Source organism: Pseudomonas sp. MYb118 (genome assembly GCF_040947875.1).
In the GTDB taxonomy this organism is placed as follows: Bacteria; Pseudomonadota; Gammaproteobacteria; order Pseudomonadales; family Pseudomonadaceae; genus Aquipseudomonas.
The window spans coordinates 744641-798140 of record NZ_JBFRXN010000004.1 but is presented as its reverse complement, the minus strand read 5'-3'; the positions used below and the strand labels follow the sequence as shown (position 1 = coordinate 798140).

General features: G+C 61.1%; 64 protein-coding genes and 1 tRNA gene (2 of these 65 cut by a window edge). 27 read left to right on the top strand and 38 right to left on the bottom strand.

Annotated elements, in window-relative coordinates:
* The 4 genes from ABVN20_RS29785 to ABVN20_RS29770 form a co-directional block, all read right to left on the bottom strand.
* Positions 1-448: the 5' end (the start) of a bifunctional DNA primase/polymerase gene (locus ABVN20_RS29785; protein WP_368559380.1), read on the bottom strand. 2252 nt of this gene lie to the left of the window's left edge; 448 of the gene's 2700 nt are visible here — the first part of the coding sequence; its start codon is at positions 446-448; the stop codon falls past the left edge of the window.
* On the bottom strand, positions 445-648 hold the full coding sequence (locus tag ABVN20_RS29780) for a TraR/DksA C4-type zinc finger protein (RefSeq protein ID WP_368559379.1): 204 nt from the start codon (positions 646-648) through the stop codon (positions 445-447). Before ABVN20_RS29780 ends, ABVN20_RS29785 begins: the two co-directional genes overlap by 4 nt.
* Positions 641-1129, bottom strand: coding sequence for a phage regulatory CII family protein (locus ABVN20_RS29775; protein ID WP_368559377.1), 489 nt, complete (start codon positions 1127-1129; stop codon positions 641-643). The genes ABVN20_RS29780 and ABVN20_RS29775 overlap by 8 nt, the downstream gene beginning before the upstream one ends.
* Positions 1130-1432: 303 nt before the next feature.
* The gene (locus tag ABVN20_RS29770; RefSeq protein ID WP_368559376.1) at positions 1433-1630 is read right to left on the bottom strand and encodes a hypothetical protein; all 198 of its coding nucleotides are present in this window, start codon (positions 1628-1630) and stop codon (positions 1433-1435) included.
* Positions 1631-1731: 101 nt separating this feature from the next.
* On the opposite strand from ABVN20_RS29770, the gene ABVN20_RS29765 reads away from it, so the two are divergent.
* The 11 genes from ABVN20_RS29765 to ABVN20_RS29715 all read left to right on the top strand — a co-directional run bounded on the left by ABVN20_RS29765 (position 1732) and on the right by ABVN20_RS29715 (position 8379).
* Entirely contained in the window at positions 1732-2394 is a 663-nt protein-coding gene (locus tag ABVN20_RS29765; protein ID WP_368559375.1) for a LexA family protein, read from the top strand.
* 341 nt (positions 2395-2735) lie between these two features.
* Complete coding sequence (locus tag ABVN20_RS29760; RefSeq protein WP_368559374.1) at positions 2736-3311, top strand: deoxynucleotide monophosphate kinase; 576 nt, start codon at positions 2736-2738, stop codon at positions 3309-3311.
* 9 nt (positions 3312-3320) lie between these two features.
* On the top strand, positions 3321-3596 hold the full coding sequence (locus ABVN20_RS29755; RefSeq protein WP_368559373.1) for a hypothetical protein: 276 nt from the start codon (positions 3321-3323) through the stop codon (positions 3594-3596).
* A complete protein-coding gene (locus ABVN20_RS29750; RefSeq protein WP_368559372.1) occupies positions 3593-3976 on the top strand; it encodes a hypothetical protein in 384 nt (127 codons plus the stop codon). The genes ABVN20_RS29755 and ABVN20_RS29750 overlap by 4 nt, the downstream gene beginning before the upstream one ends.
* Complete coding sequence (locus ABVN20_RS29745; protein WP_198131988.1) at positions 3973-4218, top strand: pyocin activator PrtN family protein; 246 nt, start codon at positions 3973-3975, stop codon at positions 4216-4218. The genes ABVN20_RS29750 and ABVN20_RS29745 overlap by 4 nt, the downstream gene beginning before the upstream one ends.
* Positions 4219-4274: 56 nt before the next feature.
* Entirely contained in the window at positions 4275-4619 is a 345-nt protein-coding gene (locus ABVN20_RS29740) for a hypothetical protein (protein WP_368559370.1), read from the top strand.
* Positions 4620-4670: 51 nt separating this feature from the next.
* Entirely contained in the window at positions 4671-5492 is an 822-nt protein-coding gene (locus tag ABVN20_RS29735) for a YfdQ family protein (protein WP_368559369.1), read from the top strand.
* 76 nt (positions 5493-5568) lie between these two features.
* Positions 5569-6009 carry a hypothetical protein gene (locus tag ABVN20_RS29730; RefSeq protein ID WP_368559368.1) on the top strand — a complete coding sequence of 147 codons (441 nt, stop codon included), beginning with the start codon at positions 5569-5571 and terminating at the stop codon, positions 6007-6009.
* A 3-nt stretch (positions 6010-6012) separates the two neighbouring features.
* Positions 6013-6249: a DUF4224 domain-containing protein gene (locus ABVN20_RS29725; RefSeq protein ID WP_368559367.1), complete on the top strand. Its 237-nt coding sequence runs from the start codon at positions 6013-6015 to the stop codon at positions 6247-6249.
* A 3-nt stretch (positions 6250-6252) separates the two neighbouring features.
* On the top strand, positions 6253-7308 hold the full coding sequence (locus tag ABVN20_RS29720; protein ID WP_368559366.1) for a tyrosine-type recombinase/integrase: 1056 nt from the start codon (positions 6253-6255) through the stop codon (positions 7306-7308).
* Between the two features lie 870 nt (positions 7309-8178).
* Positions 8179-8379 carry a hypothetical protein gene (locus tag ABVN20_RS29715; protein ID WP_368559364.1) on the top strand — a complete coding sequence of 67 codons (201 nt, stop codon included), beginning with the start codon at positions 8179-8181 and terminating at the stop codon, positions 8377-8379.
* Positions 8380-9052: 673 nt separating this feature from the next.
* On the opposite strand, the gene ABVN20_RS29710 is transcribed toward ABVN20_RS29715, so the two are convergent.
* Complete coding sequence (locus ABVN20_RS29710) at positions 9053-10177, bottom strand: sensor histidine kinase (protein WP_368559363.1); 1125 nt, start codon at positions 10175-10177, stop codon at positions 9053-9055.
* A gap of 148 nt (positions 10178-10325) precedes the next feature.
* Here ABVN20_RS29710 and ABVN20_RS29705 point away from each other — a divergent pair, with 148 nt between their 5' ends.
* A complete protein-coding gene (locus ABVN20_RS29705) occupies positions 10326-10691 on the top strand; it encodes a response regulator (protein ID WP_368559362.1) in 366 nt (121 codons plus the stop codon).
* A gap of 863 nt (positions 10692-11554) precedes the next feature.
* Here ABVN20_RS29705 and ABVN20_RS29700 read toward each other — a convergent pair.
* The 6 genes from ABVN20_RS29700 to ABVN20_RS29675 all read right to left on the bottom strand — a co-directional run bounded on the left by ABVN20_RS29700 (position 11555) and on the right by ABVN20_RS29675 (position 17254).
* On the bottom strand, positions 11555-11791 hold the full coding sequence (locus ABVN20_RS29700; protein ID WP_368559360.1) for a hypothetical protein: 237 nt from the start codon (positions 11789-11791) through the stop codon (positions 11555-11557).
* Positions 11792-12139: 348 nt separating this feature from the next.
* Positions 12140-12213 (bottom strand) — tRNA-Cys (locus ABVN20_RS29695).
* 419 nt (positions 12214-12632) lie between these two features.
* Complete coding sequence (locus ABVN20_RS29690) at positions 12633-13979, bottom strand: glutamine synthetase family protein (protein ID WP_368559359.1); 1347 nt, start codon at positions 13977-13979, stop codon at positions 12633-12635.
* Between the two features lie 21 nt (positions 13980-14000).
* Positions 14001-14555, bottom strand: coding sequence for a helix-turn-helix domain-containing protein (locus ABVN20_RS29685; protein WP_368559357.1), 555 nt, complete (start codon positions 14553-14555; stop codon positions 14001-14003).
* Between the two features lie 27 nt (positions 14556-14582).
* Positions 14583-15872 (bottom strand): NAD(P)/FAD-dependent oxidoreductase, encoded by a 1290-nt coding sequence (locus ABVN20_RS29680; RefSeq protein WP_368559356.1) that lies wholly within the window; start codon positions 15870-15872, stop codon positions 14583-14585.
* A 179-nt stretch (positions 15873-16051) separates the two neighbouring features.
* Positions 16052-17254, bottom strand: a complete 1203-nt coding sequence (locus ABVN20_RS29675) for an NAD(P)/FAD-dependent oxidoreductase (RefSeq protein WP_368559355.1) — start codon at positions 17252-17254, stop codon at positions 16052-16054.
* A gap of 252 nt (positions 17255-17506) precedes the next feature.
* Between ABVN20_RS29675 and ABVN20_RS29670 the strand changes: the two genes are divergently transcribed.
* Positions 17507-18058 (top strand): Rrf2 family transcriptional regulator, encoded by a 552-nt coding sequence (locus tag ABVN20_RS29670; RefSeq protein ID WP_368559354.1) that lies wholly within the window; start codon positions 17507-17509, stop codon positions 18056-18058.
* A gap of 3 nt (positions 18059-18061) precedes the next feature.
* Here ABVN20_RS29670 and ABVN20_RS29665 read toward each other — a convergent pair whose 3' ends face one another.
* Entirely contained in the window at positions 18062-18397 is a 336-nt protein-coding gene (locus tag ABVN20_RS29665) for a hypothetical protein (protein WP_368559353.1), read from the bottom strand.
* 90 nt (positions 18398-18487) lie between these two features.
* Between ABVN20_RS29665 and ABVN20_RS29660 the strand changes: the two genes are divergently transcribed.
* A complete protein-coding gene (locus ABVN20_RS29660) occupies positions 18488-18733 on the top strand; it encodes a hypothetical protein (RefSeq protein ID WP_368559352.1) in 246 nt (81 codons plus the stop codon).
* Positions 18734-18848: 115 nt separating this feature from the next.
* Here ABVN20_RS29660 and ABVN20_RS29655 read toward each other — a convergent pair whose 3' ends face one another.
* Positions 18849-19031 carry an SPOR domain-containing protein gene (locus tag ABVN20_RS29655; protein WP_368559351.1) on the bottom strand — a complete coding sequence of 61 codons (183 nt, stop codon included), beginning with the start codon at positions 19029-19031 and terminating at the stop codon, positions 18849-18851.
* A gap of 221 nt (positions 19032-19252) precedes the next feature.
* Between ABVN20_RS29655 and ABVN20_RS29650 the strand changes: the two genes are divergently transcribed.
* Positions 19253-19615: an NUDIX hydrolase gene (locus tag ABVN20_RS29650; protein WP_368559350.1), complete on the top strand. Its 363-nt coding sequence runs from the start codon at positions 19253-19255 to the stop codon at positions 19613-19615.
* 1 nt (position 19616) lies between these two features.
* Here ABVN20_RS29650 and ABVN20_RS29645 read toward each other — a convergent pair whose 3' ends face one another.
* The 8 genes from ABVN20_RS29645 to ABVN20_RS29610 form a co-directional block, all read right to left on the bottom strand.
* Positions 19617-20390 carry a 1,6-dihydroxycyclohexa-2,4-diene-1-carboxylate dehydrogenase gene (locus ABVN20_RS29645; protein ID WP_368559348.1) on the bottom strand — a complete coding sequence of 258 codons (774 nt, stop codon included), beginning with the start codon at positions 20388-20390 and terminating at the stop codon, positions 19617-19619.
* Positions 20391-20676: 286 nt separating this feature from the next.
* Positions 20677-21690 carry a benzoate 1,2-dioxygenase electron transfer component BenC gene (benC, locus tag ABVN20_RS29640; RefSeq protein ID WP_368559347.1) on the bottom strand — a complete coding sequence of 338 codons (1014 nt, stop codon included), beginning with the start codon at positions 21688-21690 and terminating at the stop codon, positions 20677-20679.
* Positions 21691-21700: 10 nt separating this feature from the next.
* On the bottom strand, positions 21701-22189 hold the full coding sequence (benB, locus tag ABVN20_RS29635; protein WP_368559346.1) for a benzoate 1,2-dioxygenase small subunit: 489 nt from the start codon (positions 22187-22189) through the stop codon (positions 21701-21703).
* The gene (benA, locus tag ABVN20_RS29630; protein WP_368559345.1) at positions 22186-23550 is read right to left on the bottom strand and encodes a benzoate 1,2-dioxygenase large subunit; all 1365 of its coding nucleotides are present in this window, start codon (positions 23548-23550) and stop codon (positions 22186-22188) included. The genes benB and benA overlap by 4 nt, the downstream gene beginning before the upstream one ends.
* Before the next feature lie 109 nt (positions 23551-23659).
* Complete coding sequence (locus tag ABVN20_RS29625) at positions 23660-24616, bottom strand: AraC family transcriptional regulator (RefSeq protein ID WP_368559344.1); 957 nt, start codon at positions 24614-24616, stop codon at positions 23660-23662.
* Between the two features lie 184 nt (positions 24617-24800).
* A complete protein-coding gene (catA, locus tag ABVN20_RS29620; RefSeq protein ID WP_368559343.1) occupies positions 24801-25730 on the bottom strand; it encodes a catechol 1,2-dioxygenase in 930 nt (309 codons plus the stop codon).
* Positions 25731-25781: 51 nt separating this feature from the next.
* Positions 25782-26072, bottom strand: coding sequence for a muconolactone Delta-isomerase (catC, locus tag ABVN20_RS29615; protein ID WP_368559342.1), 291 nt, complete (start codon positions 26070-26072; stop codon positions 25782-25784).
* A gap of 10 nt (positions 26073-26082) precedes the next feature.
* Positions 26083-27222, bottom strand: coding sequence for a muconate cycloisomerase family protein (locus ABVN20_RS29610; protein ID WP_368559341.1), 1140 nt, complete (start codon positions 27220-27222; stop codon positions 26083-26085).
* Between the two features lie 128 nt (positions 27223-27350).
* Between ABVN20_RS29610 and ABVN20_RS29605 the strand changes: the two genes are divergently transcribed.
* A complete protein-coding gene (locus tag ABVN20_RS29605) occupies positions 27351-28235 on the top strand; it encodes a LysR family transcriptional regulator (protein ID WP_368559340.1) in 885 nt (294 codons plus the stop codon).
* Between the two features lie 2 nt (positions 28236-28237).
* Here ABVN20_RS29605 and ABVN20_RS29600 read toward each other — a convergent pair whose 3' ends face one another.
* Positions 28238-29137 (bottom strand): polysaccharide deacetylase family protein, encoded by a 900-nt coding sequence (locus ABVN20_RS29600; RefSeq protein WP_368559339.1) that lies wholly within the window; start codon positions 29135-29137, stop codon positions 28238-28240.
* Between the two features lie 278 nt (positions 29138-29415).
* On the opposite strand from ABVN20_RS29600, the gene ABVN20_RS29595 reads away from it, so the two are divergent.
* From ABVN20_RS29595 to ABVN20_RS29580, 4 genes are all read left to right on the top strand, one after another.
* Positions 29416-30402 carry an aliphatic sulfonate ABC transporter substrate-binding protein gene (locus ABVN20_RS29595; protein WP_368559338.1) on the top strand — a complete coding sequence of 329 codons (987 nt, stop codon included), beginning with the start codon at positions 29416-29418 and terminating at the stop codon, positions 30400-30402.
* Positions 30403-30459: 57 nt separating this feature from the next.
* The gene (locus tag ABVN20_RS29590; RefSeq protein ID WP_368559337.1) at positions 30460-31296 is read left to right on the top strand and encodes an ABC transporter permease; all 837 of its coding nucleotides are present in this window, start codon (positions 30460-30462) and stop codon (positions 31294-31296) included.
* A gap of 3 nt (positions 31297-31299) precedes the next feature.
* Complete coding sequence (locus ABVN20_RS29585; RefSeq protein ID WP_368559336.1) at positions 31300-32013, top strand: ABC transporter ATP-binding protein; 714 nt, start codon at positions 31300-31302, stop codon at positions 32011-32013.
* Between the two features lie 292 nt (positions 32014-32305).
* A complete protein-coding gene (locus ABVN20_RS29580; protein WP_368559334.1) occupies positions 32306-32578 on the top strand; it encodes a hypothetical protein in 273 nt (90 codons plus the stop codon).
* A gap of 161 nt (positions 32579-32739) precedes the next feature.
* Here ABVN20_RS29580 and ABVN20_RS29575 read toward each other — a convergent pair whose 3' ends face one another.
* The 3 genes from ABVN20_RS29575 to ABVN20_RS29565 all read right to left on the bottom strand — a co-directional run bounded on the left by ABVN20_RS29575 (position 32740) and on the right by ABVN20_RS29565 (position 33970).
* Positions 32740-32895 (bottom strand): hypothetical protein, encoded by a 156-nt coding sequence (locus ABVN20_RS29575; RefSeq protein WP_368559333.1) that lies wholly within the window; start codon positions 32893-32895, stop codon positions 32740-32742.
* A gap of 65 nt (positions 32896-32960) precedes the next feature.
* Positions 32961-33272: an AzlD domain-containing protein gene (locus tag ABVN20_RS29570; RefSeq protein WP_368559437.1), complete on the bottom strand. Its 312-nt coding sequence runs from the start codon at positions 33270-33272 to the stop codon at positions 32961-32963.
* Positions 33272-33970, bottom strand: coding sequence for an AzlC family ABC transporter permease (locus ABVN20_RS29565; protein ID WP_368559332.1), 699 nt, complete (start codon positions 33968-33970; stop codon positions 33272-33274). Before ABVN20_RS29565 ends, ABVN20_RS29570 begins: the two co-directional genes overlap by 1 nt.
* Before the next feature lie 153 nt (positions 33971-34123).
* Between ABVN20_RS29565 and ABVN20_RS29560 the strand changes: the two genes are divergently transcribed.
* Both ABVN20_RS29560 and ABVN20_RS29555 read left to right on the top strand, forming a co-directional pair.
* The gene (locus ABVN20_RS29560; RefSeq protein ID WP_368559331.1) at positions 34124-35068 is read left to right on the top strand and encodes a GGDEF domain-containing protein; all 945 of its coding nucleotides are present in this window, start codon (positions 34124-34126) and stop codon (positions 35066-35068) included.
* Between the two features lie 5 nt (positions 35069-35073).
* Complete coding sequence (locus tag ABVN20_RS29555; RefSeq protein ID WP_368559329.1) at positions 35074-35445, top strand: DUF2784 domain-containing protein; 372 nt, start codon at positions 35074-35076, stop codon at positions 35443-35445.
* A gap of 3 nt (positions 35446-35448) precedes the next feature.
* Here the strand turns inward: ABVN20_RS29555 and ABVN20_RS29550 are convergent, their stop codons facing one another.
* Together ABVN20_RS29550 and ABVN20_RS29545 are read right to left on the bottom strand one after the other, a co-directional pair.
* Positions 35449-37026, bottom strand: a complete 1578-nt coding sequence (locus ABVN20_RS29550) for a diguanylate cyclase (protein ID WP_368559328.1) — start codon at positions 37024-37026, stop codon at positions 35449-35451.
* A gap of 72 nt (positions 37027-37098) precedes the next feature.
* The gene (locus tag ABVN20_RS29545) at positions 37099-37626 is read right to left on the bottom strand and encodes a DUF3087 family protein (protein ID WP_368559327.1); all 528 of its coding nucleotides are present in this window, start codon (positions 37624-37626) and stop codon (positions 37099-37101) included.
* Between the two features lie 212 nt (positions 37627-37838).
* Here ABVN20_RS29545 and ppnN point away from each other — a divergent pair, with 212 nt between their 5' ends.
* From ppnN to ABVN20_RS29525, 4 genes are all read left to right on the top strand, one after another.
* Positions 37839-39212 (top strand): nucleotide 5'-monophosphate nucleosidase PpnN, encoded by a 1374-nt coding sequence (ppnN, locus tag ABVN20_RS29540; protein ID WP_368559326.1) that lies wholly within the window; start codon positions 37839-37841, stop codon positions 39210-39212.
* 159 nt (positions 39213-39371) lie between these two features.
* Entirely contained in the window at positions 39372-40106 is a 735-nt protein-coding gene (locus ABVN20_RS29535) for a response regulator (protein WP_368559324.1), read from the top strand.
* Positions 40107-40283: 177 nt separating this feature from the next.
* Positions 40284-40580, top strand: a complete 297-nt coding sequence (locus ABVN20_RS29530; protein ID WP_368559323.1) for a hypothetical protein — start codon at positions 40284-40286, stop codon at positions 40578-40580.
* A gap of 274 nt (positions 40581-40854) precedes the next feature.
* A complete protein-coding gene (locus tag ABVN20_RS29525; protein ID WP_368559321.1) occupies positions 40855-41076 on the top strand; it encodes a hypothetical protein in 222 nt (73 codons plus the stop codon).
* Positions 41077-41136: 60 nt separating this feature from the next.
* Here ABVN20_RS29525 and ABVN20_RS29520 read toward each other — a convergent pair whose 3' ends face one another.
* The 11 genes from ABVN20_RS29520 to ABVN20_RS29470 all read right to left on the bottom strand — a co-directional run bounded on the left by ABVN20_RS29520 (position 41137) and on the right by ABVN20_RS29470 (position 52772).
* On the bottom strand, positions 41137-42573 hold the full coding sequence (locus ABVN20_RS29520; protein WP_368559320.1) for an FAD/NAD(P)-binding protein: 1437 nt from the start codon (positions 42571-42573) through the stop codon (positions 41137-41139).
* A gap of 14 nt (positions 42574-42587) precedes the next feature.
* Positions 42588-43355 (bottom strand): ABC transporter ATP-binding protein, encoded by a 768-nt coding sequence (locus ABVN20_RS29515; protein ID WP_368559318.1) that lies wholly within the window; start codon positions 43353-43355, stop codon positions 42588-42590.
* Positions 43356-43357: 2 nt separating this feature from the next.
* Positions 43358-44698 (bottom strand): ABC transporter substrate-binding protein, encoded by a 1341-nt coding sequence (locus tag ABVN20_RS29510; protein ID WP_368559317.1) that lies wholly within the window; start codon positions 44696-44698, stop codon positions 43358-43360.
* A gap of 34 nt (positions 44699-44732) precedes the next feature.
* Positions 44733-45782, bottom strand: a complete 1050-nt coding sequence (locus ABVN20_RS29505) for a branched-chain amino acid ABC transporter permease (protein WP_368559316.1) — start codon at positions 45780-45782, stop codon at positions 44733-44735.
* A gap of 3 nt (positions 45783-45785) precedes the next feature.
* Complete coding sequence (locus tag ABVN20_RS29500; protein ID WP_368559315.1) at positions 45786-46667, bottom strand: branched-chain amino acid ABC transporter permease; 882 nt, start codon at positions 46665-46667, stop codon at positions 45786-45788.
* Complete coding sequence (locus ABVN20_RS29495; RefSeq protein WP_368559314.1) at positions 46667-47443, bottom strand: ABC transporter ATP-binding protein; 777 nt, start codon at positions 47441-47443, stop codon at positions 46667-46669. Before ABVN20_RS29495 ends, ABVN20_RS29500 begins: the two co-directional genes overlap by 1 nt.
* Positions 47440-48339 (bottom strand): AMP-binding protein, encoded by a 900-nt coding sequence (locus ABVN20_RS29490; protein ID WP_368559312.1) that lies wholly within the window; start codon positions 48337-48339, stop codon positions 47440-47442. Before ABVN20_RS29490 ends, ABVN20_RS29495 begins: the two co-directional genes overlap by 4 nt.
* Positions 48340-48986: 647 nt before the next feature.
* Positions 48987-50405, bottom strand: coding sequence for an LLM class flavin-dependent oxidoreductase (locus ABVN20_RS29485; RefSeq protein WP_368559311.1), 1419 nt, complete (start codon positions 50403-50405; stop codon positions 48987-48989).
* On the bottom strand, positions 50405-50839 hold the full coding sequence (locus ABVN20_RS29480) for an acyl-CoA dehydrogenase (protein ID WP_368559310.1): 435 nt from the start codon (positions 50837-50839) through the stop codon (positions 50405-50407). The genes ABVN20_RS29485 and ABVN20_RS29480 overlap by 1 nt, the downstream gene beginning before the upstream one ends.
* 10 nt (positions 50840-50849) lie before the next feature.
* Complete coding sequence (locus tag ABVN20_RS29475; protein ID WP_368559309.1) at positions 50850-52052, bottom strand: SfnB family sulfur acquisition oxidoreductase; 1203 nt, start codon at positions 52050-52052, stop codon at positions 50850-50852.
* Between the two features lie 156 nt (positions 52053-52208).
* Positions 52209-52772: a helix-turn-helix domain-containing protein gene (locus ABVN20_RS29470; RefSeq protein ID WP_368559308.1), complete on the bottom strand. Its 564-nt coding sequence runs from the start codon at positions 52770-52772 to the stop codon at positions 52209-52211.
* On the opposite strand from ABVN20_RS29470, the gene ABVN20_RS29465 reads away from it, so the two are divergent.
* A protein-coding gene (locus ABVN20_RS29465; RefSeq protein ID WP_368559307.1) for a DMT family transporter crosses the window boundary here: on the top strand, positions 52767-53500 show its 5' portion. Its footprint extends 298 nt past the window's final position; only the first 734 of its 1032 coding nucleotides appear in the window; the start codon lies at positions 52767-52769; its stop codon lies beyond the right edge, outside the window. The two genes, ABVN20_RS29470 and ABVN20_RS29465, sit on opposite strands and share 6 nt — an antisense overlap.

Sequence of the window (53500 nt, the reverse complement as noted above, 5' to 3'; positions counted from 1 at the left end):
TTGCGGTCAAAGCCTTGTGGATTGAACCATCAGGGTCTTTTTCATTGGGCCACGCAAGTGCAACTCGGCTCAATTCAACGCCATTAGGAACGCGGAACATAATGCGAAAGCGCGCCGGGTTGCCAACTACGGTCGGAAACACCAGCGCCATTGCATCAAGATCAATGCCCAGCAGGTCATACAGCACGTGCCTGGCCCACTGGACATCATCGACATCCAGAGAGCAGACGCCGCTCGGCCCCAAAACCACACCGAGGTTGTGCCGAGGTTTTTTTTCCCAGAACTGGGCCGCTTTTATCGAATCAGTGAAGTAGCCACCCGGCTTGTTCCACCCTTTCCCCTTCGGCCCCTTTTCACCGGGCTCGATCGGGACCAGTGCCAAACCAAATGTGTCGATATAGAACTGAGCCCAATCCGAAGTGGGCAATCGGTCTGTGTGATCAGTCACTTATGGCGCTCCCGCAGCTCCTGGCAACTGACGCAGGTCGCACAACCCGCGACCTTCTGCTGACGAAGCAACGGGATAGCTTCATCGCAATCCTCGCAGAACTGCGCGCTGACGGCGCATGTTGGGCGCTGGCGGCGCGCCAATGCCACTTGAAGGAAGTACTCGGCCTGATCGTTGGCGATATCAATAACGTCAGTCATCTTGACGGCCCTCCATCGCTTCCCTGGCCCCGGCCATGATGCCCAACACCGCACGGATGACGTCATTGCCGTGCTTTTCCAGGCATTCAACTTCGTGAGGCTCCCAGACGTTGTCGGCAGCACCTTCGTGCATGCTGGAAACAAACAGACCGGTCTGGTGCAGCACCTTGCTGACCGCCAGCAAAGCTTCCTTGGTCGGCGCCGCCGCTTCCGGCTTGTACCAGACCATGCCGGCAGGCCGCATCAGGGCATCCAGCAGCAAGGGATTTGCTGTCAGGCGAATCACCTCTTCCAGCTCATCAGGATCAAGCCAGCGGCGCTCTTCGTCGTGCTTCAGCTTCTTTTGGAGGGTGTCGTAATCAATGACCATGTCCAGTGCCAGGGCAGTCACACCGCCCCGATAATCATGGCCGGCCCGGTAAAGGGCTTTGCGTAGCGAAAGGACCGGGCCTGCACCCGGCAAAAGATCTGTGCGACTCATAACCGTAAATCCCCTATTTACGGTGTGGCCGTAGAGTCAAACACGCTCTATTCTACGACCACGACCGATGTTCATGTGCTGGGCATCGTTTCAGCCGGCCCGGGGAATCTTTTGGTGAGAGGTCCCGGACCGGCGCCTACGCAACGAGCTGCATGTACCCGTGCAACTCGTCGCAGCCGGCCTGGCATTTCTTTGGTGAGAGGTTTCAGGCCGGTGTTTCATGTGGTGGTGCGTTATGTGCTGCGTATTACCACCGCTGGGCTGGGGGATTCTTATGGTGAGAGGCCCCAGCCCAGCATCCCTTCAGGCTTTAGGCTCAATACCCCCAACCTCTTTAAATTCGACGTACAAGCGTTCAATCGCCTTTCCAGTTACATATCGAACGTCTGCACCTTTCGCGGCGCGATTGATAGTCGGCTGCGTTGTTCCCACGCGCTCCGCAATAACTCGCTGGGATAAACCAGCCTCCAGCAACTCCGCGAGCATTTCTTGGATAGTCATTTCATTCACCGATGCGCCTTCGCATTGAGCGCAACAATACACAAACGTATTGATTCATTCAATACAATCTTCGATACGTTTATGAATCAAGGGCAAAAAAAGTGATTGGTGACCGCATCACTCAACGCATGGCCGAATTGAACCTGTCCGAGGGTGAGCTCGGTCGACGCTCCGGCGTTCCTCAGCCCACAATTCATCGGATCGCTACAAACGCCGTAGCCAGTCCTCGCCACGCGAACGTTGAAAAGATCGCTAAAGCTTTAAAGGTCAGCAGCGATTGGCTGTGGAAAGGAGGCAGCCAAAAAGAGAAGAACCCCACTTCTCCAGAAACCAATGTTGACCCGGGTCCGGCCATCAAAGGATATGTTCCATTGATCTCTTGGGTGCAAGCCGGCGCCTGGTGCGAAATATCGGATGTACGTACGCTGGATGACGCTGAGCGTTGGCTGCCATGCGCTGCCTCTCACAGTGCCCAGAGCTACGCCCTTAGAGTTCGCGGCCTTTCGATGTTCAACCAGCACGAACGACGATCCTTTCGAGACGGGGATATCATCTTTGTTGACCCAGCCAAGGACGCCGAGAACGGCTCTCTTGTCATTGCTAAGCTGACGGATAGCCAGGAGGCGACATTCAAACAGCTGGTCATAGAAGGGAGCCGCCGATTCCTAAAGCCCCTGAACCCAGCTTGGCCCGACCCGATAATCGAGCTTGAAGACGACGCGACGATTTGCGGTGTTGTCTTCTCGAAACTTGAGATTTTTTAATACACTTCTTCAATTCAGAGCCCGCATCGACGCGGGTTTTTTTGGGATACGTCCAAAATCAATACATATAGGTATTGACTGTGTCGATACGGATTTGTATCGTTCGCCTCGTACACCTCTCACCAAAGAGTACGAGCCATGCAAACGACACAGCACAGCAACACCCGCTGTCCGGTATATCTGCACCCATCTGCGTGCAGTAGCCGGGCCGCCGTAGAAGCCATCCAGCGCCGCACCGGCCTGCTGGTGATCACCACACTCAAAGGCCGCACCGAGGCCATCCAAGCTTCCAACACTGCTACCGCCGATAACAGCCCCTCGCCATTCGGGGGTGACGCAGCATGAAACTAATCCTTATTGGCCTTGCTGGCCCCGCCCGCTCGGGAAAATCGACCGCCGCCGATCACCTGGTACGCAACCACATGCTGGAGCAGTACGCGTTCGCCGACCCACTGCGCTCCGGGCTGATGGAAATCTTCAACCTCGACCCGGATGATTTCGAGGGCACGAAGAAGGAACAGCCATTGGACTGGTTGGGCCGCTCACCGCGCGAGTTGATGCAGTCGATGGGCACCGAGTGGGCTCGCCAAATGGTGCACCCAGACGTCTGGGTAAAGCTCGCCGAGCAGAACCTCAACTACCTGCAAAACTCGCTATCCGGCCTGGTGGGCTTCGTTGTCAGCGATGTCCGCTTTGAGAACGAAGCCGACCTTATTCGCCAGCGCGGCGGCGCCATCGTTCACATCGCCCGTCCAGATGCGCCACCGGTTAATCCCCATGCCAGCGAAGCCGGCATTCAGCCCAAGCCGCTCGACCTGATTGTTCGGAACACCAGAGACCGAGAGCATCTACGGTGCCTGATCGACGACTGCGTTGCAGTGATACGTCGCCGCAACCTGGCCGAGACAGCTGCCTGAGGACGAGCCATGAACCGCACCCTGGACGAAACGGCCGCAGTGCTCGGCCTCAAACCCCGGAAGTTTCGCGAACAACTGCGCGCGCTCCGCGTACTGTCGCAAAGCGGCGACCTGGCCAGCCACCACCGTGGCGGCGGCAATCTGTTTTCAGACCCGCGCAGCGTCCAGATCGGGACTACCAACCGCTACAAACACTACGCAGTGGTGATGGTCACCGAGGCCGGCGTGCAATGGCTGGCAAAGAAACTGGACATCGCCATCACGCACAAGGACGCCGCAGCATGAAGACCAATTACTTCAACGCTTACACGCAAGCCCTCGGCGCCTTGCGGCTGATTCCAATCTATTTGGACAGCCCGGGCGTGGTCAGTCGCGCCACCCTTATTGGTGCCGCAAGCGAAGCCATTGATCTGCTGGACAGCATGCCTTGCCGCACAGTGGAACTCGCCGAGGCCTTTCGCTGCGTCAACGGCGTGATTCAAGAAGGCCAGACGGCCTACGTCACCCCAACCAACTCGCCCGAGTTTCCCTTCGGCGCTGTCGTCGCTGATGAAAAAGGTCAGATCTGCGCCGCAGCCAGGGGCAAGAGCAAAGAAGGCCTCGCCGAAATGATCCGCCTCAAGTTGCTGCCCCCATCGGAGGGGATTGGGGAGGACGCTGCGTGAGCAACACCATCGACCAACTGAGGAAGGAATGGGCGACACCATGCCCAACGCTATCGGCCATCCGCGAGCGTTACTTCTCCCACATATCAAGCGATCGGTACCTGCTACGCCGCATCAGCGCTGGGCGTATCGAGTTGAAGGTCACCCGCCTAGGGGGAGCGGGAAACAAAGGCACAGCTGTTGTTTACCTGCATGACTTGGCCGCTTACCTCGACGCGCAAGCGGCGAAGCAAGCGGCTTGATTCAACGGTGACCCCTGCCGCCCAGGGGCAAACAACCACCCAATGAGGCACAGCACATGAGCAAAGCTCGCCCCTTCATCGACACGCTCCGGGATATCGAGGCCGGAGGCCTGCTCGATGAACTCAGCGAAACCCAGCACAGTTTGATCGACGCGATCCGCCAGACCGGCAAGGGCGGAGAACTGACCATCAAGCTGATTTACAAGCCAGAAGGCAGCGGCCAGATGACCATCAAGGCCGACGTCAAAGCGAAAGAGCCGATCTTGGCTCGCGGTACATCGCTGTTCTTCATGACCCCCGAAGGCAATTTGACCCGCCGCGACCCACGTCAGCAGGAATTCCCGCTGCGCAGTGTCGAGGACGAGACAGCGCCGGGCGCATTGCGTCAGGTCAGCCAGTAACACCCGCCCCACCAACCTCTCACCAAATCGTTATCCACTGGAGCACATCCAATGCAACAAGCCTTACAGCATCTGGTCACCCTGGTCCAATCCCTTGGCAAGCCGATCGAGGTCCCGGGCATCGCCGCACCGTTGGCACTCATTCCGGACGGGGTCAACATCGAAAGCCTGGAACACCTGCTGCCAGCCCCTTCGCGCATCAAGCAGAAGCTCACGGTGCTCGATGCAGAGTCGTTCATCAGCTACGTGAACCGCTTTGCCACCCAGGCCACGGCAGTGTTCTGCAATGGCCCCGAAGGCCGTACTTTCACAGCGATCATCGACTATCACGATCCGGCCGCTCCGGCTTGGCGCGAGCACGTTGCGACCTACCGCTGCCCGACCACCGTCGAATGGGGTAACTGGAAGGAAAAAGACCGCAAGCGTATGGACCAGGCCACTTTCGCCGAATTCATCGAAGACAACGTCAAGGACATCACCCACCACCCCGAATACGAGAGCACCCCAAGCGCTGCCGACATGCTGGAAATCAGCCGCACACTGGAAGCGAAGAAGAACATCACGTTCCGCCAAGGCACTCGCCTCGACAACGGCCAGGTGCAACTGACCTACAACGAAGAAATCGACGGGCGCGCCGGCGAAGCTGGCCAGCTGCGTATCCCCGAAGAATTCTTCATTGCTCTCAAGCCATTCCTCGGCGGCGATGCCTTCTGCGTACCCGCCCGCTTCCGCTATCGCATCCAGGAAGGCCGCTTGGTCATGTGGTACGAACTGGTTCGCGCCGACAAGGTGCTCGAGGAAGCCTACAACGCCGTTCGCGACAAGATCGAAGGCGCCATCAACGACGTGCCGCTCTACGAAGCCACGATCTAAATAACTCCCCGCAACACCCCGCCGCCGGCCTCTCACCAAAAATCCCGGCGGTGGGCTCTACCGAGGTACACAGCACATGACCACCATTCAAGTTTGCGCACTGATCGTTCTGATCGTACTTGTTGGCATCACCTATTGGGCGGGCTATCGCGGGGGGCTGATCGACGGGCGAATTGACGGCGTTGAAGATGGCAAAACAATTCAACAAGTCGACCACGCTGAAAAAATGCGAGCTCTAGAGTGCTCGCTGAACGATGCAAGGGTTGCCCATCAGCACCTGCTCACCCGTTACAAGCAGGCACTGGCTGCCTCGAAACTGGATGGAACGGCACACCAAACACTTTTGGATATCGCTGAAAAACTGCGTATCGCAGCGGAGACGTTCAGCGCCTTCCGCACAGGTAAAAAGCTCGAGCGCGATTCTATCGTGCTGCGCGAGCGAGCCCTGGCGATGGCCGCTCTCCTGCAGCCAGTTCACGAATCCGCCAGCAACGCAACCCCACATGGAGTTAAGTAACCGATGGATATTCAAAGTGAAACGCTCGACGAAGACGAACTGGCGACCATCACGGGCTACCAAACTCCTTCTCGGCAGATCCAGTGGCTTACGAATAACCATTGGCAATTCGTGTTGACGGGAGCACGACGCCCGATCGTAGGTCGTGTCTATGCCCGACTGAAACTTGCCGGTGTGAAGCCTAATGCCGCTAACGTGGTAGCTGAAACCTGGACACTCGACCTGGCCAGCGTGAGTTGATCTATGCGCCATAAGAATGCAACTAATCGCGATCTACCACCACGCATGATCCGAAGAGTCCGGAAAAGGAAAAACGGAGATACGTGGGTCGGGTACTACTACAACGGCAGGGATGCGGCGGGTGGTCGTAAAGAGATTCCGCTCGGAGGCGACATCGACCAAGCAAAAATCGAATGGGCCAGGCTCGAGCGCAAGTCCGTGCCCAAGCCTGACCATCTGATGGGGGCATTGTTTGACCGCTACGAAGAGAAGATCATCCCAACCAAAAAACCGCGGACCCAAAAGGACAATCTGAAGGAACTGAAACAGCTCAGAAAATCATTTGAGCAAGCCCCCATCAACTCCATTACGCCACAGATCGTGGCGCAATATCGGGACGCGCGGACCGCGAAAGTCAGAGCCAACAGGGAAATTGCCCTGCTTTCGCACATGTTCACGATCGCTCGTGAATGGGGGCTCACTTCAAACGCAAATCCTTGCTTCGGCGTTCGCCGAAACAAAGAAAAGCCGCGGGACTATTACGCCGGTAAGGCTGTTTGGGATGCGGTTTACGCTGAAGCAGTGCAAGAGCTCAAGGACGCGATGGACTTAGCTTATCTGACCGGGCAACGCCCCGCTGACGTGTTGAAAACCGCCATGACCGACTTGAACAACGGTTTTTTGATGGTTGGCCAAGGCAAAACAGAAAAGCGCCTTCGCATTCGTATTGAGGATGAATCTAACCTGAGTGCATTTATTTCCGGGTTGCTCGAGCGCAGGTCCATGAGCGGCATCAAGACCTCTACCCTGATCACCAATGCTTCGGGGTTGAGAATGAGCCAGCAGATGTTGCGAAACCGTTGGGACGAAGCACGCGAAAAGGCTGCAGTGAAAGCAGCAATTGAAAGAGACCAAACCCTGGCCACTTCGATTCGCCAATTTCAATTCAGGGATATCAGACCCAAAGCCGCCAGTGAAATCGAGTTAGCCCATGCCAGTCGCCTACTGGGGCATTCGAGCGAGGAGATTACAAAGAAGGTTTACCGGCGAGTCGGCGAGATTGTAAAGCCAACGAAATGAACGAGAGAGTGATGACAGCAAGCGCCCTATCGCGGTGACTCCGAATTCAGACCGCTTTATCAGGTGGGGCTGAGGCGACGTGCAAATTGCCTCAAACCAGACAATCCGAACCGGCGAGAATTTCCATAAAAATGCCGCTAAATTTCTAAATTTTGTCAGGATTCGACATTTTAGGTGTGTATAGTGAACGCACCTACCTTAACCCTAGGTCAGGCCGAAGCATTCATGAGCTGGGTCTGAATTTCCGAGAGGTGGCGGGCTGATTAACGCCTGAACGAGTAATCAGAACGTGTCATCTCGCCCGACAGTGACATACGAGCGATCCCCTCCGTCTGATGCGGATCAGGCCTTGCAATTCCCAAACGGCAAGTGCCTGAACAGCATGTGATCAAGATAGGCTCGTGGACCTTCCACTATTTTTCTTTTCGGTTGTGCTCTGGCAACCCTTTGAGGCGAATGAATGCCCGATGTGCCTAGTGACTCCGAGATTGCGCACCACATAGGAATAACTGAAGCAGAAGTGGCACGTTACCGAGTGGACAATTTTCTATTAGGTAATGGAGCATGGCTCATCCATTTTTCCTTCATCATGCCGGCGGAGCTCCGTCTGCGCCTAACTGGAAGCTTTACTTTCACTCTGAGGCCTCCACTCGCCCCTGGAGATGCTCGTAAATCTTCTTGGACCGTAGACAGCTGATCCCCCCGTTCAAGGTCATCCTTGCGGATCCACATCGTGAGCATCCTCGCGCAAGGTAAAAAACAGCGAGCGACCAGCTGTAAGATCAAATGAATCATCGCTCGCGCTCCTAGTCTTCAGCCTGAGGGACATCGGTTTCTCAATGGCGGTGGTTCCCGTCCAGAGCTCAGACGATGGCTTCTATAGAAGAGATCAGGATCGAAACACGTAGACTGCGGGAAGAAATGGATATCGCCACGGTGGAGATGATGACGCTAGTTTCAGCCAAGCGTGTTTCGGGTCCAGAGTGGGACGCTGCATCAACAAAGCAGCATGAAGCCTATGAAAAATGGCATGCATTTATGAATGCCCCTGGGCATCCGGAGCCCCATTGAAGTTAATTGGCTTGATTTGGTGAAGGGCTAGCTTGCTTAAGAGTGATTTCGCGAGAGCGCGCTCGACAGCGCGGCGTCATAGTTCTTGAATGACTGCCACTGGGCGCGCAGCATTTCCGGTCGAACGTCCGATATTGGCCGATTGCAGCCTGTCGCGAAAAGCAGCATTGGTTGGAAATGATCAGTCAAGAGTGGCAGCTACCAGCTATCGGTTCTCACGAACCCAGGCTCAATTGCAACTAGGTCAGAAAAAATTCTGAACACATTCCTCAATGCGGCCTCAACCGTCTATACGGCGAAGACGGCAGGCTCATGCAAACATATAGGATCGAGGCGATTGCGACCGGCTGGGGCCTGTATAGGGCGCGTTCTGTGAGGATCGCAATGGAGGCGAAGACACTCGAAGAGTTGATAGATCTGGCGACGCCTTTGCTTTCCAGAGAAGGGGCGTGCTTAAGAGTCCCGGGCAAGTCGGGTTCGTTTCGAGAAATACGCTTTAAGGCAGTCAGCTCTGCAGTTCAAGAGGATGAGTTATGAATCGCCCGCCAGGTGTTCTAGTTATTGGACGAGAGCTGGCACCATCGTCGACGCCCTAAGTTGGGGTAACCGCGCTCGCGGGTGACCCCCACTATTTCCCAACACATACTAAAAGGTTGACGGAATAAAGACAGCATTAAGTGATCGGAAGTAGCACTTTGAACACTGTACCCTGCTCAACTGTAGACACCACTTCGACTGCTCCGCCATGGGCGGTGACGATCTCTGCCACTATGAATAAACCCAAACCCAGGCCTGCGCTCAACCCTTTCTCTGTCGCCGCATAGTTTGAGTATCGACCCTGGGGATTGAAAAGAAGTGGCATAACACTAGAAGGAATAAGTTCTCCCCGATTTTGAACGGTAAAAATTGAGCAGTTGTTCTTCTGCGACAATGTCACATGGATAGGCTGCTCCGAATCTCCATGCCGAATTGCATTGCTGATCAGATTAGTGAAAACCTGCTCCAGCCGTTTCGGGTCGTACATCCCCGTCACCGCCTCGCTTAAATTCACATTGATCTGCGCATGAGGAAACCACGTACACAGTTCCTCTACGACCGACACGCAAATATTGCCCAGATCAGAGTTTTCCCGATTAATGGGTATGCCACTTCCGAGATTACAGCGGGTCAGATCGAGCAAGTCGCCCACCATCAGATTAGCGCGACGTATGCTCGCGCTAATCTGCGATGCCAGCTTTTTATCCCTATCCGTCAGACTCGCTCTCTCGCGAAGGAGATCGCTCGCCATCATCACAGCTCCCATAGGCGAACGTAAGTCGTGGCCCAACACCCCTAGAACCATTTTCCGCGTGGTATCAACAGCTTTCTCGAAAGTGGCAATTGATTCAACGAGCGCCTGGTCTATGGCTTCATTGAAGCGGATCATGTCCTGAATATCATGCTCATCCTCGACGCGATTTTCTGACAGCCAAAGCCTGAGTACACTCGACCGAAGTGCTCGAAATTCTGAAACCATCTGATCCATAGAAAAGCCTGCCACGAAGCGTGTCATCGCATGCGTCTGTGCGGGTGAATCAGTCACGCTCTGAGGGCCATCACCATGTGACTTGGCAATCTGCTGCCCCTGAGTCTGAAAAGTCTGCATATCCTGAGCAGCGGTCATCAGTATGCGCTCTGCATGATCCCTCAATTCCTCGGCATTCATCGAAGGTATAGGGGTTTCCACAGATCTGGCGAATTTTTCCCAAGCTACCAATATCTGCTCGTTGTGCCGAATAATGAACTCGTGCAGTCTCATCGGTGTCCTCTGATTAGGGTAAGCAAACGGAATCACAACGCCATGACGCGCTCCAAGCCCGGCTCGGTCATAGTCATTTGGGATGCACAGTCGACCAGCAGCATCCCAAAATGTTCACAACCTGCTCGGTCCTCCCAGGAGCCTCATCGTGTTGCGAAATATACTGCTAGTCGAGGACGACGAGTTTTTGCGCGCCATAATGGCAGAAGCTGTGTCCATGCTAGGTCATGTGGTAACTGATCGCCCCAGTGCCGATCAGGCTTTGATAGCGCTGGAGGGATTGTCTCCCTTCTCCATGGTCATTACTGATGTTCGGATGCCAGGCCGGCTTGATGGCTTGGAACTCGCTCAAACAATTTGGTCTCGATGGCCCGAACTGCCCGTCATCATCATGTCTGCAAACACCGTGTTGCCAGCTGATTTTCTTCCCCCTAATGCAACATTCCTCACTAAACCCGTTCATCTCGACACTCTGCAGGACGCAATTGCGGCGCTGATACCGCAAGAAATGTAGCAACGCCCCCCCCAATTTAGTAGACACACGCGACGGCTTGTGGCCGGTTCCTGCCGCTCAAAGCTGGCAGTTTTTGGCCGGATGTCGTACTGAAAGCACACACCTATAACAGTTTTCCTTGAGATCACTTCGTGACGACTACAACAGTTCAACATCTTGAGCAGGCATTGATGGCCCTAATAGTTGCCGCAGGCCAGCGCGGAATGGGTGCGGACGACATTTGCGCGCAAGCAGTCGGCCTACTGATGTCCAGCCGGCCGGGCTCCTGGGTATCACGGGAGAACAGGGATGGGGCGGCCCACGAAATTGATAACGCGTTAACCGCTCTTTCTGTTTCGAAAAAACAGGCTGCCAAAAGCCATTAGTAGCGTATTGCCTTTATAGAGAAAATTCCGCGAAGGGTCTAAAACAGTCTTTTCCGCCCCCCTTCAAGTCTAGGAGGTTACTTGTCTCATACGATAGATCTGCCAGTCACATATCATTACCGTGGTAAAGAGGTTTTTCTGAAGTTCGACTGGGACAAGCCGAATGATGAATCGCCCGTAGCGGCACATGTCCTCGAAGAAGGGAGTGTTGTGGGCTTAGCGAGCACAGTGGCAGATCTGACCGGGCCGTGGAACGACTACCAGTGTGCGTTAACAGAGGCGAAGGTTGCTGCTGAGCGGTGGATTGATAGTCAGATGCCCTCAGTCCTTCCAGCGTAATTACCGGGATCAACTCGACGATCCACAGATCTACTGCGCCTGGCAAAACTTCAGGGCGAATCGCTCAACCGTGCATCCTTCCATCTGAACGTTCTTAGGCAGCAACGTCAGATGGAAGTCCGCAAAAACATAGTCAAGCCCGGCAAGCGGTGTGCGATGTTACTTTCGCCCCGACACCAATAAATGCTCGTTCAGATTTCTAAATTCCGCATTCATTTGGGCACACGCTTTTTCTCCAACAGCTCTATCGGGAAATCCGGTTTTCAATCGCACTTTTTCCCGGTTGTCATAGATATCGAAACCGCTAAATACACTCTGTTCGTAATACTGTCTTTCTACGCGAAACGGCTCACGATCAACTGGGATCGCGGGAACAAGAACGAATCTCTGCAACATTCATCATTCCTCCCTGTAGAGACACTTTAGTATTAGCAGGTAGATATAGACCGCCAGTGCCGCTCAGGCATCTGAAAGGATGCCCCCTACCCTTTAGGTACTGACTCCGCGAGCGCATTTGGCCAGTAGTCGCTAGCCGTCACAGAGAGATAGATCTGCCGAAATGGACACTCTCCCCGCACGGAGAGAAGGCCCCGTCTTTTAGCCTATTTTGTAGTGGGGAGATGCCGACGAGTAGGAAATCAAAGGCGTGGTTGCGGAACTCCCCCCTAAAAATTGCGGAACGCCTCGCTTTTGCGCAGGCATAAAAAAACCCCGTAGACTATTGATCTACAGGGTTTTTAAGAGTGGAGGCCGAGGTCGGAATCGAACCGGCGTAGGCGGATTTGCAATCCGCTGCATAACCATTTTGCTACTCGGCCTCAATGCGTTCGATGTCACTTTACACAACATCGACTGCGTACAAACCTGGAGTAGATTCGATATCTAACTCCTTGAAAACATTGAGCTTTTTCAGCGGCCAGTGCTTTCGATGGCGTGAATTATGGACTGATTTGCCGGGGCTGACAACCCCTTGATTTCAAAAAAAATTCTGTCCGGGCCTGGAACGATTTGCGGCCCTGGCGCCCTGCCCCGTGTACAGCAGGCAAAAAAAATCCCGGGCAGCTGATGGACGCCCGGGATCTAAAAATGCATAAACCGTGGTGGTGAACGCGGGCCGAATGTTACGGTTATTTTCACCATGTAACAATATGTTTTCGCTCACCACATGGTTAAAAATACCGTTAACCCCTTCAATATCCACATGTTTTTCAGGGTGACCCGACGACAGGTGGTCCGTTTACAGGTACCAGCGGTATTCCCTGGCGCTGATTTCCTGCAGAAACGCCAAGTGATCCTGTCGCTTGTTTTCGCAGTAGACCATGAGGAATTCCGCACCCAGCCCCTCCCGCACCGGCTCATGGTTTTGCATGGCCCGTACGGCGTCCAGCATTTCCGTCGGGAAGTCGACGCCGCTACTGCGGTCTTCGTTGAGCGGCTTGATCGGCTCCTGCTGTGCCTCAAGGCCATATTCCATACCGACCAGAATCGCCGCCAGCACCAGGTACGGGTTGGCATCGGCGCCGGACAGGCGGTGTTCGATGCGCAGGTTTTTCGGGTCCGACTCGGGCACGCGCACGCACGCATCGCGATCCTCGAAGCCCCAACTGGCGCGCGTGGCGATGTTGGTGGTGCCGCTCAGGCGCCGCATCGCGTTGTGGTTCGGCGCGAAGATCGGCATGCAGTGCGGGATCAGTTGCAGGCAGCCCGCGATGGCGTGGCGCAACGGCTGTTGGTCATTGGCGGCCAGCAGGTTGTTGCCCGCCTGGTCATACAGGCTCACGTGCACGTGCATGCCGCTGCCGGGATGCTGCAAATAAGGTTTGGACATGAAGCTGGCGCGGTAGTCGTGTTTCATGGCCACGCCACGGGTGCTGCGGCAGAACAGCGCGGCCCAGTCAGCGGCGCGCAGGCCGTCGTCCAGATGACCGAAATTGATTTCGAACTGGCCCGGGCCCAGCTCGGCGGTCACCACTGTGGTGTCGATGCCTTGCGCCCGCGCGGTTTCGACCATGTCGTCGAGCACCGGGGCGAACCGCGTCAGCCGTTCGATGTGCATGTTCGGCTGGTCGTCGGTGTCGTCTGTCGCGCCATCACGGGCGAACTGCGGCAGGCCGTCACGCAACTGGCGATCGAACAGGTAGAACTCCAGCTCGAAGGCCACCACCGGGAAGATGCCTTTGCGTTCGAGCCGCGCCAGCACCTGCGCCAGCACTTCCCGCGGTTCGAAGACGATGGGTTTTTCCGTGTCGCTGGAGGTGATCAGCATCTGGCCTACGGGCTGTTTTTCCCAGTCGACGATTTTCAGCGTGCCGGGCACCAGGCGGCGCGGCGCATCCGGGTCGCCGTCGTTGAAGCAGTAGTCGCCGATCTTGAACAGCCCGCCCTGGGCGCCGAGCAATACACAGTTCTGCGGCAGCTTGAGGGCGCTGCCGGCGGCGACCTTTTCGAGCATGTCGATCGGATAGCGCTTGCCGTAGAAATGCCCGGGGATGTCCAGGGAAATCAGGTCGACGTAACGCACGTCGGGGTAGCGCTGGCGAAACGCGCGCACTTCAGCAACCAGATCAGAGCAGACAGCGTCCATCGTTGTGTTCCTTTGTTTTTATCAGGTGTAGACCCAGAGCACCCGGGTGAGTTGATCGGAGCGATTGCCGTAGCGGCAATGGGCATGGCTGGCGAGCTGGAAGCTGTCCCCGGCCTCGAGGGTGACGGGCTCGGCGTCATCCAGCCACAGCGTCAGTTGCCCTTCGAGTACGTAACCGCCCTGCTCCGAGCTGTCGTTCATGTGTCGCTCGCCACTGCTGGCGCCGGGTTCGAGCAGGCTTTCAAGCATCGAGAACGAGGCACGCATCTTCGGTGAAACCAGGATGTCGGTGATGCCGTCGGCGTAGTACAGCGTGCGGCGCTCGTCCGGACGGGTGACCCACGGCAGCGCCATGGGCTTGGGCAGGCTGTAGAAATAGGTGGTGGGCACGCCGAGGGTTTCGCTGATGGCGGTCAGGTCGGCCACCGTCGGCCGCGAGAGCCCGCGCTCGACCTGCGAGAGAAAACCCACCGAGCGACCGATTTTGTCCGCCAGCTCCTTGAGCGTGTACTTTTTATGTTTGCGCAGGTCCTGGATCAGGATCGCCAGCGCCGAGATTTCTTCTTGCCTGTCCATTCGATCGCTTTCCGGAAAATGTGCGGTTCAGAGGCTGTCGCGCAAGCGATACCAGGCTTTGCCGATGGCTTCCAGCGGCGCGGCCATGTATTTGCCGCCGGGGAAACTGCCGTTGACCAGGCCTTGGTACAAGCCCAGTTCGTCGGGCTGGCCGAGTATCGCGTCAGACACCGCGCGGGCCGCCGCCAAGGTCGGCAGCACGCCATGACCCGAGTAGCCCTGCAGCCAATAGAGGTCGCCACGCCGGCCGATGTCCGGGGTGCGCTTGAGGGTCAGGTCGATGTGCCCGCCCCAGGCGAACTCCAGCTCCACGCCCTTGAGCTGGGGGAACACCCGCTCCAGGAAAGGCCGAGTCGCCGCCGCGATGTCCTTGGGCATGCCGCCCAGGTAAGTGCAGCCGCCACCGAACAGTAGCCGGTGATCGGGGGTGCGACGGAAATAGTCGAGGACGAACTGGTTGTCGGTGACACAGGCATTGCTCGGCAACAGCGCGGTGGCCAGCCCTTGCGAAAGCGGCGCGGTCGCCACCTGATAAGTGCCCACGGGCAGCACGCAGCTCGACAGTTGCGGGTCGAGTCGATCCAGGTAGGCATTGCAGGCCAGCACCAGCACATCGGCGCGAACGCGGCCGCGCTCGGTGGTGACCACGTAGCGCCCGCCTTCTTCGCGATAGTTCAGCGCCTTGCTTTGCTCATGAATGCGCCCGCCCGCGCTTTCGATAGCCGCGGCCAGACCGAGGGCCAGACGCAGCGGATTCAGGTGCCCGCCTTCGGGGTCGTACAAGCCGGCCTGGTAGCGCTCACTGGCGACCCATTGCGGCAACTGTTCACGGGGGATGAACTGCAAACCGTCGTGACCCCACTTGTGGCTGGCCTCATGCTGCCACTCGGTGAGCAGATCGACCCGACGCGGCAGTACCGACGTCCACAGGTGCCCAGCGCGATAGTCACAGTCGAAATCATGTCGCGCCGGCAAGGCACGCAATTCCTGGGCGGCCCAACGCATGCCGTCCCACAAGCGCCGCGCCCGCTCGTAACCCAGCGCGGCCTCCAGTGGCGGCATGTCGCACGACCAACCGAGAATCGCCTGACCACCGTTACGCCCCGATGCCGCCCAGGCCACGCGACTGGCCTCCAGCAGGGTCACACGCTTGCCGGCCAGGGCCAGGCGCAATGCGGTGTGCAAGCCACTGAAACCGGCGCCGATGATCAACACTTCGGTGTCGTGCTCACCTTCCAGAGGGGCACGCTCGACCAGGTGATCAGCGCAGGCGTGGGCGTAATAGCTGGCGACGTGCCGGGTGGATTGTTGGAACATGCGGAGGGCTCATGAAATTTTGTTATTTAAATTTCATGAAAATTTATACGATTAATTTCACACGCACAAGCCACTGTAGGAGCGAGCTTGCTCGCGATAGCGGTTTGTCAACTACATCGATGTTGACTGTTCCACCGCCATCGCGAGCAAGCTCGCTCCTACAGGGGGGGGGGTTGTGATTACGCGATCGGGATCAGCGGATCAGCGGCGGCCCAGGCCGCTTCGCGGTTGGCCGCTGGTGGGTAGATCCACACGGTGTTGATCTGGGTTTTCAGTTCCTTGGCTTCCTGCTTGACCAGTTTGACCTGGCGATCCCAACCCTCGGTGTACACCGCGCCCCAGGCGCCGAGGTCCAGGCACGTCACGTACTTGGGCTGGCTGTAGGGGAAACCGTCCACGCCAAGGATCTGCGCGGCAACGTTATGGCCGGCGTAACGACCCAGCATGATCGCGTGCTGGCAGGTCATCAGGGCGTGGTTGCCGATATCGTCCGAGGCGGCATACGCCACATCGCCCGTGGCGAAGATGTCGTCCTGGCCGATGACTTTCAGATGGCTGTCCACGTGCAGGCGGCCCAGGTGATCACGTTCCGCAGGGATTTGCTCGGTCAGCGAGCTCGCACGCACACCCGTGGTCCAGACCACGGTCTTGGCGTCGATTCGTTCGCCGTCGCTGAGGTTCACACCATTGGCATCCACGGAATCCACCGACGCTTTCAAGTGCCATTTCACACCCGTCGCGATACTGGCTTCCTCGATCGAAACGGCGATTTCCTCGCCCATCGACCCACCGATCCGGCTGCCGCGGTCGACGATGATCACTTCGATATCCGCTTGTTCGCCAAGAATGGAACGCAGGCGTGCGGTCATTTCGGTCGCGGTTTCGATCCCGGTGAAACCACCGCCCGCCACGACGACGGTGTTGCGCGCTTTGCTCTCCGGCAGATTGGCCAGGGATTTGAGGTGGTTTTCCAGGCGTACGGCCTGTTCGATCTGATCAACGTCGAACGCATGCTCGGCCACGCCACTGGTCGACGGGTTGGCCAGGCGACTGCCGGTGGCCAGAACGAGTTTGTCGTAGCTGCACACCTGTTTGGCACCGGATGCATCAATGTAGCCAACGCGTTTTTGCGCAACGTCGATGGTTTCGGCAGAGCCCTTGATGAAGTTCACGCCAACGGCGTCGAGCAGTTCGCCAATCGGCGCCGCCAACTGATGGGCATTGGGCTCATAGAAGCGCGGACGCACCCGCAGCTCGGCCTGTGGGGCCAGGACGGTGACTTCGACGTCGTTGTGACCATGAATGTCGAACAGGCGAGTCGCGCCCAAAGCCGTCCACAAACCACCAAAACCTGCACCGATGACCAGGATGTGCTGTTTCATCTTTAACTCCTCGGGAACGCCGATCAATGAATTATTAGAAGGTCGAAGGTTGCCAGCGCAACCGAACAACTACGACTGTATTGATCCTAGTTATCGAAAGCAATCGGTTTTTATAGATAGTCACTATCAAAACCATCAATGCCCCATGACAGACAGCCATCGAGGATTTAAACGAGCCAGCCGGTCGCCTCACGCGTTGCCTGCCGGGCGTACGACTGGTAAGATTTACGACAACATTAGTCGGAGATTGCTATGTCTCTTTACAGCGCGGGCGTTGAGTACGGCATTCATTGCCTGATTTTTCTGGTAGGCAATTGCGGTGATTCCCGCGAGGCGAGCGTGCGCGACCTGGCGGAACTGCAAGGCGTACCGCAGGATTATCTGGCGAAGATCTTCACCAAACTGGCCAAGGCAAAACTGGTGGAGGCCACTGAAGGCGTACGAGGCGGGTTCAAGCTGGCGCGGCCCTCCGACGAGATCAGCGTGCTGGATATCGTCACGGCCATCGACGGGCAGAAACAGATTTTCGAGTGCCGAGAGATTCGCGGGCGCTGCGCCCTCTTCGATGGCTGCACCCCCGACTGGGCGGTGGCAGGCCACTGTTCGATCCATGCCGTGATGCTGACTGCGCAAAAACGCATGGAAGAAGCCCTCGCCCAGCAGACCATTCTTGATCTGGCCAGGCGAGTGGGACGCAAATCCCCTGCCGAGTTCAATGGCAAGGTGGAGGAGTGGCTCAACGAGCGGCGTGACAAAAAGAGCGGCGGCGCTCAGCTCATCGCGGCGACCGAAGTCGCTGACTGATCATCACAAGCAGTCGCGGACCGCTTCACGCAGCGCGCCGGACTTGGCCCAGGGCGGCCCCTGATACAGCGAAACGCGGCTGCCGTCCTTGTTTTTGACGATATCCAGCGTTTCATCGGCGCTGATCATGCCCGGCGCGGTGATCCGGTATCCATTGGAGATCCCGGTTTGTGTCGTCTTGGAGACTTCCTTCTGCCACGCCGGTAAAACGCAGGCAGCCAGCTCCTTGGGCGGTTTCGCACTGTATTTGCTGAAGTTCGGTTCGCCCGGCACCACGGAGGCCGGCAACGAACACCCCGCCAACATCCCCATCACCATTGCCGTCATCAATGTCCGCATCGCGCATCCTTATCTGAAAAAAGAAAATGTAGCTCTTGGACAGGGGAATAGGGACTAAAATTTCGTAGCCAGAATTTTTGGGAGATCGTCATGTGGCTCAACGAATCCGAAAACGAACTGCGGCGGGATTTGCAAAGCATCGCCTCGGACCTGCGATGGTCAGCGGTCGAGCTGCTGCGCCTGGCTGAACAGCTGCGCCAATCCGGCAACGACGTGGATGCCCAGGCCGTGCATCGGCTGTGTGACCTGTTTCAGGGCGATGAACAACGATTGGCGGGGTACGCCGAGGAAGTGAAGGCGAAGGTAATCAGCCGCAACAAACCGAGCGCCGGCTGATACCTGATACCTGATACCTGTAGGAGCGAGCTTGCTCGCGATGCGTTGTGTCAGGCAATGGTATGTCGGCAGATAGGTCGCATCGCGAGCAAGCTCGCTCCTACAGAGTCACGGGTCACTGATTTTTCTTCGAACGCGCCTTGTACCCCGGCAACGACGCCGCAAACGCCAGCGCCTCTTCCCGGCTGTCAAAGGCCCCCAGCCGGTCGCACTGGGTACAGACCCGCCAAGGGCCGTTGTTCACGCTGACCACGTCATAGCCGTTCATGTGCATCTTGTTCAGCATCGGAACGCTCATAAGCCACCTCCGTTTCTGTCGCGTCTTTCTGAACTGACCCGCCTACCTTACACCCAGTTCCCGCCCCCTTATCGACCAGACGTCGTGTCAGAAATCCAACATTCGATCGCACTTTTCAGCAAAGGCGCACCTCAAAACCCCTACAAGCCCCGGAAAACGGGCCTCGGCCTGGATATTGCATTTTTATTACAAAAACGTGGCTAAGGGCTATCAGGTAACACATGAAAGTACGCGCAACCGTCATTTGCGAGCGGGATCAGCACATTCTTCTGGTGCGCAAGCCCAGGAGTCGCTGGACCCTGCCCGGTGGAAAGGTCGAGTGTGGCGAGACCCACGCCGGGGCGGCCGCGCGTGAACTGCAGGAAGAAACCGGCCTGGCCGTCGATGATGTGCTGTACATGATGCAGCTCGAAGCCGGCAACACCCGACACCACGTGTTCGAGGCGTCGGTGTTGAACTTGGATGAAGCGCGCCCACTGAATGAAATCTTCGACTGCCAGTGGTACCCGCTGAACGCCGTGCAGAACCTGGACACCAGCGAGGCCACGCTGAAAATCGTCAAGGCGTTCCAGCGGCGCCTGTAATTCACCCGAGATCGCCGCCGCCGACCGGCAGGGTCACGCCGGTGATATACGACGCCTCGTCACTGGCCAGAAACAGAATCGCCCCCGCCTGTTCATCCAACGAGCCGTAACGCTTCATCAGGCTGCTGTCCAGGGTCTGGTCGACGATCTGCTGGTACCAGATCTTTTCCTGCGCGCTTTGCTCGGCGCTGTTGCGCGGGATCACCCGTGGCGGCGCTTCGGTGCCGCCCGGCGCCGTGGCATTGACCCGCACCCCGCGCCCGGCGGTTTCGAACGCCAGGCACGCGGTCAACGCATTGACTCCGCCCTTCGCCGCGCCGTACGGCACCCGGTTGACACTGCGGGTGGCGATGGACGACACATTGACGATCGCCCCGCTGCCCTGCTCCAGCATGAACGGCAGCGCCGCGTGGCAACACCACAGGGTGGGGAACAGCGAACGCCGCACCTCGGCCTCGATCTGCGGCGCCTGGTAGTGCTCGAACGGCTTGGCCCAGATGGTGCCGCCGACGTTGTTCACCAGCACATCGAGCCGGCCGAAACGCTCGACGGCGGTTTGCATGACGCGGCTGCATTCCTCGTATTGTTCGAGGTCGGCGGTCAGGGCCAGCACCTGGCACCGGGCGGCCAGTTGCTGTTGCACCTCGAATACCAGATCGGAGCGGTCCACCAGGATCAGGCGGGCGCCTTCTGCGGCCATGCGTTCGGCGACCCGGCGACCGATGCCCTGGGCGGCGCCGGTGATCAACGCGACTTTTTCTTGGAAACGGTTCATGTGTACTCCCACAAACTTCAAATTCGACACGGTCAACTGTGGGAGCGGGCTTGCTCGCGAAAGCGGTGGGTCAGGCGATATCAATGTTGACTGGTCCACCGCTATCGCGAGCATGCTCGCTCCTACAGGGGGTGCGGTGGGTCAGCGACATTGATGTTGACTGGGCCACCGCTTTCGCGAGCAAGCTCGCTCCTACAGGGGGTGCGGTGGGTCAGCGACATTGATGTTGGCTGGTCCACCGCCATCGCGAGCAAGCTCGCTCCTACAGGGGGTTGGGGCGGTTCAGTTACGCCGCGCTGGCCGCGAACTTCTCGTAGTAGAAGTTCGCCGGGGTGATGCCCTGCTCGCCGATGTATTTGCTCACCGCCTCGACCATCGGCGGCGGGCCGCACAGGTAGACGTCGACGTCGCCGTCATTGAGGTGACCGGGTTCGATGTGCTGGGTCACGTAGCCCTTGAGCGGATGCGCACTGTCGGGGCTGGCCACGCAGGTGCTGTAGGTGAAGTTGGGGATGCGCGCGGCGAAGGCTTGCAGGCGATCGAGTTCCACCAGGTCCGAGTCGTGGGTCACGCCGTAGATCAGGTGCAACGGATGAACACTGCCCTGCTCGGCGATTTTCTCCAGCATCGCGGTGAACGGCGCCAGGCCCGTGCCACCGGCCAACAGCAGCAACGGCCGGCGAATGTCGCGCAGGTAAAAGCTGCCCAGGGGGCCGGCCAGGCGCATGTGGTCGCCGGCCTTGGCCATGCCGGTGAGGAAGCTGCTCATCAGGCCGCCCGGTACGTTGCGGATCAGGAAACTCACTTCGCCGTCGCGCTGCAACGAGCTGAACGAGTAGGCGCGGCTCTGTTCGCTGCCGGGTACCCCGAGGTTCACGTACTGCCCCGGCAGGAACGCCAGTTTGCTCAGGGCCTCGCCCTTGATCGACAAAGCGATGGTGCTGTCGGACAACTGGCGCACGGCGCTGATGGTCGCCTCGAAACTGGCCTGGCGAGTGCGGCAGACCTCGGAAGACGTCGGCACCCGCACCACGCAATCGCTCTGCGCGCGCATCTGGCAGGTCAGCACGAAGCCCTTCTCGGCCTCTTCGGCGCTGAGGGCGTCTTCGATGTAGTCCTCGCCCAGGTCATAGCGGCCGGCCTCGGCAAAACACTTGCAGGTGCCGCAGGCGCCGTCGCGGCAGTCCAGCGGAATGTTGATGCCCTGGCGATAGGCGGCATCGGCCACGGTTTCGCCGGCAGCGGCGTCGATGAAACGGGTGACGCCGTCTTCGAAATTCAATGCGATGGAATGAGTCATGACGTCGCCCTCACAAGTGATAAACATCAATGACCTGGCGAACGTAATCGTTCTTCAGGATCACTTTCTTGGCCCTGATCAGCGGGTTTTCGCCGCGCATGTCGAGGGTGTAGAAGCTGCTGCCGAAGTAGCTGTCGACGGTCTTGTAGCGAAAGCTCAGGGTGTGCCAGTTGCAGCGCACCTTGCACAGGCCGTCGGCCTGTTCCAGCAGCTCGATGTTGCTGATGTTGTGCGAGGTGCGGGTGTCCGGCACGCTGGCGCTGGAGCGCTCGGTCTTGATGCGGAAGATGCGGTCTTCAAGGCCGGTGCGGTTGCCGTACCAGATCAGCGAGATTTCCCGCTGCGGGTCTTCGGTCAACTCGTCGTTGTCATCCCAGGATGGCATCCAGAACGTTGCGTCGGCGGCGTACAGTTCCAGCCATTCGTCCCATTGCCGATCATCGAGATAACGGGCTTCGCGGTAGAGAAAATCGCGCACGCTGTCGTAGGAAATGTTCATTGCACATCCTCCACGGCGATCCGTTGCGACTGCTCGGCGGCCAACGCCTTGAGCATGGTCTGCTGCCAGTATTTGTGTTGCAGCACGAACAGTCCTTCGTCCTCGGTGCGCACGCCACTGAGCAGCGGGTGCAGGTCGATTTCCTTCGCCGCCTCGTCGGCGCCTTCGATCCAGTGTTCCGCGCCACGAGACATGTCGTTCCAGGTGGTGACGCTGCCCTGGTAGCTGGTCTGGCAGGAGCGGAATTCTTCCAGATCGTCCGGCGTGGCCATGCCGCTGACGTTGAAGAAGTCCTCGTACTGACGAATGCGGCTGGCCCGGGCATGGTCGCTCTCGCCCTTGGGCGCGATGCAGTAGATGGTGATTTCCGTGCGGTCCACCGAGATCGGCCGGGCGATGCGGATCTGCGAGCTGAACTGGTCCATCAGGTACACGTTGGGGTACAGGCACAGGTTGCGCGAGTTCTCGATCATCCAGTCGGCGCGCGCCTGGCCGAAGTCTTGCGCCAGCTCATCGCGACGCTCGTACAGCGGGCGATCCTCGGGGTTGGCCCAACGGGTCCAGAGCAGCATGTGGCCCTTGTCGAAGGAGTAGAAACCGCCACCCTGCTTGGCCCAGCTGCCGGCGCTCATGGTCGGGTTGCTGTCGCCGGCCTCGCGCTGCTTGCGCTGGTTCTGGGTGGCGGCGTAGTTCCAGTGCACGGAGCTGACGTGGTAACCGTCGGCGCCGTTCTCCGCGGTGAGTTTCCAGTTGCCTTCGTAGATGTAGCTGGAGGAGCCGCGCAGCACTTCCAGGCCATCGGCGGACTGGTCGACGATCATGTCGATGATCTTCGCCGACTCACCGAGGTGCTCCACCAGCGGTGGCACATCGGCCTTGAGGCTGCCGAACAGGAAGCCCCGGTAGGATTCGAAACGCGCGACGCGGGTCAGGTCGTGGGAGCCTTCGCAGTTGAAGCTCGACGGGTAGCCGGCGTTGGCCGGGTCCTTGACCTTGAGCAGCTTGCCGGAGTTGTTGAACGTCCAGCCGTGGAACGGGCAGGTGTAGGAGCTTTTGTTGCCGGACTTGTGCCGGCACAGGGTCGCGCCGCGATGGCTGCAGGCGTTGATGAAGGCATTGAGCACCCCGTCCTTGTTGCGCGCGATGAAGATCGACTGGCGCCCCATCGTGGTGGTGTAGAAATCGTTGACGTTGGGGATCTGGCTTTCGTGCGCCAGGTACAGCCAGTTGCCTTCGAAGATGTGCTGCATCTCCAGGTCGAACAGGCGCGGGTCGGTGAACATCTCGCGCTTGCAGCGATAAACGCCTTGTTCGGGGTCGTCTTCCAGCAAGGCGTGAAGGTATTCGGGTCGCAGGGTCATGGCCGCCGCCTCCATTGTTATTGTTCAGGCAGGGTCATGCTAGGACGGGGCAATGGGGTGGACTATCCGCGGGGTGCAGACCTTTATCCGTTTTGTGCAGGGTCGTTGTTCAACGGCGCTTGAGGGTGTCGGACGGCAATTCGCCGAACTGTTTGCGGTAGCTGTCGGCGAACCGGCCCAGGTGCAGGAAGCCGTAGTCCATCGCCACTTCGGTGACGTTGCGCACGTTGCAGGTCGGGTCACTCAGGCAGGCGTGGATGCGCTCCAGGCGCATTTGGCGGATGTAGTTTTTCGGCGTGGTGGCGGCGTTGCGCTCGAACAGGCCGTACAGCGAACGCACGCTCATGTGCGCCTGGCGTGCCAGCGCTTCGCTGTCGAGGTCGTGCTTCAAGTGCCGGGCGATGTAGTCGGCGATGGCGTCGAAGCTGGCGGTGTGGGCGTCGATGTCGCCGCGGCTGACGTTGGTGCGCATCAGGCCAAGCATCTTGCTGACGATGATCTGCGCGTAGTGCTCTTGCACCCTGGGCATCGGCTGGCTGGCTTCGGCTTCCTGGCAGATCATCGCCAGCAGGCCGACAAACCCTTCCAGTGTGTCGAGCTGGTAGCGGTTCTCGACGAACCGCACGCCCTGCCCCGGATACCGCCAGCGCTGCTCGTCGCACACCGATTCGAGCAGCGCGGTCGGCACTTTGAGGATGAATTTTTCGCAGTCGTCGGAGTACGTCAGGTCCACCGGGTCGTCGGGGTTGATCAACAGCAGCTCGCCCGGGGCGAAATAATGCTCCTGGCCGTGACCGCGCCACAGGCAGTTGCCCCGCAACAGCACTTGCAGGTGATAGACGCTGTCGAGCGCGCCGGAGGTGACCCGCACACTGGCGCCGTAGCTGATGCGGCACAGGTCCAGGCTGGCGAATTTGCGGTGGTTGAGATTGGCCAGCGGCCGCCCGCTGCGGGGCATGAGGATGCAATGGTTGCCGACGTGCTGGTTGACGTAGCCGGACACCGCGTACGGGTCGGCATGGTCGAACACGGCGCTGCGCTGACTGAGTAGTTGCGCTTGCATCATCGGGCACTCTGGTTGTTGTTATGGGGTTGATTCTAGGGCAATGGGGGTGGTGGTGTGTCAGTGGGCTGATCGGTGGCTGATATGGCCTCATCGCGGGCAAGCCCGCTCCTACAGGGGCGTTCCGTGTTCACACCGGTCCACTGTAGGAGCGGGCTTGCCCGCGATGAGACCATCAGCTACACCATCAATCTTCGAGGGCACGCACCCGCTCATGCCGCTGCTGCTCTTGCGGTTGCGCCGAGGATTGCAGGGTGAAGTCGAAGTCGATCTCGGCAAACCGCCCGCTGACGCCGTGCGCCGCTGCCCGCGCCGGGTCTTCGCTGAAGGTGATCTGTGCGATCAGCTCGTCGCGGGTGGCGTAGGCGAAATCGTCGTGCAGGTACTGGTCGCCATCGAGGTTGATCTGGGTAGTCAGGTGGCGATGGTCCGGCGCCGAAATGAAGAAGTGAATGTGCGCCGGGCGCTGGCCGTGGCGGCCCAACTGGTCGAGCAGTTGCTGGGTCGGACCGTCCGGCGGGCAGCCGTAGCCCGACGGCACGATGCTGCGGAAACGATAACGACCCTCGGCATCGGTGACGATACGGCGACGCAGGTTGAATTCCGATTGCGTGGTGTCGAAGTACGAGTAAGTGCCGCCAGTGTTGGCGTGCCAGACGTCGACGACCGCGCCGGCCAGCGGTTCGCCGGCGGTGTTGAACACCCGGCCCTGCATGAACAGGGTCACCCCCGGATCGACGCCATCGTCCAGGCGCGCCTCACCCTCGGACAGCGGCGCACCGGCCACGTACAGCGGGCCTTCGATGGTGCGCGGGGTGCCGCCGGACTTGCCGGCCTGCTCGTCTTCGGCGTCCATCAGCATGTCCAGGTAATGTTCCAGGCCCAGCCCGGCCACCACCAGCCCGGCTTCCTGGCGTGCACCCAGCACGTTGAGGTAGTTGACCGCTTTCCAGAATTCTTCCGGGGTCACGGCGAGGTCTTCGATGATGTTCACCGAGTCGCGCAGGATACGATAGATCAGCGCCTTGACCCGCGGGTTGCCGGCGTCATTGAGCAGGCCGCTGGCGTCTTCGAGAAATTTCTGGGCGTGGGCAGTGTGGGAAATCTTGACGTTCATGGGGGTTCCTCATCTTGTAATTATGGGCGTAGCTGGCTGAGCAGGCTGGGCTCAGCGGTCGTCGTCACGAATCGAAGAAGGATGGCGGCACAACGCATCGACTTCGATGGCCATGTACGGGAACAGCGGCAATTGCATCAACAGATCATGCAGTTCCTGGACGCTGTCGACATCGAACACGCTGTAGTTGGCGTAATGGCCGGCGATACGCCACAGGTGGCGCCACTTGCCCTGCTCTTGCAGGCGCTGGGCCAGGGCCTTTTCGTCGGCCTTGAGTTTGGCGGCCGCTTCGGGGTTCATGTCGACCGGCAGATTCACGGTCATCTTTACGTGGAACAGCATAATGCTCTCCTCAGGCTGAATGAATGGTCTTGTCGCGGCGGAAAAACGCCAGGCGTTCTTCATCCAGGCTCAGGCCCAGACCCGGCGTCTTCGGCACGTGCAGCTCGAAATCGCGGTACACCAGCGGTTCACTGAGAATGTCTTCGGTCAGCAGCAGCGGGCCGAACAGTTCGGTGTCCCACGCCAGTTTGTTCAGGGTGACGAAGGCATGGGCCGAGGCCACGGTGCCCAGGCCACCTTCGAGCATGGTGCCGCCGTACAGGGCGATGCCGGCCGATTCGGCGATGGCTGCGGTGCGCAACACAGCACGCGGGCCACCGTTCTTGGCGATTTTCAGGGCGAACACCGAGGCCGCGCCTTCGCGGGCCAGGTTGAAGGCATCTTCCACGCACTCGATGGACTCGTCGGCCATGATCGGTGCCGGGCTCACGGCGTTGAGACGGGCCATGCCGGCGCGGTTGTTGCGCGAGATCGGCTGCTCGATCAGGTCGATGCCGTTGCTGCCCAGCACCCGGCAAGCGCGCAGCGCCACTGCTTCGTCCCAGGCCTGGTTGACGTCGACGCGCACGCTGGCGCGGTCGCCCAGGGCCTTCTTGATGGCGATGACGTGGGCCAGGTCGCGGTTGACTTCACCGGCACCGATTTTCAGCTTGAAGATGCGGTGGCGGCGCAGGTCGAGCATTTTCTCGGCTTCGGCGATGTCCTTGGCGGTGTCGCCGCTGGCCAGGGTCCAGGCCACCGGCAGCGCGTCACGCACGCGGCCACCGAGCAGCTCGCTGACCGGCAGGCCCAGGCGTTTGCCCTGGGCGTCGAGCAGCGCGGTTTCGATGCCGGACTTGGCGAAGGTATTGCCACGGATGCTGCGCTCCAGGCGCAACATCGCCGCGTTGACGTTGGCGCTGTCCTGGCCAATCAACAACGGTGCGAAATGTGTGTCGATGTTGGTCTTGATGCTGTCCGGGCTTTCGTTGCCGTAGGCCAGGCCACCGATGGTGGTGGACTCGCCGATGCCTTCGATGCCGTCGGCGCAACGCACGCGGATGATCACCAGGGTCTGGTTCTGCATGGTGTGCATGGCCAGCTTGTGCGGGCGGATGGTCGGCAGGTCGACGATGATCGTCTCGATCGACTCAATGGCAGATAAAAGCATTTCAATACCCGTCAGGTTCTTAAAGTTCTGGAACCGATTCTGGTACGGCTTTTTTCCTGAGGCCAATATAGAATTGGTCTGGCTTGATACCTTATAGGTATGCCCAAACACATTCCTCCGGAGGTCCCATGGAACTGCGTCACCTGCGCTATTTCCAGGTGCTGGCCCAAACGCTCAACTTCACCCGCGCCGCCGAGCTGTTGCACATCGCCCAGCCGCCGTTGAGCCGGCAGATCCAGCAACTGGAAGACGAGTTGGGCGTGTTGCTGCTCGAACGTGGCCGACCGCTGAAGCTGACCGACGCCGGGCGGTTTTTCCACGAACACTCAACGGCGCTGCTCGAACAACTGGCCAAGGTCTGCGACAACACACGGCGCATTGGCCTGGGGGAAAAGACCTGGCTGGGCATCGGTTTTGCGCCGTCGACCCTGTACGGCGTATTACCCGAGCTGATCCGCCGCCTGCGCAGCGGCGAACCGCTGGAGCTGGAACTCGGCTTGTCGGAAATGACCACCCTGCAACAGGTGCAGGCGCTCAAGGCCGGGCGCATCGACATCGGCTTCGGGCGTATCCGCATCGACGACCCGGCGATCATCCAGACCGTCCTCACCGAAGACCGCCTGGTCGCTGCCCTGCCCGCCGGCCATCCGCTGCTGGCCGCGCCCATCAGCCTGCGCGAGCTGGCCAAGGAGCCCTTCGTGCTCTACCCCGGCAATCCGCGCCCCAGTTACGCCGACCATGTCATTGCGCTGTTCGAATCCCAGGGCGTGAGCATCCACGTGGCGCAATGGACCAACGAACTGCAAACCGCCATCGGCCTGGTGGGTGCGGGCATCGGCGTGACCCTGGTGCCCGCCTCGGTGCAACTGCTGCACCGCGACGACATCGGCTTCACGCCGCTGCTGGAAGACAACGCGACCTCGCCGATCATCCTCAGCCGCCGCGTCGGTGATGTGTCGCCGGGCTTGAATCACTGCCTGCGGATGATCGAGCAGCTACAACCGGCGCGCTGACCTCAATGGCTGTCGCTGTCCCAGATCCAGTTCCAGATCCCCGGCAACTTCACCGCCTGTGAGCTGTCCCGCACGGTGCGGGCCATGGCCGCCCGCTGTAACTGCGCCTGATCGTCGTAGAACGGCTTGGCGTCCACCTTGACGCCGGTCGCCTGGGCGCTGTCGAGGAGGATTTGCAGGTACTCGCGGGCGTGCCGGGCGCTGTAGCGATTGAGGTCGTGGAAGGTCACCACCACCGGGATCACTCCATCGACGGTCGGCAACTCACCCAGGGCGATGCGCTCGCGCACTTCGGACATCGAGCGCAGGAAATGCGCGCGCCGCCGCGGGCTGGCATTGAAGCCCCAGATCTTGCCGTCATTGGCGCTCAGGTCGGTCAGCAACACACTGAGGCCGTGACGCTGATAGGCGGCGAATACCCGTTTGTCGTAGTTCCAGAATGGCGGGCGCACCAGGGTCGGCGCCGCGCCGGTGATCGCGGCAATGTCGGCACTGCCCTTGCTCAGTGACTGTTCCAGCTCCTCGGGGCTCAGGGAGCGGTGATTGGTGTGCCAGTGGGTGGCGGTGTGGAAACCGAGGATCTGCCCCTCGGCGTGTTCGCGGCGCATCACCTCGCGGCCGATGTCGCTGTCGCCGGCCCGTGGCGCGCCAGTCTGCACGAAAAACACCGCCTTGAGGTTGGGCTGCACCGGGTTGCTGGCCAGGCTGTCGAGCACGGTCATGCTCGGGTTCCAGAAGCTCGAGGCACTGGGGCCATCGTCGAAGGTCAGCAGAAAGCGGATCGGCGCCTGTTCACGCAGATGCTGTTCGGTTTGCGGGGTCATTTCGATGGGGGCGGCAATGCACCCGGCCAGCCCGACGGCAATGGCGAATAGGCAGAGAATTTTCGACAGCGGTTTCATTGATGGCTTCCAGACCTTGGGACCGCACGGGTGGACGGCGCGCGGTTGGATCAGGGTACACGGGCTTTGGTTCCGCTGCTGCCCGCCGCAACTGTTGCCCCAGCAACAGCAGCTCGACACGGTGTTCGCCCGGCAACATCACTTCCCCCGGAAAATGGCCGCCAACGCCCTGCCAGCGTGGGTTGCGCCGACATGGCACAGCGCCTGCAATATTCCATTCAGACAGGAAATTTCACACAAAACAAACTTTCAGAAATATAAAGCCAGGAGCCATCGCGATGCATTCCACCTTCCGTTTCCCCCTCGTCAGGTCGCTACTGAGCGCCTGTGCCCTGCTATTCAGCCTGCAACCCGTAGCGCAGGCCGCCGAAACGCCACCCGCGGAAGTGCGCCTGGACTACGCCTATTATTCGCCGGTGAGCCTGGCGCTCAAGCATCTGGGCTACCTGGAAAAGGCCCTGCCCCAGAGCAAGGTCACCTGGGTGTTGAGCCAGGGCAGCAACCGCTCGCTGGAATACCTCAACAGCGGCGGCGTCGACTTCGCTTCCTCGGCCAGCCTGGCCGCCGTGCTCAGCCGCGCCAATGGCAGCCCGATCAAATCGGTGTACGTCTACAGCCGCGCCGAATGGACCGCCCTGGTGGTGCGCAAGGACTCGCCCTACCAGACCGTCGCCGACCTCAAGGGCAAGAAAATCGCCGCCACCAAGGGCACCGACCCGTACCTGTTCACCCTACGCGCCCTGCAACAGGCCGGCCTGAAAAAAGACGACGTGGAACTGGTGCACCTGCAGCACCCGGACGGCCGCACCGCCCTGGAAAAAGGTGATGTGGACGCCTGGGCCGGCCTCGACCCGCACATGGCCGCCAGCGAAGTGCAAGCCGGTTCGCGCCTGCTGTACCGCAACACCGATTTCAACAGCTACGGCGTGGTCAGCGTGACCGAGCGTTATGCAAAAGAGCACCCGCAGGCCATCGAAACGGTGCTCAAGGCCTACGAACAGGCCCGTGAGTGGTCGGTGAAAAACCCGGATGAGCTGGCCAAACTGCTCGCCAGCGAATCCGGCCTGCCGCTGGACGTGGCCAAGCTGCAACTGTCGCGTACCGACCTCGCCAACCCGCACCTGACCGCCAAGGACGTGCTCGCCTCCAAGGCCGCCGCGCCGATCCTGGTGTCCGAAGAGCTGGTGCGCCGTGGGGTGAATGTCGATCAGGTCATCGACCAGTTGATCGACACCGGTTCCAGGCAGACCGTGGCTCGCCAGTAAATATCGCCCAAGACCGAATCCGCGCCCGGCGCGGATTCGTCGTCACCGGAGAAGCCAATGACCAGTAAAAGTAAAACCCTGGAACTGCCCACCCCTCGCGGCACCACGCTGGCCTTGAGCAACGCCTGGCGCCTGCGCCTCAAGGGCCTGGCCCTGCCGGTGCTGATCCTGCTGGTGCTGGAATTCATCGTCCGCATCGGCTGGCTGCCGTCCTACCAGATGCCGGCCCCCAGTGAAATCGCCCTGACCCTGGGCGATCTGGCTGAAGGCCCGCTGTGGAAGCACATCAGCGCCAGCCTGGCGCGCGTGCTGCTGGGCTTTGCCATCGGCGCCAGCCTGGCCCTGGTGTTCGCCGCCTGGGTGGGCCTGAGCCGCGAGGCCGAAGCCTGGCTGGAACCGACCTTCGCCGGCCTGCGCTCGATCCCGAGCCTGGCCTGGGTGCCGCTGCTGCTGTTGTGGCTGGGCATCGACGAGACCTCGAAGATCGTCCTGATCGCCATCGGTGCCTTCTTCCCGGTGTACCTCAATGGTGTCGCGGCGATCCGCAACATCGACCGCAAGCTGGTGGAAGTCGGGCAGATGTACGGTTTCAGCCACCTGCGCCTGGTCCGCCGCATCCTCTTGCCCGCCGCCCTGCCCGGCCTGTTCACCGGCTTGCGCAGTGGCCTGAGCCTGGCGTGGATGTTCCTGGTGGCGGCCGAACTGATCGCCGCCACCCGTGGCCTGGGCTACCTGCTCAGCGACGGTCGCGAAACCTCGCGCCCGGACATCGTGCTCGCGGCGATCATCGTGCTGGCGCTGCTGGGCAAACTCAGCGACGGCCTGCTGGCCGCCCTCGAGCAACGCCTGCTGACCTGGCGCGACACCTTCAACGGCCACCGGGCAGAGGACTGAACCATGACCGAACACCTGCTGGACATACGCGTCGAACGCAAGACCTTCGCCACCACCACCGTGCTGCAAAACATCCACTTGCAACTGCAACCCCGCGAGACCGTGAGCCTGCTGGGCCCCAGCGGCTGCGGCAAAAGTACCCTGCTACGCATCATCGCCGGGCTGGAAAAGGACTTCCACGGTGAACTGCGCAGCAACGCCGGCGAAGTTGCCTTCGTGTTCCAGGAACCGCGGCTGATGCCATGGCTGACCGTGGAGCAGAACATCGGCTTCAGTGCCGATGGCCACTACGACAAGGCCTGGGTCCACCAATTGATCGACGAGGTGGGCTTGAGCGGTTTTGCCGACGCCTTGCCCAAGGCGCTGTCGGGTGGCATGGCGCAACGGGTGGCCATCGCCCGTGGCTTGTACTCGCGGCCCGACGTGCTGCTGCTCGACGAACCCTTCAGCGCGGTGGATGCCTTCACCCGCATGAAGTTGCAGGACCTGTTGCTGCAACTGGCCGAGCACCACGCCATCGCCCTGCTGCTGGTGACCCATGATGTCGATGAAGCGCTGTACCTGAGCGATCGGGTGCTGGTCATGGACAACCGCCCCAGCAGCATTCGCCAGGAGCTGGGTGTGCAACTGGCCCATCCCCGTGACCGCCGCGACCCGTTGCTGGCACAACTCAAGGCCCGGTCACTGACCGAGTTGCAGCGGGCGCATGTCATTTAAGACGGCGTGTCGAGTGGGCAACTTGTCAATATCGCCGCTCAGACAGTCAGATTTAACAGTCGCCTGCAAAGATCAACTTTCTCAACTTCGAAAAGAGTGTTTCATTAAAGAAACACTCTTGCAGAAATACCCCCGCAAACGTTTAACCGCCTGTCAGACAATCCAGACATCGTAGATACATTACCGACAACTACAACTAACATGCGCGACCATTTCCACTGGCAGTCGCCAGATGACCGCAGAGTCAAAAAATAAGGAAATCCCTTCTACATCAAGCCTTGCAGAGAATTGAATGAGCGACGATTTTTCAATGGATCAAGTCGTCGGTCTGGAGTGCGTTTATCGTTCCCAGACCGAACTCTATCGACTTGACTGTTTTATCGAACAATACATAAAGACCCGAAACCTGCATGCAGTTGCAGAGATCGACAAAACCCTGCGTTTAACGCTCAAACGCTACCCGGGCGGGCACCGGGTAAGGGTTAACGAGTTGAATGCCTGGATCGACAGGATGCTGGGCTATCGCGCGGCGCATCCGGATGTGGTGCAACTGGACGACGTTTGACGTTACCGCCTCTGGGCATTGACCCCTGTTGGCATTACCCCTTGTGGGAGCGAGCCTGCTCGCGATGGCTGAGTGTCAGTCAACATTGATGTTGAATGTTGCTACGCCATCGCGAGCAGGCTCGCTCCCACAGGAGGGCATGTGCAGGTAGATTCAGCCCATCAAGGCTTCAACGGCCGCTCTTCATCGAGATCAGAGAGCTCTCGACCGCGATCTTTTTTCCAGTCCTGAATCTGGTGCCGCTCACGCTCAAGCTCTTCCTCGGAAGGCTCGTCAACCTCTTCATCCAGCGTCGAATCCTTGCGTTCAGTCGCCATGTTCACCTCCCTCCCAAGTGATCGGTCATCAACTTTAAGCGTAGAACAGATTCGCTTTCCCTGATTTACAGCAACCAACGCAGCAAAAAGAAAAAGCCCATGCTCAACAGCATGCTCAGCAAGGTGTTGCGCGTGTAAAGCACCAGCCCCACAGCCACCAGCGAGCTGAGCAGGTAGGGGTTGTCCCATTGCAGGTTCAGCTGCTTGTCGGGCATGAACACGATCGGCCCGCAGATGGCCGTGAGCATGCCGGGCACGGCGAAGCCGAGAAACTGCCGGGCATTGCTGCTCAGGCGCAACGGCAGGCGCGGTTCGAGGAACACGTAGCGGTTGAGGAATACCAGGATGCCCATGCCGAAAATCACTGCCCAGACCATCATGCGCGTGCCCCCTGGAATTTATTGCAGACAAAACCCGCAGTCATGCCGGCCAGGCCCGACAGCACCAGCGCCGAACCCCACTGCCAATAACTGAACAGCACCGAGCAGAACAGCGACACCGCCACGCAGACCACCGTCGGCACGTTGCGTACCACCGGCGTGATCAGCGCAATGAAAGTGGCGGCGATGGAGAAATCCAGCCCCAGGTGCTCCAGCCCCGGAATGCTGCTGCCCAGCACGATGCCGGCGAGGGTGAAGAGGTTCCAGGCGATGTAGAACGTCAGGCCCACGCCCAAGGCGTACCAGCGGTCGAACTGCTGTTTGTCGTGCTGGCTGGTCAGGGCGAACAACTCGTCGGTGAGCAGAAAGCCCAGGCCCACGCGCCAGCGCCCCGGCAACGGTGAGATCACCGAGCGCATGCTCATGCCGTACAACAGATGCTGCGAAGTCAGCAGCAACGTGGTCAGCAGGATGGAAAACACCCCGGCCCCGCCCTTGAGCATGCCAATGGCGACCAGTTGCGCCGCCCCGGCGAACACGATGCTCGACAGGCCCTGGCCTTGCAGGGGGGTGAGATTGGCTTCGATGGCCATGGAGCCGGCCAGCAGCCCCCAGGGCGCGGTGGCCAGGGACAACGGCATGATCGCCACGGCGCCACGCAAGAAGGCGCTGCGTGGCAGGTGTGAATTGGACATAACGCTCTGCAACCGGGGGAAAGACTCCAGACTGTGCCAGCAACCCGCGCCGATGGCTTGAACAATCTTGCGCATATTTGCCACTCATCGGGTACTGGCTGGATTCACCCGCGTAATGGCAACATGGCACCGCCCTTTTCCATGGAGCCCGCCATGAGTGCAATCGACAGTGACGTTTACCGTACCCTGCTTGAATCGACCAAGGCCATCCCGTGGCGTATCGACTGGAACACCATGACCTTCAGCTACATTGGCCCGCAGATCGAAAGCCTGCTGGGCTGGCAGCAGGACAGCTGGGTGTCGGTCGATGACTGGGTCGAGCGCATGCACCCCGACGATCGCAACTACGTGGTCGAGTTCTGTGTCTCGCAATCGCGTGCCGGGGTGGACCACGAAGCCGATTACCGGGCGTTGACCAGCACCGGCGATTACGTGTGGATTCGCGATGTCGTGCACGTGGTGCGCAAGGACGGCGAAGTGGAGGCGCTGGTCGGTTTCATGTTCGACATCAGCGAGCGCAAGAAAACCGAAGAACACCTGCTGCGCCTGCAAAAGCAACTCGAGGAATACTCCTTTCAGGACGGCCTGACCGGCATCGCCAACCGGCGCATGTTCGACACCGTGCTCGAACGCGAGTGGGCCCACGCCCAGCGCACCGGGCTGGCGTTGTCACTGATCATTCTGGATATCGACTATTTCAAGCAGTACAACGACCACTACGGCCACATCAAGGGCGACGAATGCCTGCGCCAGGTGGCCAAGACCCTGTCACTGGCCGCCAACCGGCCACGGGACTTCATCGCGCGGATCGGCGGCGAAGAGTTCATCTGGCTGCTGCCGGAAACCGATGCCGAATCGGCCAGGCGAGTGGCGAACAAGTGCCTGCATCTGATCCGCCAGCAGCAGATCGCCCATGAATTTTCCGCCGTGTCGGCCGTGCTCAGCCTGAGCCTGGGCGTCGGCACGACCACCGCGCCGTTGCAGGAAACGGCGCTGGCGTTCGTCGAACAGGTAGACAAACTGCTGTACAAGGCCAAGCACCAGGGGCGCAATCGGGCTGAATTTGCCGATTTCGGCGCGCCTGGCTCCGGCGGTTAATCGGCATGCTGTTTCGCCTCGCTGCCGACGCGCTGCTGCTGTTTCACCTGCTGTTCATCGTGTTTGTGCTGTTGGGCGGGTTGCTGGTGCTCAAGTGGCCGCGCCTGGCCCTGCTGCACCTGCCGGCAGCGGCGTGGGGAGTGGCGGTGGAAATGTTCCACTTGATCTGCCCGCTGACCGACTGGGAAAACCGCATGCGCCACGCGGCCGGGCAGACCGGCTATGGCGGGGGTTTCATCGAGCATTACATCTGGCCGGTGATCTACCCCGCCGGGCTGACCCCGAGCGTGCAGCTTGGCTTGGGTGCCGTGGTGCTGGCGATCAACCTGGCGGTCTACGCTCGCCTGTACCAGCGCTGGAAAGCCGGTAACCGTTGAAGCCTAGTTGGCGATGACGCTCATGTTCCGACCGCTGGCCTTGGCCACGTGCAGCGCCTTGTCTGCCGCGCTCATCAGGTCATCGGGCTGGGTCTGGGAGGCCGGGTCGAAGGCGGCGACGCCGAGACTGACCGTCACCACATCCTCGACCCCGTCAGCGTGACCGATAGCGAGTTGCTGCACCGCACGCCGAATGGTTTCCCCCAGGAGAAACGCGCCGACATAGTCGGTGCCCGGCAACACCACGGCAAACTCTTCGCCGCCATAGCGGGCGGCCAGGTCCGTGGGGAGCCTGAGGTTCTGCGTGATGACCGCACTGATGCGGCGCAGGCATTCGTCACCCGCCACATGGCCATATTGCTCGTTGAAACGCTTGAACTGATCAATATCAATCAGCAACAGCGCGAGGCTGGCCTGACTGCGGCGAGCACGGTCCATTTCCGTGTGGATGAACAAATCGAATTGCCGACGGTTGGACAACCCGGTGAGTGCGTCCTCCATCGCCAGCGACTTCAGGCCACGGTTGACCTCCAGGAGCTTGTCCTGGGCCTCCAGCAAATCATTCTGCACGCGGTTCTGCCGCCTCATGAGGCCGATCAGGCGAAAACCCAGCGCGCCGACGAAACCCAACAGCAATGCGACGATGCCGACACTGTGGAGCGCCGCGTCGCGCCAGGCGCTCAGGACTTCGTGCTTGTCGAGCGCCGCGAACACGATCAGTGGGTAGTCATCGACCCGCCGAAACCCGACCACCCGCTCCACACCATCGACCACGGATCGCACCGTGGCCGTGCCGAAATCACCGGTGGGCAGCAGGTCCTGGAACAGCGGGCCATTGGCAATGCTGCTGCCGACTTCCCCGGCGTTGAACGGCCGACGCACGACAATGCTGGCATCGTCGGCGATCAGGTTGATGACGCCATTGCGGCCCATGTCGATGCTGTCGTACAGGGAGAGGAAATAATTCAGGTAAATCGTCGCCAGCGCGACCCCGGCGAAACTGCCGTCGGCGTGGTTGATCCGGCGCGACACGGTCATGATCCATTCACCGCTGGAGCGGCTTTTGATCGACGGTCCGATGTGCGGCCCACGGTCGGGGTGGTCGCGATGGAAGATGAAATATTCGCGATCGGCGTTGTTCGCATCCGGCATGACGGCGCCGTTGGAATTGGCCACCCAGCGCCCGAATTCGTCATACACGAACAGGCCGTGCAACTGCGGCAGCTCACTGCGCTGGGCACTGAGCAGGCGCTCCAGGTGAGTCAACTGGTCGGGCTCCAGGCGTTCGTATTCCAGACGCTCCACCAGGGTGAACAGCAAGGTATCCGCCTGCTTGATCGTCGCCTGCGCCTGCGACGCCAAGGTCTGCGCAAGGTTGGACATGGCCACTTCCTTGTCGCGCAGGTGGTACTGGCGCGAACTCCAGATCTCCCAGATGACCATGACGATCATGGACAGGCACACGGCGACCAGCAGGGTCACCGCAGACCGGACCTTGAGCCGGGCCCCGGCCGATCGGGCAGTCGACAGCGTGCCGGCACCGGCAGGTTCAATGCGCTCTTCATCGGACGGATGACCCATGACGCTCCCTTTATCTGGATAAATGGCGATTGCTCCCGTTCGCCTTTTTATAATCGCTCTGGCACAAGGCGGCTACGCCGCAGTCTGCTTGACCGCCTCGAGCCATGCCGGGTTCAATTGCGTCTGCTGCGTGTCGATGCCCAGCGCGTCCATCCGCGCCTTGTGCGCGTCCATTTCCCGGATCAGTTGGCTGTGATCACTGGAGTTGCCATCGAGCTGGTGCATCTGGTTCAGTCCCAGATGATAGAAGCGCAGCAGCTTGATTGCGCTCGGATCGTCTTTCGCCACCGCCGCCGTCACCTTGTGCATGACATTGGTCACGCTCATCAGGCTGCGCTTGAGCTGCCAGCCATAGACGGCAGGCGCCATCCACGGCTGGCTCCAGAGGACGCTGCGCATCAGCGCCGCCATGGCCAGCACCGCGACGAACACGCCGCCGACATTGAAGCGCAAATTGTCACCGCCCGGCTCGCCGAACAACGCCACTGCCGCCGTCGACAGGAGCATCGCCAGGGCGATGAAAATCAGGGCGATGATGATCGTGCTGCGACGCGTCTGACTGCGATAGATTTCCGGGTTCTGCGGCTGGATTTCGAACATCGGGACAGGGTTCCTCAAGGCCATTGGCAAAAAGTCTGCGGGGCATTATCGCCTCTGCGACGGATTTAGCTATGCTGGGGCTCCTTTTCATCTTTTCATCGTCAAAGGGCAACGTGGCGATACAACGCAGTTCGTGCCATCTTCTTTTGTGAGTACAGACTATTCGGATGTCAGGCGCCCCAGGCGGGTGACATCGTTTTAAGGATTTTTGCATGGCCCAAAGACAAGTAATCAATGCCTCGGTCAGCCCCAAAGGCAGCCTTGAAACCCTTTCCCAACGTGAAGTGCATCAACTGAGCGAAGCCGGTTCCGGCAGCACCTACGCCCTCTTCCGCCAATGCGCCCTGGCCATCCTCAACACCGGCGCCCATGTCGACAACGCCAAGACCATCCTCGAAGCCTACAAGGACTTCGAAATCCGCATTCACCAGCAGGACCGCGGTGTGCGCCTGGAGCTGCTGAACGCACCGGCCGATGCTTTCGTTGATGGCGAAATGATCGCCAGCACCCGGGAAATGCTCTTCAGCGCCCTGCGCGACATCGTCTACACCGAAAACGAACTGGATGCCCAGCGCATCGACCTCAGCTCCTCCCAGGGCATCAGCGACTACGTCTTCCACCTGCTGCGCAACGCCCGCACCCTGCGCCCCGGCGTCGAGCCGAAGATCGTGGTGTGCTGGGGCGGCCACTCGATCAACACCGAAGAATACAAATACACCAAGAAAGTCGGCCATGAACTGGGCCTGCGCAGCCTAGATATCTGCACCGGCTGCGGTCCGGGCGTGATGAAAGGCCCGATGAAAGGCGCGACCATCGCCCACGCCAAACAGCGCATCCACGGCGGCCGTTACCTGGGCTTGACCGAGCCGGGCATCATCGCCGCCGAAGCACCCAACCCGATCGTCAACGAACTGGTGATCCTGCCTGACATCGAAAAACGCCTGGAAGCCTTCGTGCGCGTGGGCCACGGCATCATCATCTTCCCGGGCGGTGCGGGCACGGCCGAAGAATTCCTGTATCTGCTCGGCATCCTGATGCACCCGGACAACGAGGGCCTGCCCTTCCCGGTCGTCCTCACCGGGCCCAAGCACGCGGCGCCGTACCTGGAACAACTGGACGCCTTCGTCGGCGCCACCCTGGGCGATGCGGCGAAGAAACACTACGAAATCATCATCGACGACCCGGCCGAAGTGGCGCGGCGCATGACCGCCGGGCTGAAAGCGGTGAAACAGTTCCGCCGCGAGCGCAATGACGCGTTCCACTTCAACTGGTTGTTGAAGATCGACGAGGGCTTCCAGCGCCCGTTCGACCCGACCCATGAAAACATGGCCAACCTGAAACTCAGCCGCAGCCTGCCGCCCCACGAACTGGCCGCCAACCTGCGCCGCGCGTTCTCCGGCATCGTCGCCGGCAACGTCAAGGACAACGGCATCCGCCTGATCGAGGAACACGGGCCCTACCAGATCCGAGGCGATGCCGAGGTCATGCAGCCACTGGACCAACTGCTCAAGGCCTTCGTCGCCCAGCACCGCATGAAACTGCCGGGCGGCGCGGCGTATGTGCCGTGTTATCGGGTGGTGGCTTGATCTAGAAGAGGCATACGCAATTCCTGTAGGAGCGAGCTTGCTCCGGGCGGCGTTCCGACGATGCGGTGTGTCAGCCCATACTTGGGTGTCTGATACACCACATCGCGAGCAAGCTCGCTCCTACAGGGCCTGCGAACAACGAACAACAGGGATCGCTTGATGGACCACGTAAACCACATCCTGATCGTCGACGATGACCGCGAAATCCGCGAACTCGTCGGCAATTACCTGAAGAAGAACGGCCTGCGCACCACAGTGGTCGCCGATGGGCGGCAGATGCGCAGCTTCCTGGAGACCAATCAGGTGGACCTGATTGTGCTCGACCTGATGATGCCGGGCGACGATGGCCTGGTGCTGTGCCGCGAGTTGCGCTCGGGCAAGCACAAGGCCACGCCTATCCTCATGCTGACCGCCCGCAACGATGAAACCGACCGCATCCTCGGCCTGGAAATGGGCGCCGACGACTACCTGACCAAACCCTTCGCCGCCCGCGAACTGCTGGCGCGGATCAACGCCGTGCTGCGCCGCACCCGCATGCTGCCGCCCAACCTTTTGATCACCGAAAGCGGCCGCCTGCTGGGTTTCGGCCGCTGGCGCCTGGACACCACCGCCCGCCACCTGCTGGACGAAGACGACACCATGGTCGCCCTGAGCGGCGCCGAGTACCGCCTGCTGCGCGTGTTCCTCGACCACCCGCAACGGGTACTCAGCCGCGACCAACTGCTCAACCTCACCCAGGGCCGTGACGCCGACCTGTTCGACCGCTCCATCGACCTGCTGGTCAGCCGCCTGCGCCAGCGCCTGATGGACGATTCGCGGGAATCGACCTACATCAAGACCGTGCGCAACGAGGGCTATGTGTTTTCGTACCCGGTGGAGATGTTGAGCGAGTGACGGGCGGCCGGCCCCTCAATCCCCATCAAATCGCCCATCCCCTGTAGGAGCGAGCTTGCTCGCGATGGTCGTCAACGATGACGCGAAAAACCTGACACCCCGCAGTGTTCTCTAACCCATCGCGAGCAAGCTCGCTCCTACAGCTCCACCCGTTAAACGCCACACGAGACTGACACCATGGTCGCACTCCCGCGTTTCCTGTTCGCTCATACCAGGAAAGCCCTCGCCTATAGGCCAGGTATCACGTCAATCGTGTTGTATGGCCTGGAAGTCGGAGACGGCCTTGAAGGCCCGTATTATCTGGAGATTCGCTTCCTGGACTACGAAACACTCCAGAGTGAAGGCGACCACTTGATGTTCAGCCCGGAGGAAGCCATGGAAGCGGCCGAAGCCGATTACGGCATCCTGCCCGGCGACTGGCGGGAGATGGATGAGGCGGAAGTTGCGCGAATCCATGTCGGTCAAGCGGGTTGAACGCTGGAATCAGAGCCTATTACGGCCTCTTCTGTAGGAGCGAGCTTGTCGAGGCGTCGAACCGTCGCGATGGTGGTCAACGATGACGCGGCAAACCTGACACCCTGCGGTGTTCCTGCGTCCATCGCGAGCAAGCTCGCTCCTACAGGGGGGTGGCGATCACGAAATCCGCATTAATGACTTCGATAACGACTATGCCCCGGCATGCTTTTTCATTTTCCGGCCCCAGCCATAGAGTGAACCCATCTTCTCCCCACTCTTCTGGAGCAACATCATGAAAAGCATCATCGCACTCGGTCTTGCACTTTCGATCTTCGGCGCCACTTCGGCCATGGCCGCACCGCACAAGAAACAAATGATTGCCGCAGCTGAAGTCAGCCAACCGGCCACCCTGAATGTGAACACCGTGAAGGTCGATTCGAAAGACACCCAGGCCAGCAAGCTCTACGTCGCGGAAAACCGTCCTGAGTTCGGTTCGAAGTATCAGCGTTACTGAGTTGCCGCTTTGTTCAGCCTGAACCCCGGGGAGATCCGTCTCCCGCGGGGTTTGTTTATTTCAGGCTCCCGCTGCGAACAACCGCGCCGCCAGGGCTTTGGCCTGTAGCGCCACATCCGTCACCGCCGTGCTCTCCCACCACATGCCGCGCAAGGGCGGGCCCATGGCGAACAGCCGTTGCGCCACCCTGCCCTCGGCATCCAGCACCGCGCCATCAACCGCCGCAGCGATGCCCAGCGCCAACGGTCCCGGCTGGATCAACCCGCGGGCCAGCAATTGCCGGGGCAACGGTCGCGCCACCCGTCGCCAGTCGTATTCGATGCCACTGGAGTTGATCAGCGCCGCGCCCTGCACCACCTCGGTGTGCGCCTGGCCGCGACGGCGGATGCGAATGCCCAGCCCGGCCCCAAGCGCTGGCTCCAGCCCCAGGTAGGAAGCCGCCTGGGTACGCAATCGCCCTTCGGCGTGCAAGCGCGCCACCAGCTCGGCGCTCAGCGGTGGCGAGCGATGGTGATGGCTTTCCCACCAGGGCCGCACGTGGCGCACGAACTGCCGGCGCTGCACATCCGTGGCCTGGTGCCACAACCGGCCAATGTGCGCACGCACGGTATCCAGCGGCGCCTGCCAGTCGATGCCCTGGGCGATGGCGTCGCGGCAGTGCCGGCGCAGTTCGCGCAGCAGTTGCCGCGGCGTGCGCAGGCTGTGGTCTTCGGCGAGAAAGTCCACCCAGGCCGGCGGTTGCCTTCGCACGTGGGGCAGCAGGCCATGACGGGAAAACACTTCGATGGGCCCGCGATGGCCGGCCTGTTCCAGCGACACCACGGCGTCGACCATGGTCAGGCCGGAGCCGATGATCAGCACCGTCGACTGCGGGTCCAGCTGACGCATCGCCGCCACGTCCCAGGGGTCGAGGGCGGCGGCGTTGAGGCCGCTGGATTCGGTCTGCGGCGTGCGGGCGGCCGGGAACATGCCCGTGGCCAACACTGCATAAGCGCCCTGCAAACGTTGCCCGTCGCTGAGGTGCAGTTGCACCGCGTCATCGACGGTTTGCAGGTCAACCACTTCGGCCCGCACATGCTCGACGGTCGAGCCCTGGGTGGCACCAATCGCCTGCGCCTCGGCCAGGCGCTGTTGCACGTACAGGCCGAATATCCCCCGCGGTGGAAACAGCTCGCTGACCGGCACGTGCTGTTCGTCGGATTCGGGCCAACCGCCCGCGGCGATGTAGTCGGTCAGCCATTGAGTCAGGTCGTCGGCGTTGTCCGGGTCGATGCTCATCCGCGCGGCGTTGCCATTGAGCGTGTGGCCCAGTTCGACCGCACTGTAGGCCTCGCCCCGCCCCAGTTCGGCACGCGGCTCGATCACCAATAGCGAGCGCCGGCCCGGCAGGCGCAACAATTGCGCCGCCAGCATCGCACCGCTGAGGCCGCCGCCGATGATCAGGATGTCTGCGTGGCGGATGGCGGCTGTCGCCTGTCCGCTTTGGATGTCAGTCATGGCGCTCCCTGTGTTCAGTGTTTGCCCAGGTAAAAGTCATGCAGGTCCCCCCGTGCCAGTAACGCCTCGCTGCTGCCGGCCAGCACCACGCGGCCGGTGTCGAGCACGTAGGCCTGTTGCGCGTACTTGAGCGCCACGTTGATGTTCTGCTCGGCGATCAGGAAGCTCACCTGCGCCTCGCGGTTGAGCTGGGCAACGATCTCGAAGATCTCCTGGACGATAATAGGCGCCAAACCCATGGAAGGTTCGTCGAGCAGTACCAAAGTAGGACGTGTCATCAGCGCCCGACCGATGGCGACCATCTGCTGCTCGCCGCCGGAGGTCAGCCCCGCCGCGGTCTTGCGTTTGGTTTTCAGGCGCGGGAACCAGGCGTAGATACGCTCGAGGTCCGCCGCCAGGTCCTGACGGCTCAGGCCGCGGACAAAGCCGCCACTGCGCAGGTTGTCCTCGACGCTGAGCTGGGGGAACACGTGCCGCCCCTCCAGCACGTGCACCATGCCCTGCCGTACCCGGTGGCTGGGGTCGATGCCCGCAGTGTCCTGCCCGAGAAAGTGGATGGCGCCACGACTGACCTGCGCCCGTTCGGCCCGCACCAGCCCGGAAATGGCCTTGAGCGTGGTGCTTTTGCCCGCGCCGTTGGCCCCGAGCAACGCGACGATGCCGCCCTTGGGCACCTTCAGCGACACCCCGGCCACGGCGAGGATCGCACCGTCGTAGATGACCTCGATATCGTCGACCCGCAGCAGCTCATCGACGGCGGTTTCGCTGGCAGCCTGGCTCATGGCTATTCGTCCCCGTTGCAGGTGCGTGGCGTCAGGCCCTTTTCCTTGGCGAACGCCGCGGATTTTTCATCGATCAACGGCCGCAGCAAGGCGCGGTCGGCGGCGATCCAGTCGCTGATCAACGTCCAGTTGGCGCCGTCCCACTGCTGCACCCGCGCCGAACCGCCGCCTTCGTGGTCCTTGCATGACAGCTTGAGATTCTGCATCAGGCCCAGGTAGCCCATGTCCTTGAGACGGGCGTCGTCGATGTTCAGGTGCTCCAGGCCCCAGCGCCCTTCTTCACCGTTGAGCGGGCGCTTGCCGAACTTGCCCTGGGCCGTGCGGATCGCTTCCACCGCCACCGCCGCGTTCACCAGGCCGGAGTTGTAGTAGACGCTGCCGAAGTTCTTCAGGTCCTTGAGGTCGCTCTTGCCCTTGTCGAGGATGTATTGCTTGAGGCGCTTGTGGATCTCGAAATCGCTGCCCGCCGGGTATGGCGTCAGCGCCAGGTAGCCCTTGGCGGCAGCGCCGGCCGGCAGCACGTCCTCGCTGGAGCTGGCCCAGATGTCGCCGACGATGTGGTCCACCGGGAAGCCGAAACGCGCCGCCGTCTTGACCGCCACCGGGGTCGACACGCCCCAGGTGCGCAGGAACACCCAATCGGGGTTGAGCTGGCGCACCTGGCGCCATTGCGCCGACTGTTCGTTGCCGGGGTCGGCCACCGGGATCTGGATGTTCTCGAAGCCGTATTTTTCCGCCAGCAGTTTCAACGGGCCAAGGGTTTCCCGACCGTAGGCCGAGTCGTGGTAGACCGTGGCGATCTTCTTGCCCTTGAGCTTGTCGAAACCGCCCTCGCGCTGGGCGATGTAGTTGATCAGGCTCGACGCCTCGCTGTAGAAGGTCAGCATCACCGGGAAGTTGTAGGGGAACACTGTGCCGTCGGTGGCTTCGGTGCGCCCGTAGCCCAGGGTGATCAGCGGGATCTTGTCGACCTCGGCGCGCTCGCTCAGGGCATAGGCCGCCGGGGCGCCGTTGGGTTGGTAGACCGCCACGGGCGCGCCGTCCAGGCCTTTCTTGAAGCGCTCGTAGCACTCGATGCCCTTCTCGGCCGTCCACTCGGTCTCGCATTCCTGCCAGACCAGTTTCACGCCGTTGATCCCGCCTTCCACTTCGTTGATGTAGTTCAGGTAGTCGATCATCCCGGCCCACACCTGCACGCCGCTGGAGGCGTAGGCGCCGACGCGGTAGGTGGCCAGGGGGAAGAACTGCTGGTCGGGTGAGGCCTGGACGACCGGTACCGCACTGGCAAAAACCGCGAGCGTCAGGGCGGCGCCGAGCAAGGAACGTTTCAAGGTTGCACGCATGGTGTCTCTCTAATAGTCAGGGGTCAGGGAAGATTCAGAAGCGCAGCGGCCAGTGGCCGAGGCGTTCGCGCAGGTTGCCGAGCAGGCGAATCAGGCCTTCCGGTTCCTTGATCAGGAACAGGATGATCAGCGCGCCAAAGATGATTTTTTGCAGGTTCTGCAATTGCCCGGCGTCCACCGCACCGCCGAACAGCGCCTGCCCGGCGTGGCTGAGCAGGATCGGCAGGAGACTGATGAACGCGGCGCCGACGAAGTTGCCGGCGATGCTGCCCATGCCACCGATAATGATGATGAACAGGATCTGAAACGAACGATTGATGTCGAAGCTGCTGGCACTGCCGGTGCCCAGGTAGGCGAAGGCCCACAGCGCCCCGGCGATGCCCAGGTAAAACGAGCTGACCGCGAACGCCAGGTGCTTGTAGCGCACCACCGGGATGCCGATCACGGCCGCGGCGGTGTCCATGTCGCGGATCGCCATCCAGTTGCGGCCGATCTGGCTTTTCACCAGGTTCAGCGCCACCCAGGTCAACAGCAGCACTGTGGTCAGGGTCAGCAGGTAGCGGCCCAGCGGCGAGCTGAGGTCATGGCCGCACAGCGCCAGCTTCGGCGCGGAAATGGTCCCGGACGAGCCGTAGTTGTAGAACCACGGAAACTTGACGAACAACCACTCCAGGAAGAACTGCGCCGCCAGGGTGGTGACCATCAGGTAGAAGCCCTTGATCCGCGAGCTGGGCAGGCCGAAGACGAAGCCCACCACGGCGCTGATCAACCCGCCGCCGAGCAAGGCCACCGGCAGGCCCAGTTCCGGCAGGCGCAGCAGGAACCCATAGGTGGCGAACGCCCCCACCGCCATGAACCCCGCAGCACCGACCGAGGTCTGGCCGGTGTAGCCGGTGAGCAGGTTGAGGCCCAGGCCCGCCAGCGACAGCACCAGGAACGGGATCAGGATGGCGTTGAGCCAATAGTCGTTGCCGGCCAGCGGCACCACCACGAAAGCGATCAGCAGCAGCGCGATCAAGGCATAGGGCACACGGCGCTGGGTCAGCAGCACCGGGGCGGTTTCTTGGGTCAGGGAAATCGACATGGTTCAGACTCGCTCGATGGCGCGCTCGCCGAACAGGCCGGCGGGACGGATGTAGAGGAAGGCCAGGGCCAGCACGTAGGCGAACCACGGCGTGATGCCGCCGCCGATCAAAGGGCCGACGTAGACCTCGGCGAGGTTCTCCGCCGCGCCGACGATCAAGCCGCCGACAATGGCCCCGCCAATCGAGGTGAAGCCGCCGATGATCAACACCGGCAAGGCCTTGAGCACCACCAGCGACAGGGAAAACTGCACGCCCTGGCGCGCACCCCAGAGCAGCCCGGCCACCAGCCCGACGATCCCGGCCACGGCCCAGACGATCTGCCAGATGCGGTTGAGGTTGATGCCGATCGACAGCGCGGCGGTGGTGTCGTCCGCCACCGCGCGCAACGACACGCCGATGCGGGTCTTGTTGAACAGCAACGCCAGCACCGTCACCAGGACGATGGCGGCTGCGGCGGCGACCAGGTCGAACTGGCTGACCATCATGCCGGCGATGAACACCGGCACGTCGTCGATGCCCAGGTCCAGCGCCCGCACCTGCGAGCCCATCAGGCCCTGGGCCAGGCCTTCGATGATGAACGACAGCCCCAGCGTGGCCATGAACAGGGTGATCTGCGAACGGTTGACCAACGGGCGCAACACCAGCCGCTCGATCAGCAAGGCGCCGACGATCATCACCAGCACCGTCAGCAGCAGCGCCAGGGCGAACGGCACGCCCTGGTCGTGCAGGCTGACGAAGGTCAGCGCGGCGAACAGCAGCATCGCGCCCTGGGCGAAGTTGAACACGCCGCTGGCCTTGTAGATCAGCACGAAGCCGATGGCAACCAGCGAATACATGGTGCCGGCGAGCAGCCCGCCGAGCAGGGTTTCGAGAAAGAACGCCATCAGTGCACCACTCCCAGATACGCCGCGATCACCTCGGGATTGGCCTGCACCTGGGCCGGTGTGCCGTCGCCGACCTTGCGCCCGTAATCGAGCACCACCACGTGGTCGGACAGGCCCATCACCACGCTCATGTCGTGCTCGATCAACACCACCGTGGTGCCCAGCTCGCGGTTGATGTCGGCGATGAAACGGGCCATGTCCTGTTTCTCCTCGGCGTTCATCCCGGCCATGGGTTCGTCCAGCAACAACAGGCCGGGGCCGGCGATCAATGCACGGCCCAGTTCCACGCGCTTTTGCAGGCCGTAGGACAGGTTGCCCACCGGCACGTCGCGGTGTGCCTGCAGTTCGAGGAATTCGAGAATGCCCTGGGCCTGTCGGCGAAAATCCGCAGCCTCGCGGCGTGCCCGGGGCAGATTCAGCGCCTGCTGGAAAAAGCCGCTGCGCTGGTGCCGCGACAGGCCGGTGAGCAGGTTGTCGATCACGCTCATCTTCTTGAACAGCGCGTTGTTCTGGAACGTGCGGCCGATGCCCTGGCGCGCGGCGTGCAGCGGGTCGATGCGCTTGTACGAGTGTTGTTCGAAGACGATGGCGCCGGCGTCGAAGCGGTACACGCCATTGAGGATGTTGAGCAGCGAACTCTTGCCCGCGCCGTTGGGCCCGATCAGTGCGCAGATCTCGCCACGGCGCACGTCGAACGACAATTGGTTGATGGCTTTGACGCCCTTGAAGGACAGCGAGATGTCACGCACTTGCAGGATGAGGTCGGTCGAGGTCATGCGATGTCCCGTTTGAATTCGTTGAGCCGGGCGAGGTTGTCCGGCCGCGTGCGCGGGGCTTGCCAGATGTCGTGCAGGTGGTGCAGGCCGAGCAGGCGCCGCACCCGTTGCTTGATCAGGCGTTGCAGGCCCTTTTCCGGGCGGGCGATGGCCCAGTCACACAGGCGTCGACGCCAGGTGCCGGGCGCGGCGAGGCGGCTGTCAATTTCCTCGGCCAGCCGTTGCAGGCGTTCGGCCGACAGCAGCAGCCCCGAGGGGGCGACTTCACGGCGGTCGCGGCTGGCGCTGCCGGGGCTTTCCGGGAAAGCCACGGCTTGGCCACTGCCCAGCCATTGCGCGAGCAGCACGGTGAGGCCGCCCTGCCATTGCGTGCCCTCCTCGCTCCACCATTGCGCCTGTGTGCGGCTGGTGCGCAGGCGCTGGGGTGGTTCGCTGGGGCCGAACAGTTCGGCGAAGTCGAGCACGGCTTGGCCGTGGTTGAGCCACAGTTGCCGGGTTTGCCGGCGCGGTACGAAGGCGTGGGTCGGCTGGCTTTGCCAGAGGATCGGGTGCAGGGCCTGGGCGTCGAGGTCATCGCCGATGGCCAGCACCTGCCCGCCCGCCTGCTGCGCGGCCAGGGTCAGCAGCAACAGGTTGGGTTCGAAGGCGCCACTGACGGCCAGCCGCGATTGCTCGGTGAAGCCCTGCTGGCGCAAACCGTCGGCCAGGCGCTCGACGTCGCGCAACACGTCGATCCAGCGCCAGGCATACCACTGGCCGTGGCGCTTGTGGCGCAACGCCGGTTGCAACGGGCTGACCTGCGCCCAATGACGCAACTGCTCCAGCGCCTGGGGCACATCGACCCGCCATTGCGCGATATCCGCCAGCGGCGGTCGCTTGAGTTCGTGCACGCTCATGGATGACCTCCTGTACATGGGCAAAAGCGTGCGGTGGTCCGCTGGGCTGGGTTTGTTCGTCTGCCACCAACCCCTGTAGGAGCGAGCTTGCTCGCGATGGCGATGGGTCAGGCGACATCGGTGTTGGATGTGCTGGCCTCATCGCGAGCAAGCTCGCTCCTACAGGGGATTTGTGGTGTTCATCAATCCTGTGTTCACCACCGGCCCCTGTGGGAGCGGGCTTGCTCGCGATAGCGGTGGGTCAGGCGACATCGGTGTTGGATGTGCTGGCCTCATCGCGAGCAAGCCCGCTCCCACAAGGGGATTTGTGGTGTTCATCAATTCTTTATCCATCTACGGCCCCCTGTAGGAGCGAGCTTGCTCGCGATGGCGGCGGGTCAGGCGACATCGGTGTTGGATGTGCTGGCCTCATCGCGAGCAAGCTCGCTCCTACAGGGGATTTGTGGTGTTCATCAATCCTGCGTTCATCACTGGCCCCTGTGGGAGCGGGCCTGCTCGCGATGGCGGTGGGTCAGGCGACATCAATGTTGAATGTGCTGGCCTCATCGCGAGCAAGCCCGCTCCCACATGGGGATTTTTGGTGCTCATCAATCTTGTGTTCACCCCCGCCCCCCTGTGGGAGCGAGCCTGCTCGCGATGGCGGCGGGTCAGGCGACATCTGTGTTGAAGGTGCCGGCCTCATCGCGAGCATGCTCGCTCCTACAGAGGTCGCGGTAGCCGGCGCCGGGGTGTCCGGGGGCCAGGCGGGGGCCTTGGTTGAAGAGTTTTTCGCGCAGGGTTCCCGGTGTGTATTCGGTCTTGTACACCCCGCGCTTCTGCAACTCCGGCACCAGCAGTTCCACGGCGTCGATGAAGGTTTCATGGGTCAGCGCATAGGCCAGGTTGAAGCCGTCGACATCAGTCTCGTCCACCCACTCCTGGAGCAGGTCGGCCACGGTTTCGGGGCTGCCGACGAACAGCGGGCCGAAGCCGCCGATGCCCACCCAATCAGCCAGTTCATGGGGCGTCCAGACCTTGTTCGGGTCCGCCGTGGAGAAGGCTTCCACCGCCGACTGGATCGCATTGGTGTGCACATGCTTGAGCGGTTCATCAGGCTTGAACCGGCTGAAGTCAATCCCGGTCCAGCCCGAGATCAACGCCATCGCGCCTTCATAGCTGACCCAGCTTTTGTACTCCTCGAACTTGGCCTTGGCCTTGGCGTCGGTCTCGCCGAGGATCACCGTCTGCAGGTTGAAAATCAGGATCTTCGACGGATCGCGCCCGGCCTCGGCGGCACGGCGGCGGATGTCGGCGACGGTTTTCTTCAGCAGCACCTTCGACGGCGCCGCGACGAACACGCATTCGGCATGTTCGGCGGCGAACTGCTTGCCGCGGCTGGATGCACCGGCCTGGTACAACACAGGCGTGCGCTGCGGCGACGGTTCGCACAGGTGAATGCCCGGCACCTGGAAGTGTTTGCCGTGGTGGCGAATCTCGTGGATCTTGCTCGGGTCGCTGAAAATCCGCCGCTCACGATCGCGCAGGATCGCGCCCTCTTCCCAACTGCCTTCCCAGAGTTTGTAGCAAACCTCCAGGTACTCCTCGGCATAGTCGTAGCGGGCATCGTGCTCGGTCTGGGCTTTCTGGCCGAGGTTCTTCGCGCCGCTTTCCAGGTACGAGGTGACGATGTTCCAGCCCGCGCGGCCCTTGGTCAAATGGTCCAGGGTCGATAGCCGGCGGGCGAACGGATACGGATGTTCGAACGACAGCGAGGCAGTCAGGCCAAACCCCAAATGCTCGGTCACCAGCGCCATCGGCGGGATCAGTTGCAGCGGATCGTTGACCGGCACCTGCGCGGCCTGGCGGATCGCCGCGTCACCGTTGCCGTTATAGACGTCGTAGATGCCCAGCACGTCGGCGATAAACAGGCCATCGAACTTGCCGCGCTCGAGAATTTTCGCCAGGTCGGTCCAGTACTCCAGGTCCTTGTACTGCCACGAACGATCGCGCGGATGCGCCCACAAACCCGGGGACTGGTGACCGACGCAGTTCATGTCGAAGGCGTTGAGACGAATTTCACGAGCCATTAAACGGCTTCCTGTGCAGACGGGTGGATGCCGTTGAGGCGGAAGTTGCCGATCAGGTGGCGCTTCCAGCGCAGCGGATCGTGCAGCGAACCGGACAGCACCGTGCGGCGCCCGGTCAGTTCGAATTCGGCATCACTGGCCGTGGCCAGGGCCTCGGCGCTGGCCAGGTCGGATTCGGCCAGCGCGACGCTGATTTCGGTGGCGTCCTTTTCACTGTCGAGCAGGCCCTCGGCACGTTCGAGCAAGGCGGCGGCCACCTCGATGCGGATCTGCACGTCGCCAACGCGGCTGATGACGTACGGGTCCTGCGCAGTCGCGGCCTGCTGGCGAACGAAGCCCAGCGCCGAATCGAGCAGGCTGCGGGCGTGGTGCAGATCATGTTGGCTGCTGGCCAGGGACAGCCTGGCGACAACCGGTTGGGTCAAGGCATTCATCATGAGCTCCTCAGTTCCAGGCGTGGCGCGCAGGCTTGACGCCGTTGAGCAGGTAGTTGCCGATCAGGTGGAATTTCCAGCGCGCCGGATCGTGCAGGGTGTGGGTGCGGGCGTTGCGCCAGTGCCGGTCGAGGTTGTGCTTGCCGAGCACCGAGCGGGTGCCGGCCAGTTCGAACAGCTTGCTGCTGGCAAGCAGGGCAATTTCCGCCGAGAGCACCTTGGCCTGGGCGACCACCACCGAGGCGTGGGCGACGCTGTCCTCGTTGGGATCAAGCAAGGCCGCGTCGATGGCCTGGCCGGCCTTGCGCAGGATCGCTTCGGTGCCGTGGACCCGCCATTCCAGGTCGCCAATCGCGGCGATGGTGAACGGGTCCTGCCAGCCATGATCGTGGCCGCTGTCGATCCACGGCCGCGATTCGCGGGCATAGCGCTTGGTGTCCTCCAGCGCGCCGACGGCGATGCCGGTGTCCACCGCCGCCTGGATGATCTGCGAGATCGGGCCATCGGCGGTGGGTTCATCGAACGCCTTGTGCGCCGGGATCACCGCGCTGAGCGGCACCTGCACCGCGTTCAGGTTCACGCCGCCACTGGCGGTAGTGCGCTGGCCGAAACCGTCCCAGCTGTCGATCACGCTCAGCCCTGGGTTATCGCGCTCGATGAAGGCGATGAAGGCCTGGTTCTGTTCGTTGACCGCCACGGCCGGCACGATGTGGGCGAACAACGCGCCGGTGCAGTAGAACTTCTCGCCGTCGATCTGCGCGGTGTCGCCGTCAAAGCGGATACGGGTCTCGAAGGCCCCGGCGTTCTTGCTCTTGGCTTCCGAGAAGGCGTTGCCGAAGCGGTAACCCTGCAACACCTTGGCGAAGTAGTAGCGCTTCTGCTCCTCGGTGGCGGTTTGCACCAGGATGTCGAGCACGCCGAGGTGGTTCTGCGGGATCTGGCCCAGGGACGAATCGGCGGCCGAGATGATCTTGATCACTTCGGCGACGGTCACGTAGGACACGCCGGCGCCACCGTAGGCCTTGGGCACGGTGATGCCCCACAGGCCGCTGGCGGAAAACTCGTCGAGCTCGGCGACCGGCAAACGCCGTTCGCGATCACGCACGCTGGCCTCGACGGCAAAGCGCGCGGCGAGCTTGTGCGCGACGGCAATCGCCTCCGCATCCGAGCGGATCACATGGGCAGTGCGAGGGGGTTGGGCAGGGGCTGTCATGGGCCGACTCCAGGTTCCGGTGAATGCACCAGGACAATTGCAGGAGTCGTGCCTGAATTTAAATCTGTTCTATTTCAATAGCTTGCGCTTAAAACCTGAGAAACAAGAGGGGAAGCAAACCAGCAAAGTGTCCGTTCGATGTTGGCCAGCCAACAGTTAGATCACCACGTTGCGCACGAACCGCGCCGCCACGTCACCTTCGTTGCGATAGGCATGGGGCTGGTTGCTGGCGAACATGTAGAACTCGCCGGCGGCGATCTGATGTGGGGTGTCACCGAGCATCAGGGTCAGGCAGCCTTCGAACACGTAGATCTGCTCGCTCCAGCCATCGGCGTCCGGCAGCGAGGGGTAGATTTCCCCCGGTTGCAGGCACCACTCCCACTGCTCGACTTCGCGGGTGGCGGTGGCCTTGGACAGCAACACCGCCTTACTGCCGGGGATCGCCCCGGCCCACGCCACTTCGTTGATACGGCTGTGATCGCGCACGTCGGGGGCCTGGATCAGGTCGCTGAACGCCACGTCCAGCGCTTCGGCCACCCGGTCGAGGGTGGTCAGGCTGACGTTCTTCTCGCCGGCCTCGATGGCCACCAGCATGCGCCGGCTGACCCCGGATTTTTCCGCCAGCGCGGTCTGGCTCATGTCGGCGGCATGGCGCAAACGTCGGACGTTCAAACTGACGTGCTGCAGGACCGAGGCCCGTTGCGGAGAATCTTTGTGCACTATATTGCTCACTTGGTGGGGTTGGGCAGTATACTGCGCAACATTCGGCGCATTGTGCGTCGCACTTTTATAGCGTGCAAGATTATGACGTCGTTGAACACCTCCCCACCCTCCTCCCGTTTCCTCAAGCTGAGCAAGGCCGAGTGCGTGCTGGTGCTGATCACCATGGTCTGGGGCGGCACTTTCTTGCTGGTGCAACATGCCATGACCGTCAGCGGTCCGATGTTTTTCGTCGGCCTGCGCTTTGCCGCGGCGGCTTCCATCGTGGCGTTGTTCTCCTGGCGTCACCTGCGCGAGCTGACCCTGTTCGAACTCAAGGCCGGCGCGTTCATCGGCGTGGCGATCATGCTCGGCTACGGCTTGCAGACCGTGGGCCTGCAAACCATCCCCAGCAGCCAGTCGGCGTTTATCACCGCGCTGTACGTGCCTTTTGTACCACTGCTGCAATGGCTGGTGCTGGGCCGCCGGCCAGGGTTGATGCCGAGCATCGGCATCATGCTGGCGTTTACCGGGTTGATGCTGCTGTCGGGGCCGGCGGGGGCGTCGTTCCATTTCAGCGCCGGGGAAATCGCCACGCTGATCAGCGCCATCGCGATCGCTGCGGAAATCATCCTGATCAGCACCTACGCCGGCCAGGTCGATGTGCGCCGGGTGACCGTGGTGCAACTGGCGACCACCTCGGTGCTGTCGTTCCTGATGGTGGTGCCGACCCATGAGGCGATTCCGGA

Excerpts from the sequence above, each read along its gene's own strand:
- ABVN20_RS29780 (WP_368559379.1), bottom strand. The coding sequence starts at position 648 with ATGACTGACGTTATTGATATCGCCAACGATCAGGCCGAGTACTTCCTT.
- ABVN20_RS29775 (WP_368559377.1), bottom strand. The coding sequence starts at position 1,129 with ATGAGTCGCACAGATCTTTTGCCGGGTGCAGGCCCGGTCCTTTCGCTA.
- ABVN20_RS29770 (WP_368559376.1), bottom strand. The coding sequence starts at position 1,630 with ATGACTATCCAAGAAATGCTCGCGGAGTTGCTGGAGGCTGGTTTATCC.
- ABVN20_RS29760 (WP_368559374.1), top strand. The coding sequence starts at position 2,736 with ATGAAACTAATCCTTATTGGCCTTGCTGGCCCCGCCCGCTCGGGAAAA.
- ABVN20_RS29755 (WP_368559373.1), top strand. The coding sequence starts at position 3,321 with ATGAACCGCACCCTGGACGAAACGGCCGCAGTGCTCGGCCTCAAACCC.
- ABVN20_RS29750 (WP_368559372.1), top strand. The coding sequence starts at position 3,593 with ATGAAGACCAATTACTTCAACGCTTACACGCAAGCCCTCGGCGCCTTG.
- ABVN20_RS29740 (WP_368559370.1), top strand. The coding sequence starts at position 4,275 with ATGAGCAAAGCTCGCCCCTTCATCGACACGCTCCGGGATATCGAGGCC.
- ABVN20_RS29735 (WP_368559369.1), top strand. The coding sequence starts at position 4,671 with ATGCAACAAGCCTTACAGCATCTGGTCACCCTGGTCCAATCCCTTGGC.
- ABVN20_RS29730 (WP_368559368.1), top strand. The coding sequence starts at position 5,569 with ATGACCACCATTCAAGTTTGCGCACTGATCGTTCTGATCGTACTTGTT.
- ABVN20_RS29725 (WP_368559367.1), top strand. The coding sequence starts at position 6,013 with ATGGATATTCAAAGTGAAACGCTCGACGAAGACGAACTGGCGACCATC.
- ABVN20_RS29720 (WP_368559366.1), top strand. The coding sequence starts at position 6,253 with ATGCGCCATAAGAATGCAACTAATCGCGATCTACCACCACGCATGATC.
- ABVN20_RS29715 (WP_368559364.1), top strand. The coding sequence starts at position 8,179 with ATGGCTTCTATAGAAGAGATCAGGATCGAAACACGTAGACTGCGGGAA.
- ABVN20_RS29710 (WP_368559363.1), bottom strand. The coding sequence starts at position 10,177 with ATGAGACTGCACGAGTTCATTATTCGGCACAACGAGCAGATATTGGTA.
- ABVN20_RS29700 (WP_368559360.1), bottom strand. The coding sequence starts at position 11,791 with ATGTTGCAGAGATTCGTTCTTGTTCCCGCGATCCCAGTTGATCGTGAG.
- ABVN20_RS29690 (WP_368559359.1), bottom strand. The coding sequence starts at position 13,979 with ATGGACGCTGTCTGCTCTGATCTGGTTGCTGAAGTGCGCGCGTTTCGC.
- ABVN20_RS29685 (WP_368559357.1), bottom strand. The coding sequence starts at position 14,555 with ATGGACAGGCAAGAAGAAATCTCGGCGCTGGCGATCCTGATCCAGGAC.
- ABVN20_RS29680 (WP_368559356.1), bottom strand. The coding sequence starts at position 15,872 with ATGTTCCAACAATCCACCCGGCACGTCGCCAGCTATTACGCCCACGCC.
- ABVN20_RS29675 (WP_368559355.1), bottom strand. The coding sequence starts at position 17,254 with ATGAAACAGCACATCCTGGTCATCGGTGCAGGTTTTGGTGGTTTGTGG.
- ABVN20_RS29670 (WP_368559354.1), top strand. The coding sequence starts at position 17,507 with ATGTCTCTTTACAGCGCGGGCGTTGAGTACGGCATTCATTGCCTGATT.
- ABVN20_RS29665 (WP_368559353.1), bottom strand. The coding sequence starts at position 18,397 with ATGCGGACATTGATGACGGCAATGGTGATGGGGATGTTGGCGGGGTGT.
- ABVN20_RS29660 (WP_368559352.1), top strand. The coding sequence starts at position 18,488 with ATGTGGCTCAACGAATCCGAAAACGAACTGCGGCGGGATTTGCAAAGC.
- ABVN20_RS29655 (WP_368559351.1), bottom strand. The coding sequence starts at position 19,031 with ATGAGCGTTCCGATGCTGAACAAGATGCACATGAACGGCTATGACGTG.
- ABVN20_RS29650 (WP_368559350.1), top strand. The coding sequence starts at position 19,253 with ATGAAAGTACGCGCAACCGTCATTTGCGAGCGGGATCAGCACATTCTT.
- ABVN20_RS29645 (WP_368559348.1), bottom strand. The coding sequence starts at position 20,390 with ATGAACCGTTTCCAAGAAAAAGTCGCGTTGATCACCGGCGCCGCCCAG.
- benC (WP_368559347.1), bottom strand. The coding sequence starts at position 21,690 with ATGACTCATTCCATCGCATTGAATTTCGAAGACGGCGTCACCCGTTTC.
- benB (WP_368559346.1), bottom strand. The coding sequence starts at position 22,189 with ATGAACATTTCCTACGACAGCGTGCGCGATTTTCTCTACCGCGAAGCC.
- benA (WP_368559345.1), bottom strand. The coding sequence starts at position 23,550 with ATGACCCTGCGACCCGAATACCTTCACGCCTTGCTGGAAGACGACCCC.
- ABVN20_RS29625 (WP_368559344.1), bottom strand. The coding sequence starts at position 24,616 with ATGATGCAAGCGCAACTACTCAGTCAGCGCAGCGCCGTGTTCGACCAT.
- catA (WP_368559343.1), bottom strand. The coding sequence starts at position 25,730 with ATGAACGTCAAGATTTCCCACACTGCCCACGCCCAGAAATTTCTCGAA.
- catC (WP_368559342.1), bottom strand. The coding sequence starts at position 26,072 with ATGCTGTTCCACGTAAAGATGACCGTGAATCTGCCGGTCGACATGAAC.
- ABVN20_RS29610 (WP_368559341.1), bottom strand. The coding sequence starts at position 27,222 with ATGCTTTTATCTGCCATTGAGTCGATCGAGACGATCATCGTCGACCTG.
- ABVN20_RS29605 (WP_368559340.1), top strand. The coding sequence starts at position 27,351 with ATGGAACTGCGTCACCTGCGCTATTTCCAGGTGCTGGCCCAAACGCTC.
- ABVN20_RS29600 (WP_368559339.1), bottom strand. The coding sequence starts at position 29,137 with ATGAAACCGCTGTCGAAAATTCTCTGCCTATTCGCCATTGCCGTCGGG.
- ABVN20_RS29595 (WP_368559338.1), top strand. The coding sequence starts at position 29,416 with ATGCATTCCACCTTCCGTTTCCCCCTCGTCAGGTCGCTACTGAGCGCC.
- ABVN20_RS29590 (WP_368559337.1), top strand. The coding sequence starts at position 30,460 with ATGACCAGTAAAAGTAAAACCCTGGAACTGCCCACCCCTCGCGGCACC.
- ABVN20_RS29585 (WP_368559336.1), top strand. The coding sequence starts at position 31,300 with ATGACCGAACACCTGCTGGACATACGCGTCGAACGCAAGACCTTCGCC.
- ABVN20_RS29580 (WP_368559334.1), top strand. The coding sequence starts at position 32,306 with ATGAGCGACGATTTTTCAATGGATCAAGTCGTCGGTCTGGAGTGCGTT.
- ABVN20_RS29575 (WP_368559333.1), bottom strand. The coding sequence starts at position 32,895 with ATGGCGACTGAACGCAAGGATTCGACGCTGGATGAAGAGGTTGACGAG.
- ABVN20_RS29570 (WP_368559437.1), bottom strand. The coding sequence starts at position 33,272 with ATGGTCTGGGCAGTGATTTTCGGCATGGGCATCCTGGTATTCCTCAAC.
- ABVN20_RS29565 (WP_368559332.1), bottom strand. The coding sequence starts at position 33,970 with ATGTCCAATTCACACCTGCCACGCAGCGCCTTCTTGCGTGGCGCCGTG.
- ABVN20_RS29560 (WP_368559331.1), top strand. The coding sequence starts at position 34,124 with ATGAGTGCAATCGACAGTGACGTTTACCGTACCCTGCTTGAATCGACC.
- ABVN20_RS29555 (WP_368559329.1), top strand. The coding sequence starts at position 35,074 with ATGCTGTTTCGCCTCGCTGCCGACGCGCTGCTGCTGTTTCACCTGCTG.
- ABVN20_RS29550 (WP_368559328.1), bottom strand. The coding sequence starts at position 37,026 with ATGGGTCATCCGTCCGATGAAGAGCGCATTGAACCTGCCGGTGCCGGC.
- ABVN20_RS29545 (WP_368559327.1), bottom strand. The coding sequence starts at position 37,626 with ATGTTCGAAATCCAGCCGCAGAACCCGGAAATCTATCGCAGTCAGACG.
- ppnN (WP_368559326.1), top strand. The coding sequence starts at position 37,839 with ATGGCCCAAAGACAAGTAATCAATGCCTCGGTCAGCCCCAAAGGCAGC.
- ABVN20_RS29535 (WP_368559324.1), top strand. The coding sequence starts at position 39,372 with ATGGACCACGTAAACCACATCCTGATCGTCGACGATGACCGCGAAATC.
- ABVN20_RS29530 (WP_368559323.1), top strand. The coding sequence starts at position 40,284 with ATGGTCGCACTCCCGCGTTTCCTGTTCGCTCATACCAGGAAAGCCCTC.
- ABVN20_RS29525 (WP_368559321.1), top strand. The coding sequence starts at position 40,855 with ATGAAAAGCATCATCGCACTCGGTCTTGCACTTTCGATCTTCGGCGCC.
- ABVN20_RS29520 (WP_368559320.1), bottom strand. The coding sequence starts at position 42,573 with ATGACTGACATCCAAAGCGGACAGGCGACAGCCGCCATCCGCCACGCA.
- ABVN20_RS29515 (WP_368559318.1), bottom strand. The coding sequence starts at position 43,355 with ATGAGCCAGGCTGCCAGCGAAACCGCCGTCGATGAGCTGCTGCGGGTC.
- ABVN20_RS29510 (WP_368559317.1), bottom strand. The coding sequence starts at position 44,698 with ATGCGTGCAACCTTGAAACGTTCCTTGCTCGGCGCCGCCCTGACGCTC.
- ABVN20_RS29505 (WP_368559316.1), bottom strand. The coding sequence starts at position 45,782 with ATGTCGATTTCCCTGACCCAAGAAACCGCCCCGGTGCTGCTGACCCAG.
- ABVN20_RS29500 (WP_368559315.1), bottom strand. The coding sequence starts at position 46,667 with ATGGCGTTCTTTCTCGAAACCCTGCTCGGCGGGCTGCTCGCCGGCACC.
- ABVN20_RS29495 (WP_368559314.1), bottom strand. The coding sequence starts at position 47,443 with ATGACCTCGACCGACCTCATCCTGCAAGTGCGTGACATCTCGCTGTCC.
- ABVN20_RS29490 (WP_368559312.1), bottom strand. The coding sequence starts at position 48,339 with ATGAGCGTGCACGAACTCAAGCGACCGCCGCTGGCGGATATCGCGCAA.
- ABVN20_RS29485 (WP_368559311.1), bottom strand. The coding sequence starts at position 50,405 with ATGGCTCGTGAAATTCGTCTCAACGCCTTCGACATGAACTGCGTCGGT.
- ABVN20_RS29480 (WP_368559310.1), bottom strand. The coding sequence starts at position 50,839 with ATGAATGCCTTGACCCAACCGGTTGTCGCCAGGCTGTCCCTGGCCAGC.
- ABVN20_RS29475 (WP_368559309.1), bottom strand. The coding sequence starts at position 52,052 with ATGACAGCCCCTGCCCAACCCCCTCGCACTGCCCATGTGATCCGCTCG.